At 60.2% G+C, this 57,671-nt stretch carries 51 protein-coding genes and 3 pseudogenes (1 of these 54 running past the window's edge); 26 read left to right on the top strand and 28 right to left on the bottom strand.

Going from position 1 to position 57,671, the window contains the following annotated elements:
• Window positions 1-89 carry the end of a MaoC family dehydratase gene (locus J1C49_RS05635; protein ID WP_227444834.1) on the top strand. Its footprint begins 355 nt before the window's first position, so only the last 89 of its 444 coding nucleotides appear in the window; the start codon falls outside the window, past its left edge; it ends in the stop codon at window positions 87-89.
• Window positions 90-175: 86 nt separating this feature from the next.
• Here the strand turns inward: J1C49_RS05635 and J1C49_RS05630 are convergent, their stop codons facing one another.
• From J1C49_RS05630 to J1C49_RS05610, 5 genes are all read right to left on the bottom strand, one after another.
• A complete protein-coding gene (locus J1C49_RS05630) occupies window positions 176-673 on the bottom strand; it encodes a copper chaperone PCu(A)C (protein WP_227444833.1) in 498 nt (165 codons plus the stop codon).
• A 48-nt stretch (window positions 674-721) separates the two neighbouring features.
• Window positions 722-1,063, bottom strand: coding sequence for a hypothetical protein (locus J1C49_RS05625; protein ID WP_227444832.1), 342 nt, complete (start codon window positions 1,061-1,063; stop codon window positions 722-724).
• A gap of 110 nt (window positions 1,064-1,173) precedes the next feature.
• The gene (gene rpmB / locus J1C49_RS05620; RefSeq protein ID WP_227444831.1) at window positions 1,174-1,461 is read right to left on the bottom strand and encodes a 50S ribosomal protein L28; all 288 of its coding nucleotides are present in this window, start codon (window positions 1,459-1,461) and stop codon (window positions 1,174-1,176) included.
• A 198-nt stretch (window positions 1,462-1,659) separates the two neighbouring features.
• Window positions 1,660-2,661 (bottom strand): methylmalonyl Co-A mutase-associated GTPase MeaB, encoded by a 1,002-nt coding sequence (meaB, locus tag J1C49_RS05615; RefSeq protein ID WP_227444830.1) that lies wholly within the window; start codon window positions 2,659-2,661, stop codon window positions 1,660-1,662.
• Window positions 2,662-2,718: 57 nt separating this feature from the next.
• Window positions 2,719-3,189: a lytic transglycosylase domain-containing protein gene (locus J1C49_RS05610; protein ID WP_227444829.1), complete on the bottom strand. Its 471-nt coding sequence runs from the start codon at window positions 3,187-3,189 to the stop codon at window positions 2,719-2,721.
• Between the two features lie 178 nt (window positions 3,190-3,367).
• On the opposite strand from J1C49_RS05610, the gene J1C49_RS05605 reads away from it, so the two are divergent.
• Window positions 3,368-4,231 carry an SDR family oxidoreductase gene (locus J1C49_RS05605; protein ID WP_227444905.1) on the top strand — a complete coding sequence of 288 codons (864 nt, stop codon included), beginning with the start codon at window positions 3,368-3,370 and terminating at the stop codon, window positions 4,229-4,231.
• A 90-nt stretch (window positions 4,232-4,321) separates the two neighbouring features.
• On the top strand, window positions 4,322-4,936 hold the full coding sequence (locus J1C49_RS05600; RefSeq protein WP_227444828.1) for an exopolysaccharide biosynthesis protein: 615 nt from the start codon (window positions 4,322-4,324) through the stop codon (window positions 4,934-4,936).
• A gap of 154 nt (window positions 4,937-5,090) precedes the next feature.
• Here the strand turns inward: J1C49_RS05600 and dxs are convergent, their stop codons facing one another.
• The 5 genes from dxs to J1C49_RS05575 form a co-directional block, all read right to left on the bottom strand.
• The gene (gene dxs, locus J1C49_RS05595) at window positions 5,091-7,031 is read right to left on the bottom strand and encodes a 1-deoxy-D-xylulose-5-phosphate synthase (RefSeq protein WP_227444827.1); all 1,941 of its coding nucleotides are present in this window, start codon (window positions 7,029-7,031) and stop codon (window positions 5,091-5,093) included.
• Between the two features lie 13 nt (window positions 7,032-7,044).
• Window positions 7,045-7,914, bottom strand: coding sequence for a polyprenyl synthetase family protein (locus J1C49_RS05590; RefSeq protein ID WP_227444826.1), 870 nt, complete (start codon window positions 7,912-7,914; stop codon window positions 7,045-7,047).
• The gene (locus J1C49_RS05585) at window positions 7,904-8,152 is read right to left on the bottom strand and encodes an exodeoxyribonuclease VII small subunit (protein WP_227444825.1); all 249 of its coding nucleotides are present in this window, start codon (window positions 8,150-8,152) and stop codon (window positions 7,904-7,906) included. Before J1C49_RS05585 ends, J1C49_RS05590 begins: the two co-directional genes overlap by 11 nt.
• Window positions 8,149-9,078 carry a histone deacetylase family protein gene (locus tag J1C49_RS05580; RefSeq protein ID WP_227444824.1) on the bottom strand — a complete coding sequence of 310 codons (930 nt, stop codon included), beginning with the start codon at window positions 9,076-9,078 and terminating at the stop codon, window positions 8,149-8,151. The genes J1C49_RS05585 and J1C49_RS05580 overlap by 4 nt, the downstream gene beginning before the upstream one ends.
• Before the next feature lie 165 nt (window positions 9,079-9,243).
• Window positions 9,244-10,440, bottom strand: a complete 1,197-nt coding sequence (locus tag J1C49_RS05575; protein ID WP_227444823.1) for an NAD(P)/FAD-dependent oxidoreductase — start codon at window positions 10,438-10,440, stop codon at window positions 9,244-9,246.
• Window positions 10,441-10,798: 358 nt separating this feature from the next.
• Between J1C49_RS05575 and ileS the strand changes: the two genes are divergently transcribed.
• The 3 genes from ileS to J1C49_RS05560 all read left to right on the top strand — a co-directional run bounded on the left by ileS (window position 10,799) and on the right by J1C49_RS05560 (window position 14,723).
• A complete protein-coding gene (gene ileS / locus J1C49_RS05570) occupies window positions 10,799-13,816 on the top strand; it encodes an isoleucine--tRNA ligase (RefSeq protein ID WP_227444822.1) in 3,018 nt (1,005 codons plus the stop codon).
• A 165-nt stretch (window positions 13,817-13,981) separates the two neighbouring features.
• Entirely contained in the window at window positions 13,982-14,473 is a 492-nt protein-coding gene (locus J1C49_RS05565; RefSeq protein WP_227444821.1) for a histidine phosphatase family protein, read from the top strand.
• Window positions 14,445-14,723, top strand: coding sequence for a DUF3253 domain-containing protein (locus J1C49_RS05560; protein ID WP_255670604.1), 279 nt, complete (start codon window positions 14,445-14,447; stop codon window positions 14,721-14,723). Before J1C49_RS05565 ends, J1C49_RS05560 begins: the two co-directional genes overlap by 29 nt.
• An 18-nt stretch (window positions 14,724-14,741) precedes the next feature.
• On the opposite strand, the gene J1C49_RS05555 is transcribed toward J1C49_RS05560, so the two are convergent.
• The 3 genes from J1C49_RS05555 to J1C49_RS05545 form a co-directional block, all read right to left on the bottom strand.
• Window positions 14,742-15,161, bottom strand: a complete 420-nt coding sequence (locus tag J1C49_RS05555; protein ID WP_227444819.1) for a universal stress protein — start codon at window positions 15,159-15,161, stop codon at window positions 14,742-14,744.
• Window positions 15,162-15,171: 10 nt separating this feature from the next.
• Window positions 15,172-17,799: a TRAP transporter permease gene (locus J1C49_RS05550; protein ID WP_227444818.1), complete on the bottom strand. Its 2,628-nt coding sequence runs from the start codon at window positions 17,797-17,799 to the stop codon at window positions 15,172-15,174.
• Between the two features lie 218 nt (window positions 17,800-18,017).
• Window positions 18,018-18,977, bottom strand: coding sequence for a TAXI family TRAP transporter solute-binding subunit (locus J1C49_RS05545; protein WP_227444817.1), 960 nt, complete (start codon window positions 18,975-18,977; stop codon window positions 18,018-18,020).
• 120 nt (window positions 18,978-19,097) lie between these two features.
• Between J1C49_RS05545 and J1C49_RS05540 the strand changes: the two genes are divergently transcribed.
• Window positions 19,098-20,441, top strand: a complete 1,344-nt coding sequence (locus tag J1C49_RS05540; RefSeq protein ID WP_227444816.1) for an aspartate aminotransferase family protein — start codon at window positions 19,098-19,100, stop codon at window positions 20,439-20,441.
• A 67-nt stretch (window positions 20,442-20,508) separates the two neighbouring features.
• Here the strand turns inward: J1C49_RS05540 and J1C49_RS05535 are convergent, their stop codons facing one another.
• The 5 genes from J1C49_RS05535 to J1C49_RS05515 form a co-directional block, all read right to left on the bottom strand.
• Window positions 20,509-21,492: a 2-dehydropantoate 2-reductase gene (locus tag J1C49_RS05535; RefSeq protein WP_227444815.1), complete on the bottom strand. Its 984-nt coding sequence runs from the start codon at window positions 21,490-21,492 to the stop codon at window positions 20,509-20,511.
• A gap of 114 nt (window positions 21,493-21,606) precedes the next feature.
• Window positions 21,607-23,130 (bottom strand): acyl--CoA ligase, encoded by a 1,524-nt coding sequence (locus J1C49_RS05530; RefSeq protein WP_227444814.1) that lies wholly within the window; start codon window positions 23,128-23,130, stop codon window positions 21,607-21,609.
• Between the two features lie 36 nt (window positions 23,131-23,166).
• Window positions 23,167-24,684: a tripartite tricarboxylate transporter permease gene (locus J1C49_RS05525; RefSeq protein WP_227444813.1), complete on the bottom strand. Its 1,518-nt coding sequence runs from the start codon at window positions 24,682-24,684 to the stop codon at window positions 23,167-23,169.
• A 12-nt stretch (window positions 24,685-24,696) separates the two neighbouring features.
• The gene (locus tag J1C49_RS05520) at window positions 24,697-25,185 is read right to left on the bottom strand and encodes a tripartite tricarboxylate transporter TctB family protein (protein ID WP_227444812.1); all 489 of its coding nucleotides are present in this window, start codon (window positions 25,183-25,185) and stop codon (window positions 24,697-24,699) included.
• Window positions 25,186-25,272: 87 nt separating this feature from the next.
• Complete coding sequence (locus tag J1C49_RS05515) at window positions 25,273-26,262, bottom strand: tripartite tricarboxylate transporter substrate binding protein (RefSeq protein WP_227444811.1); 990 nt, start codon at window positions 26,260-26,262, stop codon at window positions 25,273-25,275.
• 167 nt (window positions 26,263-26,429) lie between these two features.
• Between J1C49_RS05515 and J1C49_RS05510 the strand changes: the two genes are divergently transcribed.
• The 11 genes from J1C49_RS05510 (at window position 26,430) to J1C49_RS05460 (ending at window position 37,336) form a co-directional block, all read left to right on the top strand.
• Entirely contained in the window at window positions 26,430-27,836 is a 1,407-nt protein-coding gene (locus J1C49_RS05510; RefSeq protein ID WP_227444810.1) for a short-chain fatty acyl-CoA regulator family protein, read from the top strand.
• Between the two features lie 160 nt (window positions 27,837-27,996).
• Complete coding sequence (locus J1C49_RS05505) at window positions 27,997-28,281, top strand: STAS domain-containing protein (RefSeq protein WP_227444809.1); 285 nt, start codon at window positions 27,997-27,999, stop codon at window positions 28,279-28,281.
• On the top strand, window positions 28,278-28,652 hold the full coding sequence (locus J1C49_RS05500) for a response regulator (RefSeq protein WP_227444808.1): 375 nt from the start codon (window positions 28,278-28,280) through the stop codon (window positions 28,650-28,652). Before J1C49_RS05505 ends, J1C49_RS05500 begins: the two co-directional genes overlap by 4 nt.
• Window position 28,653: 1 nt before the next feature.
• Window positions 28,654-30,897: a chemotaxis protein CheA gene (locus J1C49_RS05495; RefSeq protein ID WP_227444807.1), complete on the top strand. Its 2,244-nt coding sequence runs from the start codon at window positions 28,654-28,656 to the stop codon at window positions 30,895-30,897.
• Window positions 30,890-31,357 carry a chemotaxis protein CheW gene (locus J1C49_RS05490; RefSeq protein ID WP_227444806.1) on the top strand — a complete coding sequence of 156 codons (468 nt, stop codon included), beginning with the start codon at window positions 30,890-30,892 and terminating at the stop codon, window positions 31,355-31,357. Before J1C49_RS05495 ends, J1C49_RS05490 begins: the two co-directional genes overlap by 8 nt.
• A complete protein-coding gene (locus J1C49_RS05485; RefSeq protein ID WP_227444805.1) occupies window positions 31,354-32,202 on the top strand; it encodes a protein-glutamate O-methyltransferase CheR in 849 nt (282 codons plus the stop codon). Before J1C49_RS05490 ends, J1C49_RS05485 begins: the two co-directional genes overlap by 4 nt.
• A gap of 22 nt (window positions 32,203-32,224) precedes the next feature.
• Window positions 32,225-32,611, top strand: a complete 387-nt coding sequence (locus J1C49_RS05480) for a response regulator (protein ID WP_227444804.1) — start codon at window positions 32,225-32,227, stop codon at window positions 32,609-32,611.
• 80 nt (window positions 32,612-32,691) lie between these two features.
• Window positions 32,692-32,970, top strand: coding sequence for a hypothetical protein (locus J1C49_RS05475; RefSeq protein ID WP_227444803.1), 279 nt, complete (start codon window positions 32,692-32,694; stop codon window positions 32,968-32,970).
• Between the two features lie 64 nt (window positions 32,971-33,034).
• Window positions 33,035-34,051: a chemotaxis protein CheB gene (locus J1C49_RS05470; RefSeq protein ID WP_227444802.1), complete on the top strand. Its 1,017-nt coding sequence runs from the start codon at window positions 33,035-33,037 to the stop codon at window positions 34,049-34,051.
• Between the two features lie 12 nt (window positions 34,052-34,063).
• The gene (locus J1C49_RS05465) at window positions 34,064-34,618 is read left to right on the top strand and encodes a chemotaxis protein CheD (RefSeq protein WP_227444801.1); all 555 of its coding nucleotides are present in this window, start codon (window positions 34,064-34,066) and stop codon (window positions 34,616-34,618) included.
• Window positions 34,619-35,578: 960 nt separating this feature from the next.
• Window positions 35,579-37,336, top strand: a complete 1,758-nt coding sequence (locus J1C49_RS05460) for a calcium-binding protein (protein ID WP_227444800.1) — start codon at window positions 35,579-35,581, stop codon at window positions 37,334-37,336.
• A gap of 255 nt (window positions 37,337-37,591) precedes the next feature.
• On the opposite strand, the gene J1C49_RS05455 is transcribed toward J1C49_RS05460, so the two are convergent.
• A complete protein-coding gene (locus tag J1C49_RS05455; protein ID WP_227444799.1) occupies window positions 37,592-38,491 on the bottom strand; it encodes a LysR family transcriptional regulator in 900 nt (299 codons plus the stop codon).
• Window positions 38,492-38,669: 178 nt separating this feature from the next.
• Between J1C49_RS05455 and J1C49_RS05450 the strand changes: the two genes are divergently transcribed.
• Complete coding sequence (locus J1C49_RS05450; RefSeq protein ID WP_227444798.1) at window positions 38,670-39,395, top strand: DUF4386 domain-containing protein; 726 nt, start codon at window positions 38,670-38,672, stop codon at window positions 39,393-39,395.
• A gap of 328 nt (window positions 39,396-39,723) precedes the next feature.
• The gene (yghX, locus tag J1C49_RS05445) at window positions 39,724-40,611 is read left to right on the top strand and encodes a YghX family hydrolase (RefSeq protein WP_227444797.1); all 888 of its coding nucleotides are present in this window, start codon (window positions 39,724-39,726) and stop codon (window positions 40,609-40,611) included.
• 62 nt (window positions 40,612-40,673) lie between these two features.
• Here yghX and J1C49_RS05440 read toward each other — a convergent pair whose 3' ends face one another.
• Together J1C49_RS05440 and J1C49_RS05435 are read right to left on the bottom strand one after the other, a co-directional pair.
• Window positions 40,674-41,294 (bottom strand): DedA family protein, encoded by a 621-nt coding sequence (locus J1C49_RS05440; protein WP_227444796.1) that lies wholly within the window; start codon window positions 41,292-41,294, stop codon window positions 40,674-40,676.
• Window positions 41,291-41,644 (bottom strand): hypothetical protein, encoded by a 354-nt coding sequence (locus J1C49_RS05435; protein WP_227444795.1) that lies wholly within the window; start codon window positions 41,642-41,644, stop codon window positions 41,291-41,293. Before J1C49_RS05435 ends, J1C49_RS05440 begins: the two co-directional genes overlap by 4 nt.
• Window positions 41,645-42,123: 479 nt before the next feature.
• On the opposite strand from J1C49_RS05435, the gene J1C49_RS05430 reads away from it, so the two are divergent.
• Window positions 42,124-45,345, top strand: coding sequence for a nidogen-like domain-containing protein (locus tag J1C49_RS05430; RefSeq protein ID WP_227444794.1), 3,222 nt, complete (start codon window positions 42,124-42,126; stop codon window positions 45,343-45,345).
• Between the two features lie 866 nt (window positions 45,346-46,211).
• Here J1C49_RS05430 and J1C49_RS05425 read toward each other — a convergent pair.
• Together J1C49_RS05425 and cls are read right to left on the bottom strand one after the other, a co-directional pair.
• A complete protein-coding gene (locus tag J1C49_RS05425; protein WP_227444793.1) occupies window positions 46,212-46,925 on the bottom strand; it encodes an endonuclease/exonuclease/phosphatase family protein in 714 nt (237 codons plus the stop codon).
• Between the two features lie 3 nt (window positions 46,926-46,928).
• Window positions 46,929-48,338, bottom strand: coding sequence for a cardiolipin synthase (cls, locus tag J1C49_RS05420; RefSeq protein ID WP_227444792.1), 1,410 nt, complete (start codon window positions 48,336-48,338; stop codon window positions 46,929-46,931).
• Window positions 48,339-48,633: 295 nt separating this feature from the next.
• On the opposite strand from cls, the gene J1C49_RS05415 reads away from it, so the two are divergent.
• A complete protein-coding gene (locus J1C49_RS05415) occupies window positions 48,634-49,530 on the top strand; it encodes a LysR family transcriptional regulator (protein ID WP_227444791.1) in 897 nt (298 codons plus the stop codon).
• 138 nt (window positions 49,531-49,668) lie between these two features.
• Here the strand turns inward: J1C49_RS05415 and J1C49_RS05410 are convergent, their stop codons facing one another.
• Window positions 49,669-50,721, bottom strand: coding sequence for an AraC family transcriptional regulator (locus tag J1C49_RS05410; RefSeq protein ID WP_227444790.1), 1,053 nt, complete (start codon window positions 50,719-50,721; stop codon window positions 49,669-49,671).
• A gap of 492 nt (window positions 50,722-51,213) precedes the next feature.
• On the opposite strand from J1C49_RS05410, the gene J1C49_RS05405 reads away from it, so the two are divergent.
• Together J1C49_RS05405 and J1C49_RS21910 are read left to right on the top strand one after the other, a co-directional pair.
• On the top strand, window positions 51,214-52,863 hold the full coding sequence (locus J1C49_RS05405) for a calcium-binding protein (protein ID WP_227444789.1): 1,650 nt from the start codon (window positions 51,214-51,216) through the stop codon (window positions 52,861-52,863).
• A gap of 114 nt (window positions 52,864-52,977) precedes the next feature.
• Window positions 52,978-53,116 (top strand): annotated as a pseudogene (locus J1C49_RS21910) (IS3 family transposase); the annotation flags it as partial.
• 224 nt (window positions 53,117-53,340) lie between these two features.
• On the opposite strand, the gene J1C49_RS05400 reads toward J1C49_RS21910, so the two are convergent.
• The 4 genes and pseudogenes from J1C49_RS05400 to J1C49_RS05385 all read right to left on the bottom strand — a co-directional run bounded on the left by J1C49_RS05400 (window position 53,341) and on the right by J1C49_RS05385 (window position 57,148).
• Entirely contained in the window at window positions 53,341-54,183 is an 843-nt protein-coding gene (locus J1C49_RS05400; protein WP_227444788.1) for a DUF6544 family protein, read from the bottom strand.
• 484 nt (window positions 54,184-54,667) lie between these two features.
• Window positions 54,668-55,414, bottom strand: coding sequence for an SUMF1/EgtB/PvdO family nonheme iron enzyme (locus J1C49_RS05395; RefSeq protein ID WP_227444787.1), 747 nt, complete (start codon window positions 55,412-55,414; stop codon window positions 54,668-54,670).
• 17 nt (window positions 55,415-55,431) lie between these two features.
• A pseudogene (gene nirK, locus J1C49_RS05390) lies at window positions 55,432-56,653 on the bottom strand (copper-containing nitrite reductase).
• Between the two features lie 63 nt (window positions 56,654-56,716).
• Window positions 56,717-57,148, bottom strand: a complete 432-nt coding sequence (locus J1C49_RS05385; protein ID WP_227444786.1) for a pseudoazurin — start codon at window positions 57,146-57,148, stop codon at window positions 56,717-56,719.
• A gap of 155 nt (window positions 57,149-57,303) precedes the next feature.
• Here J1C49_RS05385 and J1C49_RS05380 point away from each other — a divergent pair.
• Window positions 57,304-57,498 (top strand): annotated as a pseudogene (locus J1C49_RS05380) (Crp/Fnr family transcriptional regulator); the annotation flags it as partial.
• Window positions 57,499-57,565: 67 nt separating this feature from the next.
• The coding region (locus J1C49_RS05375; protein ID WP_227444904.1) for a transposase at window positions 57,566-57,671 on the top strand (106 nt) is incomplete at its 3' end.

Raw genomic sequence — 57,671 nt, 5'->3', positions numbered from 1 at the left:
TGAAGCTCGATTGCCACTGCTCCGTGGACGGCAAGAAGGTCCTCGTTGGCGAAGCCATGGTGCTCGCCCCATCGCGCAAATTCGACTGAGCGCCGCAACAACCGGGCAGCACCAAACGCAAAACGGGGCCCTTTAGGGCCCCGCTGTCTTTTGTGCCGCCGCGATCGGTGCGGCGCTAGCCGTCCGTGCCCTGCTTCATGCCGCCTTGATTCATATGCTTCATGGCGCCATGATCCGGTTGCCGCTCGAGGTCTACGGGGATCTCCACAACAAGATCACCGGCATTTTCGAAGGTGAGCGTGACGGTCACACTGTCCCCGTGGTTCAGGGACCGGGTCAGCCCCATCATCATCACATGGTCACCGCCGCGCTGTAACATGTGCATGCCACCCGCCGGCACTGGGAAGCCGGCCTCAACCTCGCGCATGCGCATCACGCCGTTCTCGTCGGCGATATGCGTGTGCAGTTCGACACGGACAGCGGCGTCCGTCTGTGCGGCCACAAGGCGATCATCCGCGTCGCCGGTGTTTTCGATCATCATGAAGGCGGCGCCGGTTTTGGCCGAGGGGGTGGCCGCTCGGGCATAGGCGTCGGAGACGACAATCTCTGCGAAAACCGGAGACACGGAAAGAAGAAGCGCCACAGCGCTGGAGAGTATTGGAGCATAAGTCATGGGACTTGTCCTTGGTCTTGATACGTCAGATGTGAGGGCGTGAAGGGGTCACACCGACCAAGGGGGAGCGCGGGCATTCAGAGGCCGTTCCGGGGTGAGGCGCAACACCACCGCGTCTGGCAGGGGCAACGCCGACCCCACGACCGGCGCGGGGACCAGCATACCCGGCATATCGGGCAGCGCCATGAAGAGCGAAAGCGCGTAGTCGGGACAGACCCCGACCGTCTCGACCGGGTTGCCATCGGCATCGACCGAGATGGTCACCACGGTCATGCCCTTGCAGATAACAATCTGCCCTTCCGCGCGCGGCTGACCTTGTGCCACCGCCATTTGAAGGCTGGTGACAGCAAGCATCATCGCCAAGGCAATGGCGGAAAGACTGCGCTGCATGCGGACCATGACCTGCTAGATAAGGAGCCTGTCAGGCCGGCACGAGAGGCAAAACGCAAAAAGCCCCGCGGCGAAACGCCCGGGGCCCCTCACATCTGTCTGACCAGAAATCAGGCTTCGGCTTGTGCCTTGGCGATCTGCTTCTTGACCTTGAGGGCGCGATCGGAAAGCTCGACGTCCTTCGCCTTTGCAAGGTATTTGTCGAGGCCACCGCGGTGATCGACAGAGCGCAGCGCGTGCGCGGAGATACGCAGCTTGACGCCTTTGCCGAGCGTTTCGGACTGCAACGTCACATCGTTCAGGTTCGGAAGGAAACGACGCTTTGTCTTGTTGTTTGCATGGCTGACATTGTTGCCAGACATGGGGCCTTTACCGGTCAGTTCGCACACACGCGACATGGGTTCATCCTCATCCTACGGGCCTGGCACATTGCTGGATGTTGCACCGGTTCCCAAATTTCAAAGGGCGCCTTATTCTTGCTTTCAGCCTTGCCGGGACCGACGCACCGTCGGCCGACAGAAAGGAAAGCACCAAAGCGCCCGGAATCTCGTCGCGCTTCTCTAGACGGGGTGGTGACAGGCGTCAAGCCTCGACACTCAGGCGCTCCCGTCTTCCGCGCGGGAAATCTGCAAATAGGTGCCAAGAAGCTCTTCGGCCGCCGCCGCCGCGCCGATGTCGCCCGATTCGACCTGGGCCCCGAGCGCATCCATGGCGCCCTTCACGGGTTCGCGCCGCAAGCGTGCCAACAGGCCCTCGCGCAGCTCTGCCTCGAACCAGTGGCGCGCCTGATGCGCACGGCGGCGGTCAAAATGCCCTTCGCTGCGGCGCCACTCCATCAACGTCTGGATCTCGTCCCAGACCCTGGCCAACCCTTGCTCTTCAAGCGCAGAGACCGTCATCGCCTTGGGAAATCCGTCGGGATCCTGAACGCGCTTGCGCAACAACCGCAGAGCGCCTGCATAATCGGCACAAGTGCGGGTCGCCGCCGGTTTCAGATCGCCATCGGCCTTGTTGACGAGAATCAGGTCGGCGATCTCCATGATCCCACGCTTGACCCCCTGCAACTCATCGCCGCCCGCCGGGGCCAGCAACAACAAGAAAAGATCCGACATCTCGGCCACGACCGTTTCGGATTGGCCAACGCCGACCGTTTCGATCAGCACCACATCGAATCCGGCCGCTTCGCACAGATCAATGGCTTCGCGGGTGCGACGCGCCACGCCCCCGAGGTGACTTTGGTTTGGCGACGGTCGAATGAACGCGCCCGGTGCGCGGCTCAACCGCTCCATGCGGGTCTTGTCACCGAGGATCGATCCGCCGGAACGCGACGAGCTGGGATCGACCGCCAGCACCGCGACCTTGAGCCCCTGAGCGGTCAGCATCATGCCGAACGCCTCGATGAAGGTGGATTTTCCGACACCGGGCGTTCCGGACAGGCCGATACGCAGCGCCTGCTTGCCGTGGCCCCGCAACGACTCGAGAAGCGCCGTGGCCTGCGCGCGATGATCCGCGCGACCGCTTTCCACAAGCGTGATGGCGCGCGCAAGGGCGCGGCGCTCACCTGCAAGGATCCGGGTCTTCATCTCGTCCATGGTCATGGCCGCATAAACAGCCGCTGATGCGCGAAATGTCCAGTGCCACTATGCCGCGATCCGTTATCGCAGCCCGGTTTCTTCCAGCAGCCCCTTGCGCTTGGCTTCGTAATAATAGCCACGCGCATACCACTTTATCGCGTCATCCGGGTCGCCATCGGCGACAATGTAGGCCCCCTTGAGATAGCGCAGCGCATATTTCAGGTTGGTGTCGGGATCCAGAAGATCCGGCGGACTGCCGGAAAACCCCATGCTGCGCGCCGTGGCAGGCAGGATCTGCAACAAGCCCCAATAGGGTCCGTTGCGCGCCCAGGGACGGTGCGTGCTCTCGCGGATGGCCAGGCGATGCACAAGTGAACGTGGCAAGGCGTAATGATCGGCCCAGCGATTGATGCTGGCGCGCAACTCGGGCGTTTCATTGGGGTGAAGTGGCGGCCCGGCAACTGCCGCTACTGGCGGCGTGGGCTCAACGCGCTCGGTTGCACAAGCGGCGCCCAGGGTTGCAAGACACAGGCAAAGCAAAACACGGATCATGGCGAGTTCGTTCCAAAACAGGATAACCCCGATTAGAGCGGCATCCGCGTCAAGGCGAGTCCCCCATGGTCGGATGGCCCCGGATCGGCAAAAAACGGCAGACGCACCCGATCTGGCAGCTTCGAAACCCGGATTGAGCCCCTTGCAATGCGCCGGCGCCGTCGTCACCTATACCCGCATGAAACACTCGCTTCTTTCCCTCGGTCACGGATTTTCCGCCCGCGCGCTCGCAACTGTGCTCTTGCCCGAGGGCTGGCGGATCCTCGGGACGACCCGCAGCACCGAAAAGGCCGCTACGCTCGCGCAAACGGGCGTCACACCCATAGTCTGGAGCGACACGGACGCGCTTCGCGCCGCGGTGGCGGAGGCCAGTCACATCCTTGTTTCGGCAGGTCCGGACGACTCCGGAGACCCGTCCCTGCGTGTCCTGCGCGACGCGATCACCGCTCGCGCCGACGCGCTGTCCTGGGTTGGATACCTGTCGACAACCGGGGTCTATGGCGATCACGACGGGGCGTGGGTGGACGAGCGCACGCCGCTGACCCCGAGTACACGGCGCGGGAAAGCCCGTGTCGCCGCCGAAGGTGAATGGCGGGCCATCCCCGGGCTGCCGCTGCACATCTTTCGCCTGGCGGGGATCTACGGCCCCGGACGCGGACCATTTTCCAAGGTGCGCAAAGGCACCGCGCGGCGGCTCATCAAACCGGGGCAGGTCTTCAGCCGGATCCACGTTGCCGACATCGCCCAGGTCCTCGCGGCCTCGATCCGTCAGCCGGATCCGGGTGCGGTCTATAACCTGTGCGACGATGACCCTGCCCCGCCTCAGGATGTCATCGCCTTTGCCGCCGAGTTGCTCGGAAAGCCAATGCCGCCGGCGGTTGCCTTCGACGAAGCGGAACTCTCCCCCATGGCACGCAGTTTCTATGCAGAGAACAAGAGGGTCCGTAACGACCGCATCAAGAATGAGCTGGGTGTTGAACTGCTCTATCCGGACTATCGCGCCGGGCTGCAAGCGCTGCTTGAGAACGAGCAAGAGCACTAGGATCCGGACCGAAGAAGCAAGACAGAGAGCCGTCCCGCGTCCTTCCTGAGTGAATGCGCGCCCCGCCGGGACGCGGAGGGAGCGAAAACCGTGCGCATCTTCAAATCGGAACAGACCGAAGACGCCGAAAGCCTGACGCATCTGATCGCGCAGGTGCGGCCCGCCGATGACGACGACAGTCATGTCCGGCTCGATGATCTGCTGCACCGGGTGGGCGGCCGGTCTTTTGCACCGGTGATCCTGTTGCCGGCCTTGATCCTTGTCTCACCGCTCTCGGCAATCCCCGGTTCGCCCAGCATAGGCGCGCTCATCATCGTCACGGTCACGCTTCAGGCGCTGCTCGGACGGCGGCATCTCTGGTTGCCGGCTGTTGTGATGCGGCGAAAGATCAGCGCGCGCCGGCTGGACAGGGCGCTGGACTGGCTATCGAAGCCGGCAAGATGGATTGATGGACACACCCGAGCGCGATGGCGTGCGTTGACCGTTGCGCCGCTCAACCGCGTGTCGCACCTTTCCATCCTCACCATCACCGTTCCCTGGCCGCTCCTCGAACCCTTGCCGATGGTGACCTCTATCGGCGCCTTCGCCGTGTCTCTCTTCGGGATTGGGTTGATGCTGCGCGACGGGGTCTACGTGCTTGCCGGCTTTGCGTTCATGGCGGTGCTGGGCATCGGTCTCGGCGCTTTTTGGCAGGGGCTGTTCTGACTGGCCGGGACTGTTCCGATTGGTCGGGGGCTGTGCTGACTTGCGATGCCTGTTCTGACCGGCCGGGGGCATTCCGACGGCGCGCCCGGCCCTCGCGCCAAACGCCCACCCGGGCTTCCGTGCTCCGGTCCGCTTGTTCAGGGCTTGTCCGGGCTCAGGCCCGCTTGTTGAGCGTCTCAACGCCCATGACGGACAGCACCTTGGCTTCGATATGCTCCGCATTCATCGCCGCCACATCATACATTGCCTTGGGGCTGGCCTGATCGATGAAGATGTCAGGCAGCACCATGGAGCGATATTTCAACCCAGTGTCAAAGACACCCTCCTCGGCCAGAAGCTGCGCCACATGGCTGCCGAACCCGCCAACCGCGCCTTCCTCGATGGTTATCAAGGCCTCATGCTCCGCCGCCAGAGACAGGATCAACCCCCTGTCCAGCGGTTTGGCAAAGCGCGCGTCGGCCACGGTGGGCGAGATGCCGCGTGCCTCAAGCGCCTCGCAGGCCTTGAGCACTTCACCGAGCCGGGTGCCGAAAGACAGGATCGCAACCCGCGCGCCCTCTCGGATCATGCGCCCCTTGCCGATCTCGAGGATCTCACCCCGTTCGGGCATCTCGACCCCCTGCCCTTCGCCGCGCGGATAGCGGAAGGCAATCGGGCCTTCGTCATGGGCCGCGGCGGTTGCGACCATGTGCTTGAGTTCCGCCTCGTCCGCGGCAGCCATGACCACGAAACCGGGGAGATTGGCGAGGTAGGCCACGTCAAAACTGCCCGCGTGGGTCGCGCCGTCAGCCCCCACAAGCCCCGCGCGATCAATGGCAAAGCGCACCGGAAGTCGCTGGATCGCGACATCGTGCACCACCTGGTCATAGCCACGCTGCAGGAAGGTGGAATACATCGCACAGAACGGCCGCATTCCGCCCGCGGCCATGCCCGCACAGAAGGTCACGCCATGCTGTTCCGCGATGCCCACATCAAAGCACCGGCTCGGGTAGCGCTCGGCAAAGAGGTCCAGCCCCGTCCCGTCGGGCATCGCCGCGGTCACCGCGCAAATACGCGGATCCCGCGCGGCCTCGTCGATCAGCGCCTGCGCAAAAACCTTGGTGTAGGACGGCGCGTTGGAGGCAGCCTTTTGCTGCTTGCCGGTCACCACGTCGAAGCGCGCCCGCGCATGCCCCTTGTCGTCGGCGTGCTCCGCCGGTGCGTAGCCTTTGCCCTTCTTGGTCAGCGCGTGGATCAGGATCGGTCCCGTCGCGCGATCCCGCACGGTGCGCAGCACCGGCAACAGCGTGTCGAGGTCATGCCCGTCGATCGGGCCGAGATAGCTGAAGCCTAGTTCCTCGAAGAGCGTGCCACCGACAGTCATACCCTTGAGCATTTCCTTGGCGCGTTTCGCGCCTTCCCGGAACGGTTCGGGCAAGAGACTGACCGCGCCCTTGGCTGCAGCCTTGAAATCCTGAAACGGGGCTTCCGAATAGAGCCGGCTCAGGTAGGAGGACATCGCCCCGGTCGGCGGCGCAATGGACATCTCGTTGTCATTGAGGATGACAATCAGCCGCTTGCCCAGATGGCCCGCATTGTTGAGCGCCTCATAGGCCATGCCCGCGCTGATGGACCCGTCGCCGATCACCGCGATGGCGTCGCCATGCCCTGTCTCGCAAGCCCCGCCCAGATCCGCCGCCACCGCAAAGCCAAGTGCCGCAGAGATGGAGGTGGAGCTGTGCGCTGCGCCGAACGGATCGTAGGGCGACTCGGACCGTTTGGTGAAGCCCGAAAGACCGCCCTCCGTCCGCAAGGTCCGGATGCGATCGCGCCGACCGGTCAGGATCTTGTGCGGATAGCACTGATGGCTCACGTCCCAGATGATCTTGTCGCGCGGCGCGTCAAAGACCGCATGCAGTGCCACCGTCAACTCGATCACGCCAAGCCCGGCCCCGAGGTGCCCCCCGGTTTCCGAGACCGCCGCCACCGTCTCCGCGCGCAGCTCTTGTGCCAACCGCCCCAGTTCGCTGTCCGACAGCGCCTTGAGATCCGATGGCAGGGTGACCCGATCAAGGATCGGCGTGTGCGGACGGTTGGAAAGGGGAGTGTCGGACATGATAAGCGCCCTCCTAGTTTTGGCGCGAAATGACGAACCGAGCGGCCTGACGCAGGGTTTCCGCGCGCTCGCCATACCCAGATAGGCCATCACAGGCCTCTGTCACCAGCGCCTCGGCGCGTGCTTTTGCCTCATCGAGCCCCATGAGCGATACAAAGGTGGCCTTGCCGCGTCCCTGATCCTTGCGCAGGGCCTTGCCGACCAGCGCCGCGTCCCCTTCGACGTCCAGCACATCGTCCGCGATCTGAAACGCGAGGCCCAGCGCCCGGCCATAGGTCTCGAACGGGCCGCTCTCCGCGCCTGCCATCGCAGCACCGGCGGCAGCGGACCACTCGATCAGAGCGCCGGTCTTGCGCCGTTGCAGGGCGCTGATGTCTTCGAGCGTGAGCGCGTGCGAAGCGGTTTCGGCGGCGATATCATCGGCCTGTCCGCCGACCATGCCGCGCAGCCCCGCGGCGCGCGCAAGGCTCCAGGACAGGGAAAGGCGGCGGTCCGGCGGCAAGGGGCCCGTTGCGACCAGCTCGAAAGCCAGCGCCTGCAAGGCGTCACCGACAAGCAGCGCGGTGCCTTCGTCCCATGCCTTGTGCACGGTCGGTTGACCGCGCCGCAGCGCATCGTCATCCATGCAAGGCATGTCGTCATGCACGAGACTGTAGGCATGCACACATTCGACAGCCGCCGCCGCCGGCACCGCCGCGGCCTCGTCGACCCCGAGCACGCGTGCGCTTTCCAGCACGAGGAACCCGCGCAGGCACTTGCCGCCCACCACCGCGTAAGACATCGCATCTGCAACCGCGCCGCGTTCGCCGTCGAGCGCCTTGGCAACGGCTTCCTCCGTCAGGGACGCAGCCCTGTCCAGGGCGGCCTTCAGGTCAGGAGGCATCGACGGGGCGCGTCCCGGTCGGTGTGCCTTCGGCATCCAGTGTGATCGCGGCGACCTTTTCCTCTGCGGCCTTGAGCTTTTGGTCGCAATGCGCCCGGAGCGCCGCGCCGCGTTCGTAGAGCGCGATGGACTGATCGAGCGCCACGTCACCACGCTCAAGCGCGCCAACCACCTGTTCGAGTTCGCGCATGGCATCCTCGAAACTCATCTCTTCAATCGGTTTTTGCGCTTCGCTCATCGCGCAGCCTCCATCAATGCTTCTACATGCGTCTTGCCGGACGCTGCCAGCGCCACCAGATCATACCCGCCTTCGAGGGTCGAAACCACTCGGCCACCCGCCGCACCCGACGCCGCCACGGCGGAGAGCTGTTCGGTCAGCCAACCAAAATCCTCGGTGCCCCAGTTCAGCTGGGCCAGCGGATCGTCCTGATGTGCATCGAAGCCGGCAGACAGGATCAACAACTCGGGGTCGTAGGCGCGCAGCTTCGGGAACACCTCGGCTTCGTAGACGGCGCGCATCTGCGCCCCCGTGCATCCCGGATCAAGCGGCAGGTTCACGATCTGGCCATGCGCGCCGCGCTCGTCGCGCCCGCCAGTGCCGGGCCAGAGCGGCATCTGGTGAGAACCGATGAACAGCGCGCGCTCCTCGTCCCAGAGAAGGTCTTGGGTGCCGTTTCCATGATGGACGTCGAAATCCACCACCGCGACACGCGACAGCCCGTGGTGGTCCAGCGCGTGTTTGGCGGCGAGGGCCGCGTTTCCGAACAAGCAGAACCCCATCGGCGTTTCGCTCTCTGCGTGATGTCCGGGCGGGCGCATGGCACAAAAGGCGTTTGCGACGTCGCCGCCGAGCACCATGTCCGTGGCCTTCAGAACCGCCCCTACCCCGCGCATTGCGGCCTTGAGAGAACCCGGCGACATCCAGGTATCCGCGTCGAGCTGATGACAGCCCTCCGCCGGAACGGCCGCCTTGATGCGGTCGATATAGGATTGCGGATGACAGGCCAGCAGGTCGGCCTCGCGCGCCTCGGGCGCTGTCTCCCGGATCAGGTCGAGCGGTTGCAATGCGTGCAGGAGGTGCTCCAGCCGCGCAACGCGTTCGGGGTGGCCGTCGGGCGTCACGTGATCGAGCCCGTCGGCATGGGTTATCAATGCTGTTGCCATGGATCGTCCCGGTCTTTTGCTTTCAGTGTGTCCTTTTGCGCAGGCAGCCTTGCCAGAAGAGGCCGGACAGGCGGCAGGACAGGTCGCAACCGCAGTCTTTGGGTAGAACAGTGCGCCGGGAATGGCAACGCGGGAAAGGGAGCGGAGAAATGGTGCCCCGGGCGGCTATCCCAGCGAACCGATGGGCGGGAGGAGATCACCGCATACGAGCCGTGTCAGGAGGGCATTGGCAGGGCGCACCTGCGAGATCGGAAACAGGATCCTGTCCCGGATCCAAGGCAGGCTCCGGCTGTCCGATTGGTATTGCGGCGTGAACGCCCAGCTCATCGCCTGATAGGCGCGCACATGCCATCGCCGCGCCTGAGCGTAAAACCTCTGCGCCAGCGCCACATCGCCGTTCGCTTTTTCGAGCGCCCGCGCCAGCGCGATGGCATCCAGCAGCGCCATGTTGGCCCCCTGGCCCAACTGCGGGCTGGCGCGGTGGGCGGCGTCGCCGATGTAGGTGATCCCGTCGTCATAGGGCCGCGCGAGTGTGCCGTGGCTGTATTGGGCAAACACCATCTGCTCCGGAGCGGTGATCTGATCGCAAAAGGGCGCGAATTTGGGCCAGATGCGCGTGGCCTCCGTTTTCCATGCGGCGAGACCGGCACGGCACCAGTCCTCATGGGCATCGGTGCGCAAAGACCAGAAGATCGCCGCTTTCCGGCCCTCCTGCCCCGGCATGGTGCCAAGCGGAAGAATCCCCACCATCTTGTGCGCGGCGACGTAAGCCTGCCGCAGATCGGTGCGCGGCAGGGCCGTATTTGTCGGCCAGTCCACGGTGGACCACAGGGCCCCGAACGGCAGCGCCCGCGACCGCAACGGAGACAGGCGCGAACCCGCGCCGGTGGCATCGACAATCATGTCGAAGGGGCCCGCGCACGGCCCCTCGGCAAAGCGCAAGGTCATCCCCTGTCTGGCATCGCGCACCACATCCGTTGCCCTATGCCCCGGCGTGACCGCAACGCCCTGCGCCTGAGCGGCGTCGAGCAATATGTCGAACAATGCGGCACGGTGGATGGCAAGGCCGAACCGCGGATCGCCCGAGGCGTCATAGCTGACGTCGAGCACACGACGCCCGGACTCCGCGTCCCGCCCGGCCATCCGGTAAATCCGGTTCCCCGCCGCAAGCGCCGCGTCGAGCGCTCCAAGCTCGGCGAGCACCATCTGGCCAACCGGCTGGATCACCAGGCCCGAACCAACCGGGCGCGGTGCCTCGAACTGGTCGAACACCGTGACCTGCACGCCTGCGCGTGCCAGCATGGATGCCAGCGCCAAGCCACCGATGCCGGCGCCGGCAATGCCGATGCGGAGCGTTCTCATCGTCAGGGTCCCCCTCCCCAAGACGCCCCGACATGCGCGGCTTTCATGCCGCGTCTCAGGACCTGCAAGGACGCCTGAGGCGCAGGAAACCGCGCGGCACGGGCTTCGTCCATGAGGCGCATTGCCCCTCTGGACGAATGCCGCACCCCTGCCTATAACCCGGCGCATGTATACTTGGTGCATCGCCATCATTCGAATTAGCAGCCCGGCGCTCTGAACCATGAGCAGCCGGGACAAGGCGCATGCCTGCCGCGCCGCCCTTCACCTTCCAGACACCTATCGCACCACGCCCCGCGCCTCCCATTCGCGCAGGACGTGAGACCGCGACGCGACATGCAAAACCGAGGAAAACAGCACCATGTGCGCTGACAAGACCGACACTCCGACCGCGGATGCTCCCGATTATAAAGACACGCTGAACCTGCCCAAAACCGCCTTTCCGATGCGCGCGGGCCTTCCCAAGCGCGAACCCGGCTGGCTGGCCCGTTGGGAGGAGATTGGCGTATATGACCGCCTGCGGGACAAGGCCGCCGCTGCCAAGGGCACCCCTGCGGAACGCAAGCCCTTCACGTTGCATGACGGGCCACCCTACGCCAACGGGCACCTCCATATCGGCCACGCGCTCAACAAGACGATCAAGGACATGATCGTGCGCAGCCATCAGATGATGGGCCACGACGCGCGCTACATCCCCGGTTGGGATTGCCACGGTCTGCCCATCGAGTGGAAGATCGAGCAGCAATACCGCGAAAAGGGCCGCAACAAGGACGAGGTCGACGTGGTCGATTTCCGTCAGGAATGCCGCAAGTTTGCCGAAGGCTGGGTCGATATCCAGCGCGACGAGTTCAAACGGCTGGGCATCACCGGCAACTGGGCCGATCCGTATCTCACGATGGATTTCCGCGCCGAGCGTGTGATCGCGGAGGAGTTCCAGACATTCCTGATGTCCGGCGTGCTCTATCAGGGCTCGAAGCCCGTGATGTGGTCGCCCGTGGAGAAGACCGCGCTGGCCGAGGCGGAGATCGAGTATCACGACCACAAGTCGCACACGATCTGGGTGCCGTTCCAGATTGTCGATGTGGCCGATCCAGTCGCCGATGCGGGCAAGGCGTCCGACACCCCGCCGGAGACCCTGGCGCGCATTGCCGATTTTTCCGGAGCAAAAGTCGTCATCTGGACAACCACCCCCTGGACGATCCCCTCGAACCGGGCTGTCGCTTACAACCCCGATATCGCTTATGGGCTCTACGAAGTCACGGGCACGCCCGACGAATGCTGGGCGCGGATCGGCGACCGCTACCTGCTGGCCGATGCGCTGGCCGAAGAGGTCCTTGGCCGTGCCCGGCTTGAGGACAGCATGTGGCGGCGCCTGCGCGACGTCTCGGCCGACGAGCTTGGAGCCATCACCCTGGCGCATCCCATGCGCGGGGCGGAGGGCGCCGACGGATTCTGGGACTATGATGTGCCCATGATCGACGCCGATTACGTCACCGACGATGCAGGCACGGGCTTTGTGCATACCGCACCGAGCCACGGCGCGGACGATTACGAGAGCTTCCTCAAGCGCGGCTGGCTTGATCGCATGACGCACAATGTCGGCGAGGAGTCCGAATTCCTCGATCACGTGCCGTTCTTTGCAGGCCTGCGCGTGCTCGATCACAAAGGCAAGGAAGGCAAGGCCAACGCCGCCGTGATCGACAAGCTCGTCGAACTCGGCGGGCTGCTCGCGCGGGGGCGGATGACGCACTCTTATCCGCACTCCTGGCGCTCCAAGGCGCCGGTGATCTACCGCAACACGCCGCAATGGTTCGCCGCCATCGACCGCCCGGTCGGTGACGGTCGCGATGCCTATGGCGAGACGATCCGCACCCGGGCGCTGCGGTCCATCGACGAGCTTGTGAACTGGACGCCGAAATCGGGGCGCAACCGGCTTTACTCGATGATCGAGGCCCGGCCCGACTGGGTGCTGTCGCGTCAACGCGCCTGGGGTGTGCCGCTGACCTGCTTTACCAAGGCTGGCGCGCTGCCGACCGATCCTGACTTCCTGCTGCGCGACCCGGTGGTGAATGCCCGCATCCTTGAGGCCTTCGAGGCCGAAGGCGCGGATGCGTGGTACAAGGACGGCGCGAAGGAGCGCTTTCTTGGCGACGACTACGACCCGGCGGAATGGAACCAGGTCTTCGACATCCTCGACGTGTGGTTCGACAGTGGCTCGACCCACGCCTTCGTGCTGCGCGACCGCGAAGACGGCACCGAGGACGGTATCGCGGATGTCTATATGGAGGGCACCGACCAGCATCGAGGCTGGTTCCACTCCTCGATGCTGCAGGCCTGTCACACCATCGGGCGCGCGCCCTATCGCAACGTGGTCACCCATGGCTTCACGCTGGACGAGAAGGGCAACAAAATGTCCAAATCGCTCGGCAACACCATCGTTCCCGAGAAAGTTGTGCAGCAATACGGCGCGGATATCCTCCGCCTGTGGGTGGCGCAGACAGACTACACGGTTGACCAGCGTATCGGACCGGAAATCCTCAAGGGCGTCGCCGATGGCTATCGCCGGTTGCGCAACACGCTGCGCTACATGCTTGGCGCGCTGGCCCATTTCGATGAGGCCGACCGGGTGGACGCGGCGGACATGCCGGAGCTGGAGCGCTATATCTTGCATCGCCTGGCGGAGCTCGATGCCGTCGTGCGCAAGGGCTATGCGGAATACGATTTCCAGAAAGTGTTCCAGCAGCTGTTCAATTTCTGCACGGTGGAGCTGTCTGCCTTCTATTTCGATATCCGCAAGGACGCGCTTTATTGCGATGGGGACAGCCTCCGGCGCCGCTCGGCCCGCACTGTGATGGACCTGTTGTTCCACCGGCTGACCACGTGGCTGTCTCCGGTGCTGGTCTTCACGATGGAAGAGGTGTGGCTTGAACGCTTCGGGCAGGACGGCTCCTCGGTTCATCTTCAGGACTTCCCCGACACGCCTGAAAGCTGGCGTGACGATGCGCTTGCCGCCAAATGGGCCGATGTGCGGCGGGCGCGGCGTGCCGTGACCGCTGCGCTCGAAATGCAGCGCAGTGAGAAGGTGATCGGCGCCAGCCTGGAAGCCGCGCCTGTGGTGCATGTCGCCGATGACGCAATGCTGAAAGCGCTCAAGAGCGTGGCCTTCGAAGACGTCTGCATCACCTCTGACGTCGTGCTGACGTCGGACCCGATGCCGGCGGAAGCGTTCCGCTTGCCCGAGATTGACGGCGTCGGCGTGGTCTTCGAGCGCGCGTCCGGCGAGAAATGCCAGCGCTGCTGGAAAATCCTGCCCGATGTCGGCACACATGCGCATCCCGGCACCTGCAAACGCTGCAACGCGGCGCTCGACGCGGGCTGACGCATCTCCGCCATGCGCCATGCGCCGGGGGCTTGGCAATCGGGTGTATGGCAGACGTGGAAAGCGTGAAAAAATGGCGCGGCTCCGGTTCGGGGTCGCGCCTTTTTTTGACCTGCCGCCCGGTTGCGCGCTAGACTCGGCACAGAGTGTATGCGGGGAAGGACCATGCGAAGACGTGTATTTCTGGCCGGTTTGGTAGGATCGGGACTCGTGGCCTGCGCCCCTACGACCAACAACTTGGCGCTGGCGCCCAATTCCACCTTGATCGTGGTCCGCCATGCGGACCGGCTCGGCGAAGATCTGACAGAGGCGGGGCGCGCGCGGGCAGAAGCCTTGGTCAAGGCGGTCGATGGCCTGCCGCTCGATGCCATCCACTCCCCGGGGATCAAACGCAACCTCGACACCGCACGCCCGCTCGCAAAAGCGCGCGGCATGCCCATCGAACGCATCCCCGCGGAAACGGCGCCGCAGAGGCTGGTGGCCTCTTCGGCCGGGCGGAGCGTGATCTGGATCGGCAATTCCGGAAACATCACCGCGATCTGGGATGCCTTGCGGCTGACAGCACCACCCCCGGTCGAATACGGCGATTTGCATATCGTGCGCGCAGATGCGACCGGCGCTGTCACGATTGAGCGCCGTCGTTTTGGTGCAGGATGAGGTGATTGCCCGCGCGTTGATGCAGCTCGCGCTTGCGCGCGCGCCGGACAAGACGTTTTGCCCGTCAGAGGTCGCCCGCGCCTTGGCCAGCGACTGGCGCCCGCTCATGCATCGCGTGCGGCACGTGGCCAGCACCCTACCCCTTGTGGCAACGCAACGCGGCGCACCGGTTGATGGTGCAAACGCAAAGGGTCCGATCCGGCTGCGCCTTGCGCGACCCGGCGAGCACGAGGCCGCTTCAGAGCCGTGAGCCTTGCACCGACCCGCCCTAGCGGATCACGAAAACGGACTGGCGCGCATGCCGCACCACCCGCGCCGCGTTCGGACCAACAAGGTAATCGCGCAGTTCCGGACTATGCGCACCGACAACAATGGCGTCCGCATCGATGCTATTGGCGAACCGGATGATCTGATCGTAGATCGTGCCGGTTGCGACATGGGTTTCCGCCGAGATGTCCAGGGTCTTGCCGACCCAGTCCTCAAGACTGGCCGCCGCTTCGGCACGGATCTTCTTGTCGTAATCGGGTCCGAAGGCGGACCCGACGATGGCATAGCCCATATCCGGAACGACGTTGAGCACATGCAGGTCGCTTTCCTCATGCAGGGCAAGCCGCTCCGCTGCTTTCGCAGCCTTTGTGGCTCCTTTGTCGTCATTCAGGTCTACCGCGAGCAAGATCGTTTTGAACATGTGCCCCTCCTCAGAACGCAGGTTGCGTCGCGCGGCGACGCTGGATTGCCACGACACCAAGCAACAGGAGCAGCGCGGGGATAAAGAACACTTCCTTCGGCATGCGGTCGTTTTCGACCTGCACCATGGTCACCTGCACAGGATCGTCGCCATAGTAATCATATTCGATTCCAATGGTCTCGAAATGCGGCGTGCCGGGGAACGGCTCTTCGAGCAGGAGCACCCCGTTCTCTTCAAAGACGGTAAGCCCCTGATCGCTCAGTGCGGTTTCCGGATCTCCCGGAACGGCCGGGATGGAAATCGTGGTCGGCCGCATCTGCGCGGTATCAAAATCGGGGCCTGTGATTGTCAGGCGCACGAAATCTCCCTCCGGCGCGGTGCCGATCAGCTCCACGGCCTCGGGCCCCGTTGCCTCGACATATTTCGGAGCGACCTGATCAAGGAAGTAATCCGGCCTGAACAGCATGAACGCGATGAAAAGCAGCACAGCGCTTTCCCATTTTCGCGATTTGGCGATGAAATAGCCCTGTGTGGCCGCGGCAAAGAGCAACATGGCGATCAGCGCCATGAAGAAGACAAACACCGCCTTCAAGGGTCCGACATCGATCAAAAGAAGATCGGTGTTGAAGATGAACAGGAATGGCAACAAGGCCGTGCGGATGTCATAGGCGAAGCCTTGCACGCCGGTCTTGATCGGATCTCCACGGGAGATGGCCGCCGCCGCATAGGCCGCGAGCCCCACGGGCGGCGTGTCATCCGCGAGAATTCCGAAATAGAAGACAAAGAGATGCACAGCAATCAGCGGGAAGATATAGCCTGCCTGCGCGCCGACCGAGAGGATCACCGGAGCCATAAGCGACGACACGACGATGTAGTTGGCCGTTGTCGGCAGGCCCATTCCGAGGATCAGGGACATCACGGCAACAAGGATCAGCAGGATCCAGATATTGCCGCCCGCGATCACTTCGACCACCTGGCCGATGACCTGGTGCGCGCCGGTGAGGCTGATGGTGCCAACGATGATCCCCGCCGCACCGGTTGCGACACCGATACCGATCATGTTGCGCGCGCCCAGGATAAGCCCGTCGATGAAGTCGCGCCATCCCTGCACCGTTGCGGCGCCCATCCCCTCGCCGCGGAAGAACGCCTTGAGCGGACGGTGGGTCAACGCCACGATGATCATGAAGATCGTCGCCCAATAGGCCGAGAGAGAGGGCGAAAGCCGGTCGAGGTTCTCGGTTCGCACCATAAGGTTCCAGACCAGAATGAAGATCGGGAGCGAGAAATAGGCCCCGCCAAGCAGCGTCGGCGTCAAGCGCGGCGCTCGAAGCGGGCCGTCGGGGTCGTCCATGGCCACGTCCGGGTAGCGTGAGGCGAAATAGACCAGGACCAGATACAGGATCGCCACAACGACCAACCCGCCATAGACGCTTTCGGTCATGAAACCATCAAGCACCGTGCGCAACAGGATCATGCCATAGGTGCAGGCCCCGAGGAACAGGAACCCGGACAGGAACAGGATCAGGATGAGCGCCGGGCCGATGTGGCGTCCGGGCTTTTCAAGGCCCTTCATCTGCATCTTGAGCGCTTCGAGATGCACGATGTAAAGCAGCGCGATGTAGCTGATGACCGCCGGCAGAAAGGCGTGCTTGACGACCTCGATATAGGGAATGTTCACGTATTCGACCATGAGGAAGGCCGCCGCGCCCATGACGGGCGGCGTGAGCTGACCATTCGTCGAAGAGGCGACCTCGACCGCGCCGGCCTTCTCTGCCGGGAAGCCGATGCGTTTCATCAAAGGAATGGTAAACGTGCCGGTTGTCACGGTGTTGGAGATCGAACTGCCGGAGATCATGCCGGTGAGCATCGATGACAGAACCGACGCCTTCGCCGGTCCGCCCCGCAGCGCACCAAGAAGCGCAATGGCCACCTTGATGAACCAGCCCCCGCCGCCGGCCCGGTCGAGCAAGGCCCCGAACAGAACGAAGAGAAAGATCATCGAGGTGGACACCCCGAGTGCCACGCCAAAGACGCCCTCGGTCTGCATCCAGTAATGGCCAAGCGCCTTGGACAGCGACGCGCCGCCGTAATTGGTGATGTTGCGCGCCCATTCCGAGTAGCCGCCGAAAAAGGCGAAAAGCACAAATGCCCCGGCAATGATCACCAGCGGCAACCCCAGCGAGCGCCAGACGGACACCATGAGCACGCCCATCCCGATGCAGGACATGACAATGTCGGACGTTGACCAGAGCCCGGGCCTGTCGGCAATCTCGAACCGGAACACCACGAGATACAGACAGGCCGAGATCCCGAGGATCATCAAGGCCCAGTCATAAAGCGGAATGCGGTCCCGCGGAGAGGATTTGAAGAGCGGAAACGCCATTGTCGCCAATGCGATGGCGAAGGCGAGGTGCACAAAGCGCGCCTGCGCCACGATATTGGCAAAGATCGACATGCCCGTGGCCTGCGCCACGACACCGGGAATGCGCGACGCGATATAGAGCTGGAAAAGCGACCAGACGATGCAGGTGCCGATGATCAGATTGGCCTGCCACCGGGCCGACGGGTTGCGGGCACCGGTATCGGCCTCGGCCACCATGTCATCGGCGCTGCGCGCGGGCTGTGTCGTGTCTGTCATATGTCCCTCCCCCGGTGTTCCGGGTTTTGTCGAGCCCTCGTCGACGCGGCACTTGAGACGTGCTCTGTTTGCGATCTGGCGGGGCTGTTTCCTGCGGTCCGGAGATATGCGCCAAGGGTGGGCCGGGCGCGCATGTCGGGACCGGGAGGGTCAGCCCGGATGCCGGGCCGACCGCGTTGCTTGTCCGAAGCCCTGCGCATGGCAGGGCGCGCGAGACCTTACTTCAGGCCAAGCTCCATATAGGCCTTTTCAGCACCGGGGTGCAGCGGCGCGGACAGGCCGTCAGACACCATCTGCGCCGGGTCAAGATTGGCAAAAGCCGGGTGCAGCTGCTTGAAGTCGTCGATGTTTTCCATCACCGCCTTGGCCACGACATACACCGTCTCTTCGGGCACGTTTGCGGATGTCACGAAGGTGGCGCCGACGCCAAAGGTCGTGGTTTCCTGATCATTGCCCGCATACATGCCGCCGGGGATGGTGGCGACGCGGTAATAGGGGTTGTCGGCGACAAGCTTGTCGATCGGCTCGCCCGCAACGTCGACCAGCTTGATATCACAGGTCGTCGTGGCTTCCTTGATGGCCGCCGCGGGGTGTCCAACCGTGTAGATCATCGCATCGATATTGCCATCGCAGATCTGCTTGGCCATTTCGGAACCCTTGTATTCCGTCGCGAGCCCGAGGTCGTCCATGCCAATGCCGAAGGCTTCCATCACGACTTCCATCGTCGCGCGCTGGCCCGAACCGGGGTTACCGACATTGACGCGCTTGCCAACAATGTCGCCAAAGCCTTCGATGCCGCTGTCAGCGCGGACAAGCAGGGTGAAAGGCTCAGGGTGCACCGAGAAGACGGCGCGCAGTTCCGGGAAGGCCGCATCACCCTCAAAGCGCGAGGTGCCGTTATAGGCGTGGTACTGCCAGTCGGACTGCGCCACACCGAACTCCAGCTCGCCGGCCTTGATCGTGTTGATGTTGTAGACCGAGCCGCCGGTGGATTCCACCGCGCAGCGGATGCCATGCTCCTTGCGGTCGCGGTTCACCAGACGGCAGATTGCGCCACCTGTCGGATAGTAAACGCCCGTCACGCCACCGGTCCCGATCGAGATGAACTCCTGCGCCGAAGCCGCGCCGCCGAAAGCCATCGCAGCCGCAGTTATTGCGCCATATGCAAAGTTTTTCATGTATTGTCTCCCTATAGTCCCCTGTCTTGTCACAACAGAGTCGACGATTGCAGTAGAACCGACCCGGCAACAGGTGGCAAGGTCGAGACCAGATTCGTTTGCCATGCAGGAACCCTATTGATGGATTGCTCCGCATCCCATGTCTTTCCGCGCCACAACCACGCGAGCCTCCCGGTCGCAACGCGCGGGGAAGGCGCGTATCTCTACGACTCGACAGGCAAGGCCTATCTCGATGGTTCGGGCGGTGCCGCTGTGTCCTGCCTTGGCCATGGCGACGCGCATGTCATCGAAGCCATCCAGCGACAGGTGTCGCAGATGGCCTTCGCCCACACCGGGTTTCTGACATCCGAGCCCGCAGAAGAACTGGCAGACCGGCTGATTGCGCATGCACCCGGCGCGCTGGACCGCGCCTATTTTGTGTCCGGCGGATCCGAAGCGATGGAAGCCGCGCTCAAGCTCGCACGGCAATACTATATTGAAATCGGGCAACCGGCGCGGGCCCGGATCATTTCGCGCCGCCAGAGCTATCATGGCAATACGCTGGGCGCGCTTGCGGTGGGCGGCAACCAGTGGCGGCGCAAACCCTTCAAGCCCCTGCTGATGGAAGTCAGCCATGTCTCACCCTGTTACGCGTATCGAGACAAGCCCGATGGCGTGAGCGACGCCGCCTATGTCAAGCACCTGGTGCGTGAGATCGAGGACGAGATCGGCGCCTGGGGCGCGGAGTCGATCATGGCCATCGTCGCCGAACCTGTGGTGGGAGCAACGCTGGGCGCGGTGCCTGCTGTTAAGGGATATTTCAAGGCGCTCCGCGCGCTTTGTGACAAGTTCGGCATCCTGCTTATTCTCGACGAGGTCATGTGTGGCATGGGCCGGACCGGAACGCTGTTTGCCTGTGAGCAGGATGGCGTCGCCCCGGATATCGTGGCAATCGCCAAGGGGTTAGGAGCCGGGTATCAACCGATTGGTGCCATGCTTTGCACCCGTGACATCTATCAGACCATCAGCTCCGGCAGCGGGTTCTTTCAGCATGGCCATACCTATCTCGGCCACGCCACGGCCTGCGCGGCCGCAAATGCCGTGCTTGACCGCTTGATTGACGATGACCTCGTTTCGCGCGTCGCTCCCGTCGGCGCCAAGCTCCGCGCCGCGCTGGAGGCCCGGTTCGGGCAGCATCCCAACATTGGTGACATTCGCGGGCGCGGGCTGTTTCTCGGGCTTGAACTCGTTGCGGATCGCGACACGAAGGCGCCGCTCGACCCGGCGCGCAAGACCCATGCCAAAATCAAGTCCGCCGCTTTCGATGCCGGGCTGATTTGTTACCCGATGGGCGGCACCGTTGACGGACAAAGCGGTGACCATGTGTTGTTGGCGCCGCCCTTTATCCTGAGTGACGACCAAATTGACGAGTTGGTCGACAAGCTTGGCACGGCTATCGACACGGCCCTTCACGGAGCGGCATGACACCGTTTCGGGTTTTCCGTCCCGCACGGTGCTCTTGCGGCGCGGGACGGAGGCGGGATGACAGGGCTTACGCGCCGTAGAGGCCGGCGACCTTTCCCCGCAGCGCAACCAGCGCCAGAACCGTGTCGATAGTCGGGGTCGGGATCCCGGTGACGCGCCCCAACTCCTGAACGGAGCCGACAAGCGCATCGATCTCCATCGGGCGACCCTGATCGAGATCCTGCAACATGGAGGTTCTGTGTGCGCCCACGGCTGCGCCGCCATCGATGCGTTTCTCGACGTCGATCGGGAATTTCACGCCCAACGCTTCCGCGATCTGCTGCGCTTCGAGCATCATGCCCTTGGCGACGGCCCTTGTCCCGGGATCGGTGCAGAGCACGTCCAGTGTCGCATGGGTCAGTGCGGAGATCGGGTTGAAGGACAGATTGCCCCAGAGTTTCACCCAGATCTCATCGCGCAGGCGCGGTCGGACCGGCGCCTTCAGACCCGCCGCCGCAAGGGCCTTGGACAGCGCCATGGCGCGGTCGGATTTCGAGCCATCCGGCTCGCCCAGGGAAAAGCGGTTGCCTTCGATATGCTTGATGACACCGGGCTCGATCACCTCGGCGGCTGGATAAACCACACAGCCAAGCACACGGTCCGGGCCAAACCCGTCCCACTGCTTGTTTCCGGGGTCGACCGTTTCGAGGCGCGTGCCCTCAAGCTCGCCGCCGATCTTGTGAAAATACCACCACGGCACACCGTTCACGCCCGAGACGATCGTGGTGTTCTCTCCGATCAGGGGACGCATCCGGTCGACAACGCCGGGCACCGAATGCGCCTTGAGGGTCACGATGACGTAATCCTGCTCCCCCAGATCAGACGGATCATCCGAGGCCGTGACGGAAACGTTGGTCTCCGCGCCACCCTCTTCCAACAGGGTGAGACCCTTGTCCTTCATCGCCGCAAGATGCGGCCCACGCGCCACAAGGCTGACGTCGGCGCCGGCCTGTGCCAGCTTCACACCCATGTATCCGCCGATGGCACCGGCCCCGAATACGCAAATCTTCATCGCTCTCCACAACAGATCACCGGACCACCGGTCCGGGCACTGCCCCCTGATTTCCAAACGCTAACACCCGACAACAGCCCAGCCCGCGCGAAACGCACAGGCTGGGAGTGGTGCTCAGGTTGTTTCCACAAGCCCCAGCTTCTCGGCAAGGCCAATCCGCTGCATCTTGCCGGTTGCGCCCTTCGGGATCTCGTCAAGAATGATCACCTTGCGCGGCGCTTTGAAGTCGGCGAGACGCTCAAGCGCGAAGTCGCGGATATCCCGCTCGGTGGCCTCGGACCCGTCTTTCAAGACGACGGCAGCGGCCACTTCCTCGCCCAGTTTCGGATGCGGGAGCGCAAAAGTCACGACCTGTGCGATGGCCGGGTGGTCCAGAAGAACGCCATCGACTTCGAGAGGCGATACCTTTTCGCCGCCGCGGTTGATGATCTCCTTCAGGCGACCCGTCAGATGCAAGAACCCGTCTTTGTCGAACGCGCCCTGATCACCCGTGCGGAACCAGCGATGTCCATCCGCCTCGAAGAAGTTCTTGGTATTGGCCTCTGGATTGCTCTCGTAGCCGGGCGTAACGTTCGGACCGGAAATGCACACCTCTCCGGTGCCGTCGACCAGCTGGTTTTCTGTCTCATGCGCAATCCGCACCAATGGCCCTGCGGCCACACCGACACTACCTGGTTTTTGTAGATCCATACGATTGCAGCACATCTGATGCGCCGCTTCCGTCATGCCGTAAGCTTCGATCACCGGCGCGCCAAAGGTCTTGTTGAGCTCCTGCATGACCTGCGCCGGCAAGGAGGCCGAGGAAGACCGCAGGAAGCGCAGCGGCACGTCAGCGATCACATCCGCGTTGCGCTTGGCACGGGTCAGGATCGCCTGATGCATGGTCGGCACGGCGGTATACCAAGTGGGCCGCGCTTCCTTGAGCATCGCGAAGAAGTTCATCGCGTTGAACCCGGCGGTGCAGAAGACCGATGCGCCAGCGGACAGCGACGCCGACACCGCAGCCACCAGACCGTGGATGTGGAAGAGCGGCATCACATTGAGGCAACGATCCTTTGCCGTCAGGTCGAGAGACGCGGCAATATTTTCAGCGGACGCGGCCACGTTTGATTGCAGAAGTGGCACAATCTTGGGCCGCGAGGTTGTCCCGGACGTGTGCAGAATGAGCGCCACATCGTCAGCGGCAGGCTCTCCGGAGGCTGGCGTGTCGGCCGCGTCCCCCTGAAGGGCAAAGACCCCAGCCTCTGCCCCCTCGGGCACGTGAACACGCAGGATCGCGATGCCCAGACGTTTCGCGGCGGCATAGGCCGGCCCCTCTTCGCCGTCGGCCAGAACGATGGCGCGCGCCTTCAGGTCCTCGAGGTAAAACGCATATTCATCCTCGCGGTACGAAGGATTGAGCGGCGCCGTGACCGCCGCTTGTGCGATACAGACAAAGGTCGTCGCCATTTCCGGCCCGTTTGGCAACACGATGGCCACCCGGTCGGACGGGCCGATGCCCATGGCGCGCAGACTGTGCATCGTCTGTTCCGACAGCGCACGCAGCCCGCCATAGCTCAGCCAAGGCCGGTCCGGAGCGCCGATCGCCGGTGCGGTTTCTGGGTGCGTGGCGATCAGAGCCTTCATTGTGTCGGCCATGGCTTTGGTCCTTCTTGTTGTCAGTCTTCATCAGGATCACTCCGCGGGAGCTATAGCGCGACGGGCTGTTCTCCGCCACGCTTGAACTAGGGGAAGCACGAAGAAAAGCACGGCCAGAGCGATGAAAAAGCCCGACAGAGGGCGCTCAATGAAGGCGAGCACGTTGCCTTGTTCCGCGATCAACGTCTGCCGGAAGCTCTTTTCCATCAGCGGTCCGAGCACAAGCGCAAGGACCAGCGGAGCAAGCGGATAATCAGCCTTGCGCAGCAGGTATCCGGCGACACCGAAGGCTGCGATGAGCCAGACGTCGTGCATTTTCTGGCTCGGCGCGAAGCCACCCACGATGCACAGCACGATCACGATGGCGCAAAGCACGGTGAAGGGCATCCGCAACGCCCAGACAAAGAGCGGTATCAAGGCAATGTTGATCAGAACCGCGGCAAAGTTTGCCGTGTAGAGCGACGAGATCAGACCCCATACGAAATCGGGCTGCTCGATGAACAGCATCGGTCCGGGAACGAGGCCCCACATCACCATGCCACCAAGTAACAAGGCCGTCGTGGGGGAGCCCGGGATACCGAGTGTCAGCATCGGAAGCAGAGAGCCCGTCGAGGCCGCATTGTTGGCCGTTTCCGGGGCGACGACACCTTCGATATTGCCTTTGCCGAAGGTCTCGGGTTCCTTCGAGGTCTGCTTGGCGATCCCGTAGGCCATGAGGGACGCCGGGGTCGCCCCCGCCGCTGGCAACATGCCGACAAAGAACCCGAGAAACGACCCCAAGCTCATGGTTTTCCACATCTTGTTGATGCGTTTGAGACCCGCCCCGAGCTCGCGGAAGGTGATCTTCGCGGGCGTTACCTGAGGCGCGGTCTTGGACGTTTCGATCGTGTAAAGGATCTCACCGATTCCGTAGACGCCAATGGCGAGAACCAGGAAGGAGATGCCAGAGTAGAAGCCGGGCATGTCGCCAAAAATCAGGCGCGGCTGGCCGGAAATCAGGTCGAGACCCACTGTGGACAGGACGAGGCCGAGGCAGATCATCACGACGGTCTTGAGCTTGTCGTCGCCTCCCAGACCCACGAAGGTGGTAAAGGCGAGCAGAACAAGCGCGAATTCTTCGGCCGGTCCGAAGGCCAGAGCGAGATCGGCCAAAGGCGCCGCAAACAGCGTAAAGAGCACCACGGAGATTGTGCCGCCAACGAAACTGGCGGTTGCCGCGGCGATCAACGCGAGGCCGGCCTTGCCCTGTTGCGCCATGGGGCGTCCGTCAAAGGTTGTCGCCACCGCTGTGGATGCGCCGGGGATCCCGAGCAGGACCGACGAAACGGCCCCGCCATACATCGCGCCGTAATAGATGGCCGCCAGCAGGATGATCGCAGAGGACGGCGGCACGATAAATGTCAGCGGCAGGACGATCGCCACGCCGTTGACCGATCCGAGCCCCGGCATGGCCCCGATAAAGAGACCTGCCGTGACGCCGAGCAGGACAACCATGAGATTGAGCGGAGAGAGCGACGTGGCAAAGCCATCGCCGAGAAGAGCAAGCATTTCCATGGCGAGGGCTCCTTAGAAGAACATCGCGTAAAGCGGGAAGAACAGCGGTTCCGTGATCCCCTTTGGCAGCAGGATCTTGAGCGTCGCCTCGAAGAAGAAGAACAAAAACACGGGCGTTGCGAGGGTCAGCGACATCGTCAGCGTCCACCCGTGGCCGCCATAGATCCTCAGATACCAGAAGAGAAACGCAACGATCGCGACATAGGCACCGACAATCGGGATCAGCGCAATCGTGATCACCAGCGACGCAACCACCATCAACAAGGGGCGCAACATCGTGCGGTCGAAGAAGAACGACGCCTTCGCATCGGCCGCAAAGCTTCGGGCCAGAATGCCGCCGGCGCAGAGCAGCATGATGAGGGAGAGCCAGAACGGGAAAGCGCCTCCGCCCGGTCCGCCGGTTTCCCCCTCCCACCCGATGGGCAGCACAGTGGCATGCCACATGAAATAGGCCGATAGCGCCATGATGGCGCCTGCAATCAAGCGATCTGCGACGAGCATACCAATCCCCTCTTTATGACATGTCGTATGCGAAAGTGCTGGGCCGCCTGATGAGACGGCCCAGCAAGTACACTGTGGCGCTGGCGCTTAGGACGAGCCTTCGCCTTCCATGTTGTCGAGGATTGCCTTGTGCTTGGCACGCTCTTCGAGGAAGTAGGTCTGGAGTGCGTCACCGGTCAGATAGGCAGGCATCAGAGCTTTTTCGGAGGTGTAGGTCTGCCACTCTTCGCTTTCGGACAGCGCCTTGAACATCGCGGTGTAGTAGTCGACCGCTTCCTGGGGCATGTCCTTGGGTGCAACAAAGCTCCGCTGCATGGCATAGACGATGTCGTGGCCAAGTTCACGTGCCGTGGGAACGTCCGGGAATGCTTCGAGGCGCTCGGGTGTGAACGCGACAAGCGGAATGGACTTGCCGGCGTTGTAGAAGCCCATCTGTTCGGAGGGATTGTTCACCGTGGAATTGATGTGGCCACCCACGAGATTCTTGGCCACGTCACCGCCCCCTTTGAAGGGCACATAGGTCACATCGAGGTCAAACTCGGCTTCGATCATCGCCGTCACGAGGCTGTCTTCCTGGCCGGTTCCGGTGCCACCCATCTTCCAATCCCTGCCGGCTGCCTTCACGGCAGCGACGTATTCGTCCAGGTTTGTGATGCCGCTGTCAGCATTGACCCAGAGAATGAAGGTATCTTCGGCCATCCGGGCGATCGGTGTGAACTCTTCGATGTCGACGCCGATATCGGTGCGCAGCGGGGTGGTGTAATAGCTGTTAAGCGTCGCCATGATGACATGCGCGTCGCCTTCCTTGTCCTTGAGATACCGCAGAGCCTCTGCGCCAGAGCCGCCGCCCTTGTTGACCGGCAGAACCGGCATCGACGCCAGTCTCTCTTTCTGAATGATCGACTGGAAAAGACGCGCAAGGCGATCTGCACCACCCCCCTGACCGGCCATGATCACCATTTCAACCGGCTTCTGGGGCTTCCAACCCTCTGCAAGGACGGCGGTTGCCGACGATGCCACAAGAGCTGCGGATGCTGCGATTGCGAGTGCAGCCCGGCGCGTGAACGTGTATGCCATGTAATATCCTCCCTAGGATCAAATGATTGGCGCTTCAGCGGAGAATATCCCCTCGCCGCAAGAAACCGTGAGCAGATACATACGTAGAAGAAATTTTATTTCACGAAAATTCGGGTAAGCATGTAAAAGCTTGCGCTTGCAAGTTTGTATTTTGTAAAGTTGTTAACATGAAGAAGACGCTTATTGGACCGCAATTGCGGCAGATCCGACGCCGACATGGACACAGCCAAGCCGAAATGGCGCGCCAGCTGGGCATCAGTCCGGCCTATGTCAACCTGCTGGAAAACAATCAGAGATCCCTGAGCGTCGCGGTGCTTCTGGCCTTGTCAGAGCATTACGGCGTCGACATGCGCAGCCTCACACAAGACAGCGACCACGGCCGTCTGGCCGATCTGCGCGCAGCCACGAAGGACCCTGCATTCAGCGGCGAAGCGCCCGATCTGGCGGAGTTGCGCGCGGCACTCGATCACGCTCCGCAGCTGGTCGACCGATTCCTGCAACTGTATCAGAATCACCGGACCATCGTGGAGCAGGTGAAGCGCATGGCCGACAGCGGTTCCGCAGAGGCGCTGCTCACAGTGACGCCGGAAACGGCCATTCACGACTTTTTCCGAGACCATGCCAATCATTTTGATCCTTTGGAACGCACCGCGGAAGGGCTGCGTGTTCGGATCGGCGGCAGCTCGGACGACATGTACACACTTCTTAAAAGACAATTGCGCCTTGAACACGCGATCCAGACAGAGGTTGTTGCCCATGAACAGATGCAGGGCGCGCTTCGGTTCTTCGATGAAAATGCCGGGCGCGTGCAGCTTTCCGATGCGCTGGACCATACCAACAGGATCTTTCAACTCGCCCATATCCTCGGCCTTCTGGAGGCGGCCGCCCCGGTCAATGCCCTGATGCAGGAAAGCGGGCTGAAAACAGAAGCCGGGTTGGCGCGGCTGCGGGTGGAGCTCACCAACTATTTTGCGGCCGCCCTCCTCATGCCGTACGATCGAATGCTGCATCGTGCCAAGGAAACAGGCTACGATATCGACAGGATCGCAGCGAGTTTCGGTGTCAGTTTTGAGCAGGTCTGTCAGCGATTGACCACGCTTCAGCGGGACGGCGCCCGCGGCGTTCCGTTCTTCTTTCTTCGGATCGACCGCGCGGGCAATGTCACCAAGCGGTTCAACGCGACACCCTTTACCCTTGCCGAGCAAGGCGGCGCCTGTCCGGTCTGGGACATCCACGGGGCTTTCAGAGCACCCGGCGTGATTGTCCCGCAATTCGTCGAACTGCCGGAGGGCGGCCAGTTCTTCACCTTGTCCCGCACCGCGGATCGACCGGTTTTTGATCGCCAGAGCCTCGATCGACGTCTCGTTGTTGTTGTCGGATGTGAGATCGATCACGTCGATCAGATCGGATATGCCCGGCCCTTCAATCTCAAGGATCCAGATTTGGCGGCCCCCATCGGCATCAATTGTCATGTGTGTCCGAGGCAGGCATGCAATCAAAGGGCCCACCAACCGCTCTTGAAAACCCTGCCCATCGACGCGCGGCGACGCGGCGGAACACGCTACGAAAGTTGATCCCGGGTCTGCAGGGGCGCTGTTTCAGAAAATGCGAAGCAGTTTGACCCTGCGCGGAACCAATTCTTAACGCAGCCCCCCTACTCCTTCTCTCCATCACCGTCGGAGCGTTTCCGTGCGCGCCGTGACACTGTCTTCTTGGAAGAGGGAGAAACCGTTGATGCCGGATATCCAGTTTCACGCGCTGGGTGCTGTCCGCGCCCGGTCTGGAGATGACCCCCTGATTGCCTTTCTCCATACCGCACGCAACGCCGATGTGACGATTTCAGCCAGAGATGTCCGGCGCCTCGATTCGCATCGCCTTCAGATCCTCCTTGTCGCCCAGAAGCAGTGGCTCTCCGAGGGGTATCGTTTCACGGTGATGGACAAGGCGCCAACCTTCTACGACGGGCTTGAGCGGCTCGGCATCCCATCCGATCAATTTGACGAGGACCCCGTATCATGAGCACCAAGGTCTTAGCGATAGACGACTCCCGCACAATCCGGAACCTCCTTCGGGTGTCCCTGGAAGGAGCTGGTTTCGACTTTTACGACGCCTGTGACGGCGAAGAAGGGGTTGAGCGGTTTCCCGAAGTTGATCCTGACGTGGTGATCACCGACATCAATATGCCAAAGCTGGACGGGTTTGGCGTCATCGACGCCTTGAGGTCCGGGCCAAACAGAACGCATGTGCCGATTCTTGTCTTGACAACAGAAAGTTCGGACGACCTGAAGGCACGCGCCCGAGACGCGGGCGCAACCGGATGGATCGTCAAACCGTTTGACGACGACTCTCTTGTTTCAGTCCTCCGGCGCTTGACGGGGCACGTTGCCTGACATGTCTGGAAATTCGATACGGGACACATTCTTTGAGGAGTGTGAGGAGCTTCTGGAGGCTCTGGTCGAGGGGCTTTCGCAGATGGAAGAGGCCGGCGATGACATGGAAGTCGTCAACGCCGTTTTCAGAGCCGTTCATTCGATCAAGGGAGGCGCTGGCGCCTTCGGCTTGGACCGTTTGGTAGGTTTCGCCCATAGTTTTGAAACGGTCATGGACCGCGTTCGCAACGGACAGCTTTCAGTCGACGAGGGGTTGATGGGTCTCTTCCATCGGTCCGGGGATCAACTTTCCGATCTCGTGGTCGCCGCTCGTGACGGCATTGACCTCGACAAGGAGACAGAAACAAGCCTGCTCAAGGAGCTGGAAAATCATCTCGGAGACGAGGCTGAGGACGATGGGTTCAATTTCGACGCCCTGACATTGGACTTCTCCGACAGCGCGCCAGAAGTGGCGTTTGGCGATCTCGCTGTAGACGACACCGACGAAGAAATCACGGCGAGTCCCAGCGCTTCGCCGGCATTGTTGCCTGGAGAAGGGCCAACAGGAGCAAAGCGTTTCTCCATTCGCTTCGAGCCAAACCCGGTGCTATACGAAAACGGCCATGAACCGCTCCTCCTATTTGACGCTTTGGCAGAACTCGGCCGCCTTGAAGTCCAGGCCTACTATGACAGGCTCCCGACGTTCGACGCCTACAGCCCGACCGACTCGCTTCTGGGATGGGAACTCTCGCTAGAAACCAGCGAGAGCGAGACCGTTCTGCATGAGATCTTCGAATTTGTGGAGGGGCTGTGCACGCTTGAGATTTCTGCCGAAGACGTCATCCCAACGGAAAACTTGGTTGAGCTCCATCCTTCCAGCGACGACACCGAAGCAGAAACCCCAGCATCCGAAGAAAGCGCGATTTCCAAGATTGAGCCGGTAATTTCCTTCAAAGGCAACGGCGACGCAATACCAACGCCTTTAGACAAAGCTGAAGGTCAAAAAGCGGCTCCTGTATCAACTCGTCCCCGAGATACGAAGGGCCCAAAACCCACACTCAGAGTGGATCTAGATCGCGTAGATCGATTGATCAACACTGTTGGCGAACTGATTATTAATCAAGCAATGATTGCGCAACGGATCGAAGAACTCGATTTGCCGACCGTTGCCCACCTTAACAATGAACTCGAAGCCTACAAACTCTTGGCGCGCGATATTCAAGAAGGTGTCATGGCGATTCGGGCACAGCCGGTAAAACCTCTATTCCAACGAATGTCTCGAATTGTTCGCGAAGCTTCCGATGCAACAAACAAACGAGCAAAGCTGATAACAGTTGGCGATTCGACCGAGGTTGATAAAACTGTGATTGAGCGACTTGCCGACCCACTAACACATATGGTGCGCAACGCCGTCGATCATGGCCTTGAAACGCCAGAGGACCGAGAGCGGTGCGGTAAAGATCCAGTCGGAACCATACGTCTCTCTGCTGCACATCGCTCCGGCAGCGTTTGCATTGAAATATCCGACGATGGCGCAGGTCTGAACAGGGAAAAAATTCTCAGAAAAGCGATCGAGAAAAAACTCATCCCAGAGGACTCTGAACTGTCCGAACCCGAAATCGATAATCTTCTATTCTTGCCAGGATTTTCAACAGCTGGACAGGTATCAAATCTTTCTGGCCGCGGTGTGGGAATGGACGTAGTCAAAAATGCGGTGCAAGCACTTGGCGGCCGCGTATCAATTTCATCCATCCAAAATCAAGGCAGCGTATTCTCGATCGTATTACCGCTAACCCTAGCGGTAATGGATGGGTTTGTAATATCAGTTTCCAACCAGACAATGGTTATTCCGATATCATCAATAATCGAAACAATTCGCCCAAAAAATTCTGATATCCACCGCGTAGGGACTGACTGTGAAGTAATATCTGTTCGGGGATCTTACGTTCCAATCATTGACGTGGCTGAAAACTTGGGGATCAAGGATGATACAGAATGGCACAGAGACAGTATTTTGCTCCTTGTAGAGACTGAACAGTGTGGATTCATTGCCCTCAGAGTCTCAGCAATTCACGATCAGCGCCAAGTTGTTATAAAAAGCCTTGAAAGCAACTATGCACAAATCCCTGGAGTATCAGCGGCAACCATTCTTGGAGATGGAAAAATCGCACTCATACTCGATCCGGAGCAACTGATCCAGCTTGCGCAGACTACTGCAGGCGAACGTCACTATCAAAACACGAGACTGGAGCGCAGAAATGCTTGACAGCAATGAAATCCAAGTGGAGTCCCAATTTGAGTTCATCACGTTTTCTGCAGGAAATCAGAACTTTTGCCTCGAAATCACGCAAATCCGAGAAATCCGTCGCTGGACTACTGTAACTGCCCTCCCGCACACTCCAGACGATGTCTTAGGAGTTATGAATCTACGCGGCGCAGTAATACCAATATTCGACCTTTCCGCCAGATTTGACTTAGGCAAAACGGAAGAGAACGAACGAAATGTGGTAATTGTTGCCGCAATAGAGGGTACAACCGTTGGACTACTCGTAGAGTCGGTTTCAGAAATACTGTCTGTCCCAAAATCATCAATCCAAGAAACGCCTGACCTGAAGTCTGATGCTACGCGCCACAGCATAGCTGGAGTCATATCAATTGACGAAAATATGGTGCGAGTCGTGAATTTAGAAGCAATTCTAAATTCACAGGTGGAAGCAATATCATGATTGAACAGATCAAAGCAAAGGAACCACGCGTTGATGATTTATCTTCAACGGACTTTGCAACGCTTGCGAAAATTGCAAAAAAGGAATTTGGACTTGACTTGGCGACATCAAAAAAAACATTGGTTGGTTCCCGGCTCACTAAACGTGTACGCAACCTCGGCTTGAAGAGTCTCCATGAATATATTGGACGAATAAATTCAGAACTTTCAAATGATGAGCGAGACCAACTTGCAATCGCACTCACAACAAATGTAACATCATTTTTCCGGGAATTGCATCATTTCGAGACACTTGAAAGTGTGTGCATTCCTATTTTCAGAAACCGCAATCTGCTGGATGCGCCTATTAGGATTTGGTCTGCTGGGTGCTCATCCGGTCAAGAACCCTACTCCATCGCAATGAGCTTGTTGGAAAAGTTGCCTGAGCCAGCCCTTCAAAATACAAGAGTTCTCGCCACAGATATCGACACCACTGTAATCGAACACGCAAAAAAAGGTGTCTACCCTCTGGAGGCAATTGAAGACCTAAAACACTGTAGAGATTACCACCACATACATAAGTCCGGAGACTCTATAACAATTTCTCCACGGGTGCGATCACTTGTCCGCTTTGCACACTTAAACTTAATATCTAATTGGAGCTTCGAAGCAAAATTTGACGCGATATTTTGCAGAAATGTTGCAATCTATTTTGACTCTAAAACGCAGAGCGTTCTCTGGAAAAAATTGGCAGAGAGCCTCAGAAATGGCGGCTATCTATTTATCGGCCATTCGGAGCGCATCACCGGACCTGCCCTAGACAATCTGAGCCCCAATGGAATAACCACTTACCAACGGCGTCAATGAACCCAAATCATGAGGAATGAGAATGAGTCTAAAAGAAAAGCTTCGTATCATGGTTGTAGACGACATGGCGACGAGTCGTGGACTTATTACACAAGCGCTAGATGAAATTGGAATAACCAATTATGTTACTGAAAATGATGGAAGAGAAGCGCTAAAGAGGCTATCAACCACGCCTGTCCATTTGGTATTATCCGACTACAATATGCCTGCCCTAGACGGCTTGGGACTTCTAAGGGCTGTTCGAAATCAGCCCATGACCAAAAAAATTGGATTCATTCTTGTTACAGGAAAACCGACCTCTGACATGATCAACACTGGAAAATCGCTTGGACTCAATAATATGATTAAAAAACCATTCACATCACACGCCATGAAGCAATGCATTGAGAGCGTTGTAGGTCGACTGTGATGAGTCATAATGAGCATTGGTCGAATACAAAGACAGTCTTTCATCGATCGTCACTCGCTATGTTAAATTTAAACGATCAGATGAAACGAATTGAGTCTGGCGTTCTTAGCTTAGTCGATATAAACAGCTGTCAGATTAGCAAGGAACAATCGCAGTTACTCCAAGAGATCGATAGGGCTCAACAAACCTGTATTGCTTTATCCAAATTCCACCTTTCATTATCCACGCTTGAGCAAGATGATACCTTAATCGAAATATCAGCTGCGCTTTCATATATTCAACTTGGACAATTAGTCGATATTCTTACCATCGGCGGGGATAATGCGGAGAAAGATTACTCCACCTTCGAAATTTTTTAGACGTTACTTTTTGTACGCGACTTTGTGACCTCCCGCTAAAGAACCCAACCAGAGGAAAGGCCAAATGCGCGAAATTTCAATTATAATAGCCAGCGGTGATGAAAAGAAGCAAAATGACATCTTTATGAAGCTGAAATCGCAACCGAAACTGAACGTTTTGGCCCAAACAAGGAGCCTCATGGCAACCTATAATGACGTTGAACGTCTACAACCTGACATCGTCATCATTGATAATAGCTTTGTTACTCAGCCTGAATTTAAGGTCATGCACAGATTGTTTGAGAGTATCGATATACGCTGGTTGGCCTTCGCAAGCAAAATGCAGTATTACTCTCAGACGTTTGACCCACAGCCAACCGATGCGGATTTGTTCACTCTCCCTTATAACCTGGAGGTCAACCAGCTTCTCCAAGGCATATATAGCATCACAAAGAGCAAAAGATCCCCAATATATAGAGAAACTTGCGGAGAAAAGATTGGGCAAGGCTACACGGGTAAGAACGATGGCTTGATTTTGATTGGAGCCAGCACCGGAGGAGTAGAAGCTACAATTACTATTTTGCAGCATTGGAGCATGACAAGCCCAGCGACCCTGCTGGTTCAACATACTAGTTCGGGTTTTGGCACCAGTCTTGTCTCACTTCTCTCCAAGCAATGCTCTGCCACCGTTTCTCTTTGTACTAGCCGCACAATGCCTAGACCAGGAAATGTGTACGTGGTTGCCGGATTGGAACATCATGTGGCTTTTGACCATTTAAGGCGCAAGGAGCTCGCTCCGGTAAGTACGGATGCGGTATGCGGTCATCGTCCTTCCATTGATGTTCTGTTCAAATCGGCAGTGCCATTCGCGCAAGAGGTAAGCGCAGTGATACTGACTGGGATGGGTCGAGATGGGGCTGATGGTCTTCGTGCGCTACGCTCGGCAGGCGCTCGCACTATAGCACAGGACGAAGCGACTTCCGTGGTGTACGGGATGCCGAGAGCAGCCGCACAAATTGGGGCCGCTGACCGCATCCTCCCAATTGACAAAATTGGACCTGCTTTACTGGCGATGTCTAGCCGTGTGCAGACAAATGGTTAAGGAACTGATACCATGAATATGCGCCAAAACACTCTTCACCAAAAAATGTTGCTCAATGTCATACAGGGATCTTTCGAAACTTCGAAAGACTCGAATGCGATCATTACAACTGTACTTGGTTCATGTATCGCAGTGTGCCTCTTCGACAAAGAGCGCAAGCTTGGTGGCATGAACCACTTCTTGCTTCCCAGTGGTCGTCCACGCAGCCCAGAATGCGTTCGCTATGGGGCAAATGCGATGGAGCTTTTGATCAATAGACTTATAAAGCATGGCGCGCAACGGCCTAAACTTGAAGCAAAAGTCTTTGGTGGCGCTAAGATGATCGATTCACTGAAGGATATCGGTGCGGCGAATGCAGCGTTTGCAGAAACATTTCTCCGCGACGAGGGTATTCCAATTGTGTCTCAGTGTACGGGCGGAACTTTTGCTCGGCGGATCCGCTTCTGGCCGACAACGGGTGTCGTCAGACAATTATTGATTAATGATTTTTCAGAGGATGCGACTCTTCTTACAAAATCGGCAAGCACTTCTGCGAAATCTCAAAAAACCGGCATCGAACTTTTTTGAATTGCAACATATCGCTTCTCAGTGGTGTATGGGTCGTATCTCCAAAGCCGGCTACAGTGCACGAGATGACATGCATCGCAACAGCCGCAGTCCATCGCCTTTTGCTGGAGCTTTTGGGAGAGGGCCGGGTAACGCCAACCTGAACCTGCCCGCGCTAGCTTGTTCTCCGAGAAACATTCAAAGGTGCTGGCCAGCCATGTCGTTTGAAATGGGACAGTGAGTTCTTGCAGCCTTTTTGGGCGCCGCCAGAAAGCCGACTGGCAGGTCATATGAACACGGTATCGCCAAACCATGGGCATGTTTGGTTGCCTTGGACATTGCTTCCAAAAGGGTGGAGGCGCCGACGATTCAGGCTGACGCAAGCTGGAGATGATTTTCCCGCAACTCTTCTAAACCGCGGTGAAAAGGCTTGTATCGAGCGGACGCAGCGCACCCCGTCTTTTACGATTGAGGGTTTACGTTGCAGCGCGCAGCCCTTCCGTCATGCTTGCAGGCCATCATCGATGCATCGGATGCGGCGCACCGACACAGGCGCTACAGGACAAGACCGTACCGTGCCGCGCATCAGCGCGTCACATCCGCATTTTTGGAGCAAGACAGTGAGGCCCGGAAACGCCAATCGGGGAGCAGAAAGGCAAGCTGCGATTGCGATTTTGGCCAGATCACGCCTGAGCATGGATCTTGATTGGCCCGTCTGAGCGCTGGACAGACCCCGACAGGTCTTTTTCGCGTCACGCGGGCAGTGTTGCAGCGGTCCAACGGTCAGTAGGCTCTTCGATTTGGCACCGCTCCGTGACTCCAAGAAAGAAGCGCGTTGCAAGACCACCAATGCAACGGGCAAGCGCCACGCGGGCCCCTATCCGCAAAATATAATAATTTCAGAATGTGACTTGATGCGAGTCAATGACGTGAAATTGGGCATGGGTCAAGCTGCAAGAACACCCGCAACAGGAGCAGACCATGACAACACTGATTGTGCCCGGAGCCTATATCAACACAGCAGGGTTCTACTGGGGCAGCCTCACGGATACAGGTGAACACAGCTACAGAGTATTCGCACCGGACGGGGTCTTGTCTTACGAAACCGTTCCAGACAGCATAGGCATCGCCTTGACGTCGCCATCGGGCATTGGCGCGCTTGGGCTTTTCGAACATTACGTGCCCCGCGACGCAGACTTCTCCAATTGGGGCGTCGCGCTCGAAGAATGGCAATGGAATTCCGGATCGGCGCGTGTTCTGCTGGCAGAAGGTCCGACCCAAAGAAATATCGGAACACAAGGCTCGACATACCCCTATGCAGAGGTGTTCATCTTTGTGAGCGGGGATCCCATCCCAGAAGAACACCGCCTGGGAGGTGGTCTGGAATACCGCGGTGTTCCCCGCTACGGACCGGACGAAACACCGGGGATCATCGATCTGCGCCTGGTCGCAGGAGACACGGCCACCGAAAACGACAGCGTGTCCGCGAGCGGCATGGATGAGACATTCGGGCTGGGCTACGGCAACGACACCTACACACCTGCCGCAGGCAATGACGTGATTTGGGGCGGCCCCGGAGAAGACAAGATCACGCTTGCCGAGACCGGCAATATCGATCTCATCTTTCCTGAAAACAACACCGGCAGCGCTTTCGGAAACAGCTTCTGGGGTTTTGAAAACATGGATGGCACCGAGGCCCCGGAGGATTTGAGGGGAGATGGTGGCAACAATTGGATCACTGGCCTGGGCGGATCGGATACGCTGATCGGACGCGCCGGAGATGACACATTGGATGCCAGTGCGTCGTCCTCCACATCCCAAGTCATGCTCTCCGGGCGCTTGGGCAATGACCTTCTTTTGGGCGGCGCCGGCGAAGATCAGTTGGATGGCGGGCCCGGCTCCGATACTGCTGAAGCCGGTTCCGGCGATGATACCGTGCAAGGGAATGGCGGTGATGATTCCATTGACGGTGGTGGCGGCAACGACGTCCTGGGTGGTGGCTTTGGCGATGACACGATCCTCGCAGGGTCGGGCATCGACACGATCCATGGTGGCGCCGGTGCCGACAGTATTGACGGTGGCTCCGAAGATGATCTGCTCATTGGGAACGCTGGCGGCGACACGCTCGTGGGCAATACCGGGCGCGATACCCTTTGGGGCGGCGCCGATGGCGACTCTCTTGTTGGCAACGATGGTGCCGATCGTCTTCACGGGCAAACGGGCAACGACACGCTTGGCGGTGGCGCCGGCAATGACGGCCTGTACGGGGGCGCCGACGCAGATCGGCTGTCCGGGGGAACCGGAGACGATCTGATCTATGGCGGAGAAGGCAACGACCAGTTGTTCGGAGACGCAGGCGCAGACACGCTCTACGGCGGTGAGGGATCCGACCGCTTCTGGATCGAATCGGATGACCTGATCGACGGCGAAGACGGAGGTGATCGGTTTGTTTTTCGCCCGTCGGAGGGCGGTGAAAATGTTGTCACCGGAGGCGAGGGGGCGGACCAATTCGTCTTTGGCACTGACCCTGTCACCAGCCATTCCACCATCACTGATTTTGAGATCGGGACGGACGAGATCGAAATATACTACACGCGAGAAGGAGGGCCGAGTACGACAAGCCGTGAGGTCATTGATGGCGATCTCGTCTGGGAGTTTTCTGGCGGGGGATCGGTCACATTCATTGGCATCACGGATGCGGACGCCGTTTGGGACAGCGTGTATTCCGATCTGGGGTAGTGGCGAAGAGCGCGGGCTCAGGATTCTCACGAAGGCCCTGAGCCATTCGCAGCCTATGGCATCGCGCCTGAGATGGGGCGCTTAACACCATGAGCCGTTTCAGGCGCGCGCCGTGCACACAGGCTGCGCGCTCCAAAGGTCGCGCGTGCGGCGCCGACGTTTCCGATCCAAACTGGAGCCACCAGCGACACCACAGGCGCGCCGGACATGCCGGCAATGGCTCCGTGGGAAACCGACGCGCGTCGCGAACGCCCCTTAATCGGCCGGAGGTTGACGAAGCGCGTCCGCGAGGAAGTCGAACACCAGGCGCATGCGTCTGTTGGTGAGGATGTCGCGATGCGCAACAAGCCAGATCGGAAAGGGCAAGCTGATCGGGTCCACCGTCGCGCGTGATATCCCGTCTTCGCGGTCGCCAAGACGAACATCCAACACCGCAACGCCAAGCCCCTGGCGCATCATTTCCCACATGGCGAGATAGCTGGTGCATTCATACGCGATGGACGTCGGGCCAACGGGCAACCCCACGGATTGGAGCGCGCTCAGAAAGCCATCGGCATCCCCCGGAGCGATCAGATTGGCATCCTTCCAGTCGGACTGCGTATTGATCCGTCCGTGCTTGTCGAGAAAGCTGTCGGACGCATAAAACCCGGCTGACGTTTCGGCGATTCGCCGCGCAACAAGATCCGCTTCCTTGGGGCGGAAATTGCGGATGGCGATATCCGCTTCACGGCGCATGAGGTCGGATGCGCTGTTCTCGGCCACCACCCGGATTGCGAGCGCCGGTTCCTGTTGCCGCAACGCTTGCAGGATAGGTGGAAGCCAGAGCCCGGCATACGCATCCGAAGCGGAAATCGTGACCGGCCCTGCAATCGCTTCGCTTTGCCCATGGGCCGCAATCGACAGCGCCATGGCGCCCTGCCCCATGGCACGCACATGCTCAAGCAACTGAACCCCCGCTGGCGTCAGCTCAAGCCCGCGTCCGAACCGTTCGAAGAGCACCACCCCCAGTTCGCGTTGCAGTGCCTCCACCTGCCGCGACAAGGTTGGTTGCGCGAGCCCCAACGCGCGGGCGGCTGCCGAAAGCGAGCCCTCCTCTGCCGTCACGAGAAACGCACGCGCCCGGTTCCAGTCAAAAGAGACAGCCCTCCAATCCATACAAAAATGCATAACAGAAGACGAATAACAGTCAATTCTGCAGGTTTTAGATATGCGTTAAAAGCGCCGGGAGCCGGTTGATCCGGCAACATTCACTTCGCCCGGACCCAAAAAAGACAGCGCCGGGTGCCCGAAGCGCTCCAATCCTGATTGTGAGCGGTCACAGAAAGGACCCGACATGCAAGGCTTCTCTGACCCGCTTTCCAGCCCCTTTGCCCGCTGGACCGGCTTTTTCTATCTCGGTATTGCAATCGCTGGCGGTTTTTCCATCGCCTATGTTCCAAGCCAGATCGTTGTTGCCGGCGACGCCACGGCAACGGTATCGAATATCACGTCCCGGACAGGACTCTATCATGCCGGAATCGCCGGCGACCTCGTGGTCATGGTTTTCGAGCTTTTCGCAGTCGCCATGCTCTATGCCATGTTCCGCGACGTGTCACGCACGTTATCACTGGCCGCTGCCTTGGCGCGGCTGTCAATGGTCAGCGTGATGTCCGCGATGCTTTTCTTTCACGCAGGCGCAGAGCTTCTGGCGCAATCAGACAGTGTGATGCAAAGCTTCACCATGGAACAACGCGCGGATGTCGCCGGGCTCTTTCTCGAGATGCACCGCGCGGGCGTTTGGATCTGGCAGGTGTTCTTCACCCTTCACCTTGTGTTGCTCGGCTCTTTGGTGGTGAAATCCGGACGTTTTCCGGCAGTGTTGGGCTATGGCCTGATGCTGGGCGCGTCCGGGTATCTGTTGGATTCCCTCTATGCCTTTGCCTTTCCAGAGACCGTTTGGCTTGGTTGGCTCCGCGCCGGACTGCTGGCGGTGGTGACAGTGTCCGAAATCGGCTTTGCGTTGTGGCTTCTGATCCGGGCACCCGGAGCTTCCGCCAAGTTGCAGCGGGCTGTCTCCTGACGGCAATCCCGCAAAGCGGTTTGGGGCCCGGTCATGTGATGGCCTGGCACCATGCGCCTTCCAGCGGGCAAAAGGCACACGCCACAGACATCCCCTGCCAAGCTACCGTCCCCCCTTTGCTGCACACAGCCAACAGGGCAACGGGAAACAGGCACGCGGCGCCTCGAATGCGAGGCCGTCGACTGCGATCACCCGGCATCTGGTGAAGGTCGCATACGAGTTGCGATTTCGCGGTGCATCTCCGGGATAAACCGCACTTCTGGCGTTCGAAGTCGCCGAAGCTGAAAACCAGCCTATGTTTGTTTCTATTCCAACCAGGAGATGCGCCATGACCAGAATGACCGCCAAGGATTTCGACCAGGATCTGCTCGACCTCTACGACTTCTACGCGCATGGCAAAATCACCAAACGCGAGTTTCTGGACCGCGCGGGCAAATATGCCGTCGGCGGTCTCACCGCGGCCGCGCTTCTGGGCATGCTGAGCCCGAATTACGCGCTCGCCCAACAAGTGTCTTTCAATGATCCAGATATTGTCGCCGATTACATCATGTATCCTTCGCCCAACGGCACCGGTGACGTGCGCGGCTATTTGGTGCGCCCCACCGCGACCGAGGGGCCGCTTCCTGCGGTTCTGGTGATCCACGAAAACCGCGGGCTGAATCCCTATATCGAAGACGTGGCCCGCCGCCTTGCCAAGGCCGGCTTCATGGCGCTTGCGCCGGATGGTCTTACATCCGTGGGCGGCTACCCCGGCAATGACGCGGATGGGCGCGAGCTGCAACGAACGGTGGATCGCACGGCTTTGATGAACGATTTCTTCGCCGGGTTTGAGCATCTTCTGGAGCGTGAGGACAGCACCGGCAAAGTGGGTGCGGTCGGGTTCTGCTACGGGGGTGGCGTTGTCGGAGCCATAGCGGTCGCCTACCCCGAATTGGCCGCGGGCGTTCCGTTCTATGGCCGTCAACCAGCCTCCGAGGATGTGCCAAAGATCGAGGCGCCGCTTCTGATCCAGATGGGCGCACTTGATGAGCGCATCAATGCGGGCTGGCCCGCCTTCGAGGAGGCGCTCAAGGCCAATGACAAGGTCTACGAAGCATACATCTACGAAGGTGCCAACCACGGTTTCCACAATGACAGCACTCCGCGCTATGACGAAGCCATGGCCAAGCTTGCCTGGGATCGCACCATCGGCTGGTTCAACACGTATCTGACCTGATCTGAAATCCGGTCACACAACACCCAGGGCGACGGCTGCGCGCTGTCGCCCTTCGTTGCGGTTCAGGGTTGGTCGGTATTATGGCGCTCGGTCTTTCGAGCGCGCAGGATTGCTTTGATCCAGAAGCCAGAGCCGACAGCGAGAACAAGGGCGACAGCCAGCCCGATCAGGTCGCTCATTATGTCGGCCACATCGGCAATCTGGTCAAAAAAGACGTAACCAAGCCCGACATAGATCAAGACCCAGCAAATCTCTCCCAGGATATCGCCCAATGAAAAGCGGGCCCATGACAGCCCAGTCGCGCCTGCGACAAAATTGACCCACGGCCCCAACGGTGCCACAGCCCATGTGGACAGGAACACCCCGATCGGGCCGCGCCTGTCGATCAACCTGCGCGCCCTCCCCAACACCTTGGCCCGGCTCGGCGACCGTTCAAGCCGCGCCGAAAGCTGGGTGCCCCAGATCCGACCAACCAGATACCCCACCTGATCGCCAAGGACCGCCCCGCCAAAAGCCGCGGCCGCAACCGACCACACGGACAGATCCCCCGAGGCAATGAACGCCCCACCCGTCAACATCATCAACGAGGTCGGGATCGGGAGCGCAAGGCAGGACAGGAAGGCCGACGCAAAGATCACATAGACCCCGTATTGCGACACCAGCTCAAAAATCGTCTCCGTCATGGACGGTGGCCCTGCCGGAAATCGCGAATCGCCGCTTCGGTTTCGGCGATGATCTGCTCTGTCGGGATGCCCCGCATCTCGGCCAGTTGGCGCAGGCTCATCGGCCCATCCGGCGGCGGACGCGGCGCATTGATCGCGTCCGCAATCACTGCGGGGGGCACGCCCCATGACCGGGCGACGTAGCGCGGAGTCATCCAGGGGGCGACGGCCTGTTCGCGCTCCGCGACAGGCGGCCGCTTGATCCAGAACAGGGTGGCGCGCGCGCCAAACACAACTGCGGCCCCGACCGAGAGGATCAGGATGACCGTTGCGACCGGAGCGGCGGCCCAAAGCTGTTTGAGGCGATCCATCACCTAGGCGCCATTCGTACAAAAGATCTCCCGCCCTGCGGGCCGCTCAAAAAGGCAAGCAGACAACCGTCGGGCAGCTTTCCTTTCCTGACGGTTCGGGCGTCAGAAGCAAAGGGATTTCATCATCAGCCGTCCCCTGTTCGTGCGATTGCTGTCGGATCTGGCCCAAAATGCTCGGGACATGACCCGACCCTGCGCCACCGCAAAACCAAGACGTGGCGCCAACCTGCCCGCGACCCAGAATGTCCGGATCCTGCCCGAGAGGCACCATGGGTGAGAATACCGCCGGAACCGCGCAACGCCGCGCGCGTGTCAATGGGCGTGGCCCACCCTAAGCGCCGCGCGGACATCCATCGTCCTTTCGACACTGCGACACCTTATCCGGGTTGCAAAATATTCCAAAGCAGCGATGTTATAAGAACACATAGTAAAATTAATATGTGTTTTATAGCTATCTTTTGTCTTAGGGGAGAAGACCAATGACCAGACCACTGATCAGGACGCTTGGAGGGACAAGCGGGTTTGGAGAAGACTTTCTGGCCGCCAACGACGATGGGTCCACACCGGAAATATCGGTGTCCGCCATCTTCGAGAATGGCCTGAATTTCTTTGGGACAGTGTACGATTCCTTGTGGGTCAACAACAACGGGTCGGTGACCTTCAACAACAGCCTGCGCACCTTTACACCGTCCACGATTTCGGCTGGCACAACACCCGGCATCTTCCCCTACTGGGCAGACGTGGACACGCGCGGTGTCACCGGAAATGTCTCTCCCGGGGGCACATCACAGGGCACCAATCTGGTCTGGTACGATCTCGATACGGCCAATGACCGCTTCGTCGTCACATGGGACGATGTCGGGTTCTTTTCGAGCAACAGCACCCTGCAAAACGCCTTCCAACTCGTCATCGAAGACGCGTCGGACGATCTTGGGCGCACGGAGGGCGACTTCAACATCGAATTCCGCTACGAAAACGTCGATTGGACAACGGGCAACGCGTCCGGAGGGACCAACGGCCTCGCTGGCGAAAACGGGACACCGGCCCGAGCCGGGTATTCTTCCGATACGGGTGTCTTCTTTGAATTGCCGCAATCGGGACTGGAAACCGCGTTGCTCCAGCTGCCGGACACGCCGGGCAATACCGGTCAGGACGGGTTGTGGCGCTTCGAGGTGCGCAATGGCGAGGTGCCCAAATCGGTCTCGATCATCTCCAACGGCGACGTGCTCGAAGGAGATACCGGCACCACCGAAATGGTGTTTACCGTGCAGCGCGGAGGCAATACCGAAGGCACGCTCGAACTCTCCTGGAGCGCCAACGGCTTCCCGCCCCTTGCCGCCAACAGCGGCGATATCGTCGGTCTGCTGCCCCAGGGTGGGATGCTTTTCTTTGACGAAGGCGTCACCAGCCAGACCATCACGCTCGAAGTGACCGGTGACACGCAGGTCGAACCGGACGAGACAATCATCGTTTCGATCAGCGACCCGGTGACAAGCACCGATGAAACACCTGTCTTTGTGTCTTCTTTTGCCTTCGGCACGATCCTGAACGACGATATCGCGCCGCCACCGCCGCCGCCCGGAGGGCGCCGGTCCGACGTCTATGGCGATCCGCATATCGTGACCTTGGACGGGCTTGGCTATGATTTTCAGGCCGTGGGCGAGTTCGTCATGCTTGAAAGCACGGACGCCACACGCCCGATGAACATCCAGATGCGCACCACGCCGATTTCCGATGTGGTGTCTTTCACGACCGCGGTTGCCTTCGAAATGGGCACTTCGACCGTGGAGCTCGACAGCAGCCGCGCCAATGTGCTCACGGTTGATGGCCAGTCCGTCACCGTCAATGAGCTGACAGGGCCGCTGGATGTGGGTGGCGGTCAGATCTACTTCATCGACGATATGTACACCTTTGTCATGGCGAGCGGCGAACAGCTCAAGATGGCGGTATCCGATGCCGGTGCGATCAATGTCTGCGCCTTCCTTGACGAAGATCGTCCGGCGGGCTCGGTCCGCGGTCTGCTCGGCAATTCGGATGGCGACACGGTCAATGATCTGGCCTTGCGCGATGGCACGGTCCTGTCGCAACCGATCGACTTCGAAACACTCTATGGCGACTATGCCGACAGCTGGCGCATCAGTGAAGAAGAAGCCCTGTTTGAGCGCGCCGACGGGGAAACCACAGCCGATTACCAAGACAGCAGCTATCCGCGGGGTGTCGTTACTCTGGAGGACTTGCCTGCCGATATCGTGGCCACGGCAACCCGTGCGGTGGACGCGGCGGGCATCACGGACCCGATCCTGCGCGATGCGGCAATCCTCGATTTCGCCCTCACCGGCGACTCGGCCTATATCGCGGGGGCCGGCGCTGTCGCAGCCGATCCAACCGTGGAGGCGGAGCCAACCAACACCCCGGCCCTTGGCACCAACCTGCTGATCGCGGGACCGGGTGGCAACCCGGAGGGCGACGCAGGCACATCGACCTTCATCTATACCGTCGACCGGTTCGGCGATACCGCCGGGGAACTGACCGTCGATTACACGATCGGGGGGCAGGTCAACGCCGACGATATCGACGGGCCACTATCCGGGTCGGTGACCTTCGCGGATGGCGAGACGCGCCAGACCATCATCGTCTCCGTGAACGGCGACGAGGACGCGGAACGGGACGAGACGCTCCGGGTGAGCATCACAGCCGACGATGCCGATGTGACCTATGCCGCGCGCACGGTGACCTCTGTGATCGAGGATGATGATGCCGTCGAAAACGTTGTCGGGGACGGCGAGCCGAACACTCTTGTGGGCGATAACACCGCCAACACGATGCTCGGCCTTGGTGGCAACGACACCATGTCCGGAAACGGCGGCGCTGACCGCATGTTCGGCGGCGAGGACAACGATGACATGACCGGAGGCGAGGGCAATGACGTGCTCGATGGCGAGGGTGGGAACGACTCCATCAACGGCGGCATCGGGTTCGACACGATCCTCGGCGGTCTCGGAGATGACACAGTGGTTGGGGTCAATGGCTTCGACCAGATCTTCGGAGGCGACGGAAACGACCTTCTGCGCGGCAACTTCGGCAACGATACGGTCGAAGGCGGTGCCGGCGACGACACCGTCGAAGGCGGGCTCGGGTTCGATCTGATGCGCGGCGATGATGGCAACGACTCGCTTCAGGCGCGGGACGGGTTTGACACACTCGAAGGCGGTGCCGGCGATGATACGCTGCAGGGCAACAACGGCAATGACAGCCTCGTGGGCGGTGACGGCGCAGACCGGCTGGAGGGCGGCCTTGGTGCAGACGTGATGAGCGGCGGCGCCGGTAACGATACGGTGTTCGGTGCAAACGGCTTCGACATCCTCGATGGGGATGCCGGGGATGACAGGCTCGAAGGCAACTTCGGCAACGACACGATGCATGGCGGCGCAGGCGACGACGTTCTTCGGGGCGGCATTGGTGCCGACACCTTCATCTACACAGAGGGCGCCGACCGCATCGCCGATCTCCAACCGGTCGACAGCGTCCAGATCGCGGCCTCCCTGCTGTCGGAAGCGACACCCGTGCCGGAGGATCTGCGCGATTATGCCAGCCTCAACGCGGACGGGTTTATCGTTCTCGATTTCGGCGACGGCAATTCGCTGACCTTCACCGGGATCACCAACGCAACCGCGATCATTGACGATGTGACCTTCATCTGATCCGCGATCCGTTCGCGGCGGGGCCTTGGGCCTCGCCCCGGACAATCTGGCCGACCCAACCCTTCGTCGGTCCGCCAACCAACCTGTCAGCTGACCTGTCCGGCTGGTTGGCACCCCGGGTCTGGCCGCGCGGCGCGTGGCACGGACCGAAGGCGACCTGCCACTCCCTGCGGGTGTGGGCGCCTTCGTCGGGCTCCGCTTCAGGACTGCTCATCGTCTCCCCTAGACGCGATGGGCGAGCGGAGCCCGAGTTTTTAATGGCCGGACGAAATGTCCCGACGATGCATCAGACCACAACCCACTCTGTTTATCCCTCGGCCATGTCCCACCCTTCCGACGGCGTCCGAGATCACCAGCATCGCTCTAAACCCGGCATGCGGGTATGCCCGGCAGGACCGCCGGCCTCGGCAACCTGAGCAGGCTGACCCTTTGGGCAAACGCATTCAAGAAGAGGCCTGCAACCCCATGGGCCGCTTTCCTACCGGTATGGATTTGACTCATCCGGCGGATTAATCGGGCAAGCGCGGCCGAATCCGCCCCGCCGCAAAACAAAGCAAGGCCCCTTTGCGCACTGCCAGCCGGTCAGCCCATCAGCGATACCCAATCCCCTCAGCATCACCAGCACGGCCGATCCGCGCCCCTGCCGAGACATCGTTCCTGATATCAGGCCCATGGCAGTCTGCGCCTGGGCAAATGCTGTCTTTGCAGGCGTCAATATCGTTGCGCGCAAAACCACACTGTTCGAGACGCTGCCTCACTAGGCAATTCGGTCTTATGAAAAGCGATTTCCGCAGGCGCTCTCCGGGACCGTCTCACAACGCCGCCGGGGCACCAGAGGGCGCCGCTTTGGGGGGCCATGCCCTGCATCACTTGAGCGCGACCTTCAGCCAGATTGGCCGATGGTCCGATGCCACGCGGGCCAATGCACTGCAATCAACCCCGGCCTCGACAAGTCTGAGATCCCGCCCCAGAGCCGCTCGATCCAAAGCACCCACAGGGCGGCGGGAGGGATAGGTTCGCCCCGGTGTATGAATGTCGAAGGTCGGGTGAAGCGACCCAAGCCCCTTGCGCATTGACCACTCGTTGAGGTCGCCAAGGATCACGGTCCGCGATGTCTCTCCTTCGGTCGCGTGCTCATGCAAGGCGCGCAGCTGTCTGCGACGCCATAGCCGCACCAGCCCGAGATGCGCGCCGATCACCGTGATGTCCTTGCCTTTTTGCACATGTCCGTTCTTTTCCGGGGCGATCCGCGCCATGACCGCGCCGCGAGGCTCCAGGCTTGGCAAAGGCACCCTCGCGGTTTCCAGGATCTGCCAACCGCGCCGCACAAGGATCGCGTTTCCGTGCCAGCCCAGGCTCACATCCGTCTCGGCCACATCCGCAACCACGTGATCGGTATATTGCTCGATCAGGAATCGCGGCAACGCCGTGGGGCGATTGCCAAGACGTTTGTCCGCTTCCTGCAAGACCACGACATCGGCATCGAGCGCCGCGATAACGGCCAGAACGCGCGCCGGATCGCGCCGCAAGTCGAGCCCCACCGCTTTCTGAATGTTATAGCTGACGAGTCTGAAATGCATGGATCAGAGGATCGGCGCAAACAGCCGAGCGATCGGCGCGCCCACGCGTATGCCCAGCGGCTGGTCGCCGAGCGACTTTCTGGACAGGCTGGACCGGTCGAAATCGCGGATCAGCATGGCTTCCACCTGCGTTGCAAAAGCTGTGTCGAAAAACACCGCCATGGCTTCAAAGTTGAGACGAAAGGACCGGTTGTCGAGGTTGGTCGTCCCCACCGCCGCATAATCATCGTCCACCAATACAACCTTTTGATGCATGAACCCCGCCTCGAAGCGCCAGATTTGCACGCCAGCATCGCGCAGTTCATCGCAATAGGCATAAGCAGCCAACCACGGAATGCGGTTGTCTGCCAGATCAGGGATGAGAATACGCACCTCCACGCCCCGCAGTGCCGCATGTTTAAGCGCGCTTAGCGTATCGAGATCGGGGACAAAATAGGGCGAGGCGAGCCAGACTCGCGTCTTGGCACGCGAGATCGACGCAAAATAGAACATCGAGCCACTGTCAAAATCGTCCACAGGGCCCGTGGCAACGATCAGTCCGACCATGTTCTCGGCTTGCATGCCAGGGCGCCAGTCAAGATCATCCACAATCAGATCGCCCGTTGAGAAATGCCAATCCTCTGCAAACACCAGCTGGAGTTGCGCTACGACCGGCCCACGCAGAGAAACGTGCGTATCGCGCCAGTCACCCATGTCGGGATCCAGACCGAGATACTCGTCACCCACATTCAGCCCGCCGGTAAAGCCGCGTTTCCCGTCCACGATGACGGTCTTGCGGTGATTGCGGTAATTGAGGCTGAAGCGGAAGGCGACCCCCTGTGACCGGCGCGGTTCTGCGAGCCGAATACCCGCATCGAGGAGGCTTTGCCGAAACGTGTTTTTCAGCGCAAGCGAGCCGAGATGATCGTAACTGACATATACCTCGACGCCTCTCTTGCGGGCGGCGATCAGCCGGTCCCGCAGCGCTCGCCCAAGACCGTCATGGCGCAGAATGTAGAATTGCACGAGCACATAACGCTCGGCCTCGTCGATGGCCGAGAACATCGCGTCAAAGGCCGCTCGGCCATCGATCAGGAGGGACGCGGCGTTTCCCCGCAACACCGGCAACTGCGCTGCGGCTTCGAACGGGCCGTATTCCGCCTTGCTGAGCGCCTCGGGTCGTCGTCGCGCGGAATACTTTCCTATGGCGGCAATGATCTTGGCCGTATCACGACGCGCCACGACGACCCCTTTCAGCCTGTATTGGCCAAAGATCAGATAGGCCGGCACGGCAAACACCGGAACCGATAGCAGGAACACCACCCAGCCTACCGACCCTTGCGGCGTGCGCGCCTCCCGCACCGCGCGCCAGGCGCAAAACACCGCTACGACAACAAGCGCGAGATACGCTGTCGCCCAAAAACTCAGGGTCACAACGCCGCTCCTTTTCCACTGGTGGCCAAACATAGCGGCTTGGTCCTCTGAGGATCAATCGAAAGCCGATCGGCCTGAAGGTTCGGCTGATGGCCCGCCGATCAGATGTTTCAAAAAAAGGTCTGCAGGCGCCCGATGAATGCATCGCCGCCAGAGTGCGTTTGTCCGGCCTGCAACACAGACCCGGGGCCTTTTACGTGATTGGCCACATTCGAAAAAACTCTGGCACAAGGGCAAAAACCGTCCGTTTTCGGGCGCTGTAGAACCGCGCAGGAAACTTGACCGCGAGGATCAGATGGATCGCTACAGAGAAATGGAAGCCTTCTCGGCCGTGGTCGACCAGGGCGGCTTTACGGATGCTGCGCGGAAACTCGGACTCTCGAAATCAACGGTCTCGAAGCACGTGTTCAACCTTGAGGAACGTCTGGGCGCACGCCTCCTCAACCGGACAACCCGCCGCGTGAACCCGACAGAAGTGGGCATCGCCTATTATGAACGGATCCGTCACGCCTTGAACGTTGCGGCAGAAGCGGAAGCTCATGTCACGTCAGCACTGGCAGAACCGGCCGGAACCCTTCGGGTGTCGGTTGCAAGCGATTTCGGCCTGACGCATCTCTCGCCGATCGTGGGCCGCTTTCTTTCGCGCTACCCGGAAGTTGCCCTGAACATGGAATTCGAGAACCGCCACGTGGAAATCGCGTCGGAACGCTACGACGTTGCAATCCGGATCGGCGAGATCAAGGACCCCGCCCTGCACGCGCGCGAGATCTGTCAAACCCGGTTGCGTCTGGTCGCGTCGCCCGACTATCTTGAGAAACACGGCCACCCGCAGCGCATCGACGATCTCACGGCCCACAAACTTCTGCGGCAATCGAACAACGCCACCCCAAATGTCTGGACCCTCACCACACCCAGCGGCGAGCAACGATTGGTCTATACGGCCGGGCCGCTCACGATCAATGACGGCCAAGCGTTGCTTAATGCCGCGATTGAAGGTCTGGGCATCGCCTATCTGCCGTGCTTTCTTCACGAAGAAGCGCTGCAAGCGGGGCAGCTTGTCGACCTGTTGCCGGACCTGCCTCCCGATCTCATGGCGATCCGCGCGGTTTATCTGCCCGGTCGCGTCGCGGAACCCAAGGTGCGCGCCTTTATCGACTTTCTCGTGGAAGAATTCGGAAGTTCCGAGCCGTGACGCGCCAATAGCCAGCGTCGGCATATGCGTGACGGCGGTTCTTCCGTCTGATTGGTTTCCAAAAGTTCTTGTCTTGGCGCCGGAAAGACCTTCCGCGCAATGCGGTTGGCCGCGATCCAGGACGGATACCATCACCCGTCACCGCGCGCTGCGCGTTTCTGCTCTGTAGTCACGCGGTGCTTTGCCGGTTGCCGCCTTGAATGCCGTCGAGAAGGACGCCTGGCTCGTGTAACCCAGACGATAGGCGATTTCACCGATTGGGTGATCTGTTTCCTGCAACTCCCGTGCGGCGATCTTCAACCGGACCCGGGCGAGGATGTCCCCAAAGCTGGTCTCGACCTCCGCCAGTTTACGGGACATGCTTCGGCGCGAAACGCCAAGCGCATCGGCAACCGCGTCAGCCTTCGGCACTCTTTCGGGCAAACTGTGCTGGATAAAAAGTTCGACACGCTCAACCATATTGAGGCCCCGACGCTGTGAATGGCTTTCGAGCAACTCACCGTGATCGACGAGAAGCGCCTTGAGCGCATCGTCCCGTCCAAGGATCGACCTGTCCGGTGTACGGCTGTCCATGAGCATTTCCGTGCCCTCCGCCCCAAAGCGGATCAGGCAGCCAAGAGCCGATCGCACCTCGTCGCGCACAGGGATCCGATCATGAACAAAGCTGAGTTCTTCGGGATAAAACGGCCGCCCGGTGAACGCGCGGATCTGGCCGATGACCCCCGCATAGACACATTCAACGTGCCGCGGATAGGCATACAGACCCGGATCAGACAGCGACATTGTCAGGGCCGCGGCATTGCCCGGCTCCTCCAGAGAAAAATCCATGCCGGGCCGCACGAGCGGCAGGAAGCGGGCGGCATCGGTCAGCGCGTCACGCAACGTTCTGGCATGTTCCGAGATATAGCCCGGTAAGGACGTGCCGTGATCCAGCGCAAGGCCCGCAACAAAGCCAAGATCGATATCTCCGCTGACCAGACAGGCCTGTTCGACAAAAGCCGCCTCCTGAAGGACGGATATCCTCGCATCGGCCATGGCCTCGTAGGGGTCGGGCACGCCAAGGCTATCGGCCACTTCACGAACCGTGTTCCGGTGGCTGATGTTTTCGAGGAACGTCGCGACGTGCTGGACAAGACCGATCGTGGGGCCGGCGGTCTGCAACTGGGTATCGGGAACTTCGACAATCGGCATGCGCTCAACCACATCAGGAGAGCACAGGCTAGCCAATCGGGAGCGTGGAGCAACCACCAATTGATGCCAAGGCATCGAGACAGCGCGCGTCGCCTGTTTCGGCTGACCCGCGCCGATGGTGAACCCGAGCACCACACCCGCGCTCAGGCGGTGTCACGTCACCCACAGCGATCTGCGCGTCCCTGAAAAGGCCCCCCCGATGTTTGCTCTTGTGCCGGACGGAGGTTTGAGAAATGCCGATTGCAGCGCCGCTTCAAAGATGTGGGGTCCCCGAGACGATACCTGCCATCCTCGCCTGCCCCACATCGGTCACCCTGCCGTGCAAACAAGACACCGGCCTTCCCCAGGATCGGCGGAGGATGGTCGACGGATCGTAAAAGACGCCAATCTTCGCAAGAATTCCATTTCCGAAATGTGATATGACGTGCATCAAGTCCCACGCCCGCGCGAGGCGTTAAACATCTGCCTCTAGGGAGGACGGAGGGACAAATCATGACAACCTTTACCGTGAACGGGTATTTCTACAATTGGGCTGAATTCTCCTGGGCCTTCGAGGCCTATGGAGGCGACCGATCCTATTCGATCTTCGCGCCGGACGGGACACTGTCATTCGAGCCGGTTCCCGATAGCACCGAGATCACGTTGACCTCACCTCGTGGGGTCAGCGCGCTGGGTCTTTCCGATTACTACGTTCCGTTCGATACCGAATTCTCCGATTGGACAGTGGCACTTGAGGACTGGTCATGGGATACAGGTTCGGCGCAGGTCTTGATTGCAACCGGACCTGTCTACAGGATCCTCTTTGGGATAAGCGCCAATGACAACACGGGAACAGCCTATATTCCGACCAGTGGCGACGCCCTTCCTGAATACCAATCGGACTGGCAATCTCTGATCGTTCGGCAAGCGCCCGGCTTTGAGCCCGACGACATCCCCGGCATCATCGATTTGAGCACTGTCGCCGGAGCTTTCGCCACTGAAAACGATAACGTCTCCGCCAGCGTTCGGGATGAGACGCTCGGTCTGAGTTACGGCAATGACACTTACACACCCGCGCCGGGAAACGATGTCATCTGGGGTGGGCCCGGACAGGATAAGATCACGCTGTTCGAGGCGGGGACGATCGACCTGATCTTCCCGGAAAACAACTCCGGGAGCGTGCTTGGAAACAGCTTTTTCGGTTTCGAGAATGTGGACGGCACAAGGTCTTCAGACGACATTCGAGGCGACGGTCAGGACAATTGGATTGTCGGGCTTGGCGGTTCGGATACGCTTGTCGGTCGAGCCGGAAACGACACGCTGGATGCCAGCGTGTCATCCGAAGGCACACAGGTCCATCTGTCTGGAAGATTGGGCGACGACCTGATGCAGGCCGGTGATGGATCAGATGTGATCGAAGGCGGGCCCGGAGCCGATACGATTGATGCCGGTGCCGGAAACGACAGCGTCGACGGCAACAGCGGGCACGATTCCATCACTGGAGAAGGTGGCGAAGACGCCCTGAACGGCGGCGGTGGACGCGACAGCCTTTGGGGAGGCGAAGGGTTTGACACAATGTGGGGTGGACCCGGATACGACAGCCTCGATGGCGGATCCGAAAATGATCTCCTATATGGAAATGCACATGACGACACCCTGTCTGGCGGCTCCGGAAATGACACCTTATGGGGCGGCGCAAACGCCGATGCGCTTTACGGCGATCAAAGCGACGATGTTTTGTACGGACAATCGGGTCCAGATACTCTGAACGGCGGTATCGGGAATGACAGCCTCTACGGCGGCATCGGCGATGATGCCTTGTCCGATCTGTCAGGGAACAACCTGTTGGTCGGCGGGATCGGCAACGACCTCCTGACTGGGACCCTGACGCATGGTCAAAGCACGCTTCGTGGCGGAGACGGTGACGATGTGCTGCGCGGGGGGCGGGTGATTTGGTATTTGGCGGTGCTGGAGATGATAGCATTCGCGGCGGATCAAACAGCACGGGTGGAGAAGGCGCCGACACCTTCATATTCGGACCAGATCCGGTTGGAACGCATACGGTTATCGCCGATTTCGAACTCGGGATCGATGCCATTGAAGTCATCAGGCTGTTGTGTTGTCCGCCAGGCTCAAGTGCAAGCGTTACAAATCGTGACGTGATCGATGGAAACGTTGTTTTGGAATTTGCCGCCGGGGGGTCGGCAACATTCCTGGGTATCACTGACCTGGATGCCTTGTCGGAGAGCATCGAATCCATCGGTTGGTAGATCTGACACGCCGTCGCCCATGGCGATCCCGCACGGGGCCCGACAAACGATGGTCACTCGATCTCATGTCGGATGCGCTCGAGGACGGGCGGCGGTTCCGGGTGCTGAGCATCCTTGATGCCTTCAGCCGAGAGTGTCTGGCCTCCGCCAGTATCCGGATGATCGAAGCGCCGCAGAATTTTCATGGCGCCTGAAACTACAAAAGCAATCGCGCCCGGACCTTGTGCGCTCGGCATGAAGCCATCGGCCAGCGCATCGAACCACGTCGCCAGAGGGGTGCAGTCTTTCTATTTCGCGTGGCCGACAAGAGAAAAAGGGACAAGCAACACCGCCAGAGACCGCGCCCCGAGGCCGACGGGTGCCCGGCCTATCATTGTCTCCGCGGGAACGTGATGTCAGTCACATTGACGACAAAGAACGGAAAGTAATCTTCCGTCCCAAAGTGGTTTCCCGCTTCGACATGTGTTGGCAGGCGAAAACCGTTGAAGTCAACGAACTCAGACAGATAGCCGCCAAAAGGTTGAAGCTTGTGCAGTTTGTCCGGGTTGGCATCGCTCCACCGCAGGAAAGACACATGCAGCGGCTGGCCGTCTTCTGCCACGGTGAGATCAACCGACTGGTCCAATCCGTCATGGTGCATTGTCATCCGGGCAACATTCTCGGACACGGCTTCCCAGGTTACGTTTGTGCCCGGCAGCATGCTGGCAGGAGACCAGAACAAGGCTTCGGCGACATAGCGGCCAAAGGCCGCGCGGGTATGGTCTGATGTGCCACCGAAGCGTGCCACGGGCGCCAAGCCCCAGAGCCAGAAGCGAGTCCAGCTGCCGCTGTCGGACCCGGCCATCCGCATCAGACCGCGACCTGCGGACATCTTCCAGACAAATCCGTGCGGCGCAGCGAGCACCTGGGTTGCGCGCATGGACATATAGTTCGGGGCGGCTCTATCGCCCATCCCGAACTGCCCCTGCATTTCCAGCCGCGTAACGGTCAAGAGAGGCGTTCCCTCCGCTATGGCAAAGGCGAAAAAGCGCCGCGCCGGTTCTGGAAGTTCAGACACCATTTCGGCTGAAAACAACGGCGGCTCCGCCGGCTGAGTTGCCATGAGGCGATCCATCTCTGACCGGTCGGCCTGATGATCGAGCTGCCGCCAGCCGAAAAGGCCCGCACCCCCAATAGCCAGAATCGAAAATAACCAAACAAGGATCATCCGCATGGACCACCAATTCTCAGGGCGCTGACGCGCTCATCTCTGTTCTTTCCAGTGGGCCCCTGTGCCTGCCCTGCTGGGCAAGGGAGACTTGACGGCGGGCCACACCGGCTGGGGTTTCGTCGTCCCTAAGCTGCATTGCGACTTTACAGAGCGAAGGCCCTCGGACGAAAGGACAATGGACCAACGGGCCGACTATGGATGCCGTCTCGGAAGAAGCGGCCCCGCATGGACGGTCGACGGAGCGATCCTATGTCGGGGCGACAGTGCAGAACGGCCGGTCGATGACTTCTCGCCCTTCGGGATTTCTTCCCGGCAAGACTGGCGGTCAGCGAGACACGTGCGGATGCCATTCATGCCAAAGCACCTCGCTCAATTTCCCTTGAAGCTCCGGATTTCCTTTCGATGGCGTGAGCAAACGGCATTTTGTGCCACTGCTGACTTGCCTATGCCCCCAATGCTGGACAGTTTTGACCGTGCGTCGCCCGGCTCAAACCGCTTTGTCACTGACAAGGCGCATCCCGAGATGGGCCGGCGGCGTTCCCACCGCACATCCGCCGCGGGCAGGATCCCTGATCAGGTAAGACATTGCCGCCACATGCTCGCCGCCAACGAAGAACGCAGGGCACCGATCAGGATCCATTCCGGTCTCCAGCCCGTTATAGCATTCCATCGTCCATTCCCACACGCTGCCGTCGAGATCTACGATACCCTCCGGCGAGGTGGAAAAACTGCCCTTTGGCTTGAGCGCACGGGGCGCCAGCCCTTCAACCAGGTAACTGGACGCCCAGGTCAGCGAAGGATCAGTGAAGAGCGGTTCGGGTTTCTCGGGAAGCACCGCCGCTGCCATCACTGTCCATTCTTGCGCAGTCGGCAGACGAAACTCATGCCGGCTTTTCTTGTTGATCCACGCCAGATACTGCTGAACATCAACGTAGCTGAGACCCGTAGCCGGGGTATTTTCCGGGGCCTGGTCCGGTCGGGCCCGCAAGCGCAACGCGCAAATGCGCTCATCCGCGCATCGGTTCCATTCCGCAATGGTGACTTCGTGCCGCTGGGCATAGATAGCGCGGCCATCCGGCAGGATGACAGGCTTGGCCGCGAATTCAGGCAGAAAGTCGGGATTGGGGCCGCGCTGCATGAGCGCGCCCCCAAGGCCGGCCGCCACCGCGAGACCCAGGCCAACAAGACGAAGGGTCGTTTTGCTGCGTGCGAATGAAGTCGCGGGGGCGGTCATGGGTCTTTCCTCTTGTCTCAGGTTTCGAAGGATTGCGGTGCGACGACCTGTTCCATCAGCGCGTTGTCCCATTGGCCTTCGACAACCACGTGCGCGGTGGCGCCCAGCATGACGCCTTCGATCAGATTGTGGTTGACGTAGGCATAAACTCCCGGTTGCTCGAAAGTGTACATCGCCGCAACGGCGCTGCCACCACGCACGAACCAGGTTTCCATGTCCCGCAACGGCGGATCGGTGAAAGAGGATTCCCAGACATAGTTGCCGTGCCCCCCGATCAGGTGAGGGCGCGAATCCCGGTTGGCCTGGTTGTGGACCATCAGCACGGTCTCGCCCACATTGGCCTTGATCGCGCCTTCGCCGGTCAGGGCACCCACCGCGCCGTTGAAAACCGAATGAGTCGGGATCAAGCCGCGCATGACGTCGAGACTGTCGGCATAATCGTCGCCCGCCGCCTCATAGGTGCGGTAGTCTCCGTTTTCGTCCTTCGGCAGGTAATAATCCTGTTCACCGAAATAGGCGATGCGGTCATAGCGCAGAGGATTGCCGTCCTTGTCCTTCAGCCCGTCGCGCGGCAGCACCATGATAGCACCGTTCATGCCGTGGGTGACGTGATAGGGGATCATGTCGCCGCCCGGGGCGCAGTGATAGGTGAAACAACCCGGCTTGGTCGCTTTCCAACGCAGCACGCATTCCTCGCCCGGATAGACATGTGTCAGCCCACCACCGCCCAGAGCGCCTGTCGATGCGTGGAAGTCGATATTGTGTTCCATCATCGAACTGGTTGGGTTGCGCAGGGTCAGTTCGACCATGTCACCCTCATGCACGATGATCAGCGGGCCGGGGACGGACCCATTGTAGGTCAGCGCCCAGATTTCGGCGCCGTTGTCCTCGTCAACGACCATCAGACGCTCTAATGTCGGTTTCCATGGTGATCTCGACGATCTTCGGACCGCCTGTGGCGACCTGTTCGTGGTCGGGCGCGAAGGGCGGTGCGACCAGCTCCTGCTTGACGCGGGTGTAGCCGCTCAGATCGGCAGGTTTCGCATTCGTCTCCGCGGCTTGCGGATCGGCGGCCCTGTAGAGGTTTTTCGATGCCGCGTTGATACCGTGTGTTTTCGGCGCGCGTGGGGACGACATGGCGGCAGCCCCGGTCATGGCCGCGGCACCCGCGAGCACGCTGCCGCGCAACACGTTGCGACGGCTGGTTTTCATGAGGCTTGGATTGATGCGTTTGGTCATGGTTCCCTCCTCTGGGAATTGAGTTTGACCGCGAAGCGAGCGCCCGCTGGTCTTTTCATGGGTTCAGAGATTACCGAGCTGTTCCTGGAACCGTTCCTTGGCTTTCGGCGGCACCCGGCCTGCAAAAAAATCTTCCGGAACGTCCGCGTCGCCCACGGCGATGGTCATCACCATGCCCATTGCGAAATGCGGTTTGCAGATCACGCCGTAGACGCCTTCTTCGGTCAGCGTGACCTCGATCTCTTCGTTGATCTTGCCCTTGAAGGCCTCCGCCCCGCCGGGCAGCATGCCCTTGCCAACCTCGGCGTTGTGCCCTTTGTCTGCGGCGACGAACTTGATCGTGTCGCCGGGAGCGGCCTGCACGAAGGCCGGTTCGAAGACCATGCGCGCCCCGTCAGACCCCTTGTTGAGCATTTGAACCTCGATGGTTTCCGCCAAAGCGCCACTGCCCATGAGCGCGGCCAAAGCGAGGCCAGTCGTGAATGTGCGGATCATTGTTGCGTCCTTTCAGATCAGCATTTCCGTTGATCCGAAGAATACCGCAGCGCCAATTGAGAAGTTTGCGCTGGCACAAAGAATTCGGGTTTTCGCCTTGATGCGCCTGCGCAATTCAGTAGCGCCAAACACGGTAAATGTGACAAGACGTTGACATGACCGAGTTGCCTGCCCGCAGGATCCTACCGCGACTTGATGAAAGTCTGCTGACGCATTTGCCGCCGTTCTCAAGACTGGAGAAACGGCAGATCCGCACGATATTGGATCAGGCGTCGTCGCAAAGATATGAGGCAGGCGTTGCGATCTTTGACGAAGGGGCGCCTGCGGAACGCTTTTACATGCTTCTGGATGTGACCTGAGACCCGTTTCCTCCTCCATTTTGAGGTAGAGTCCGTCCCAACGAAGGAGACGGACAGAATGAAGAGATCACGGTTCAGCGAAGAACAGATCATCGCGATCCTGAAGCAGCAGGAGAGCGGCGTTGCGACGGCAGATGTGTGCCGCGAGCATGGGATCAGCTCGG

It is taken from the genome of Cognatishimia sp. F0-27 (assembly GCF_020667845.1).
In the GTDB taxonomy this organism is placed as follows: domain Bacteria; phylum Pseudomonadota; class Alphaproteobacteria; order Rhodobacterales; family Rhodobacteraceae; genus JAFMPQ01.
The sequence above is the reverse complement of the archived record's forward strand: the minus strand, read 5'-3'. Positions and strand labels throughout refer to the sequence as shown.

Coding starts and splice junctions, on each gene's coding strand:
- J1C49_RS05630 (WP_227444833.1), bottom strand. CDS start 673: ATGACTTATGCTCCAATACTCTCCAGCGCTGTGGCGCTTCTTCTTTCC.
- J1C49_RS05625 (WP_227444832.1), bottom strand. CDS start 1,063: ATGCAGCGCAGTCTTTCCGCCATTGCCTTGGCGATGATGCTTGCTGTC.
- rpmB (WP_227444831.1), bottom strand. CDS start 1,461: ATGTCGCGTGTGTGCGAACTGACCGGTAAAGGCCCCATGTCTGGCAAC.
- meaB (WP_227444830.1), bottom strand. CDS start 2,661: ATGACCATGGACGAGATGAAGACCCGGATCCTTGCAGGTGAGCGCCGC.
- J1C49_RS05610 (WP_227444829.1), bottom strand. CDS start 3,189: ATGATCCGTGTTTTGCTTTGCCTGTGTCTTGCAACCCTGGGCGCCGCT.
- J1C49_RS05605 (WP_227444905.1), top strand. CDS start 3,368: ATGAAACACTCGCTTCTTTCCCTCGGTCACGGATTTTCCGCCCGCGCG.
- dxs (WP_227444827.1), bottom strand. CDS start 7,031: ATGTCCGACACTCCCCTTTCCAACCGTCCGCACACGCCGATCCTTGAT.
- J1C49_RS05590 (WP_227444826.1), bottom strand. CDS start 7,914: ATGCCTCCTGACCTGAAGGCCGCCCTGGACAGGGCTGCGTCCCTGACG.
- J1C49_RS05585 (WP_227444825.1), bottom strand. CDS start 8,152: ATGAGCGAAGCGCAAAAACCGATTGAAGAGATGAGTTTCGAGGATGCC.
- J1C49_RS05580 (WP_227444824.1), bottom strand. CDS start 9,078: ATGGCAACAGCATTGATAACCCATGCCGACGGGCTCGATCACGTGACG.
- J1C49_RS05575 (WP_227444823.1), bottom strand. CDS start 10,440: ATGAGAACGCTCCGCATCGGCATTGCCGGCGCCGGCATCGGTGGCTTG.
- ileS (WP_227444822.1), top strand. CDS start 10,799: ATGTGCGCTGACAAGACCGACACTCCGACCGCGGATGCTCCCGATTAT.
- J1C49_RS05565 (WP_227444821.1), top strand. CDS start 13,982: ATGCGAAGACGTGTATTTCTGGCCGGTTTGGTAGGATCGGGACTCGTG.
- J1C49_RS05555 (WP_227444819.1), bottom strand. CDS start 15,161: ATGTTCAAAACGATCTTGCTCGCGGTAGACCTGAATGACGACAAAGGA.
- J1C49_RS05550 (WP_227444818.1), bottom strand. CDS start 17,799: ATGACAGACACGACACAGCCCGCGCGCAGCGCCGATGACATGGTGGCC.
- J1C49_RS05545 (WP_227444817.1), bottom strand. CDS start 18,977: ATGAAAAACTTTGCATATGGCGCAATAACTGCGGCTGCGATGGCTTTC.
- J1C49_RS05540 (WP_227444816.1), top strand. CDS start 19,098: ATGGATTGCTCCGCATCCCATGTCTTTCCGCGCCACAACCACGCGAGC.
- J1C49_RS05535 (WP_227444815.1), bottom strand. CDS start 21,492: ATGAAGATTTGCGTATTCGGGGCCGGTGCCATCGGCGGATACATGGGT.
- J1C49_RS05530 (WP_227444814.1), bottom strand. CDS start 23,130: ATGGCCGACACAATGAAGGCTCTGATCGCCACGCACCCAGAAACCGCA.
- J1C49_RS05525 (WP_227444813.1), bottom strand. CDS start 24,684: ATGGAAATGCTTGCTCTTCTCGGCGATGGCTTTGCCACGTCGCTCTCT.
- J1C49_RS05520 (WP_227444812.1), bottom strand. CDS start 25,185: ATGCTCGTCGCAGATCGCTTGATTGCAGGCGCCATCATGGCGCTATCG.
- J1C49_RS05515 (WP_227444811.1), bottom strand. CDS start 26,262: ATGGCATACACGTTCACGCGCCGGGCTGCACTCGCAATCGCAGCATCC.
- J1C49_RS05510 (WP_227444810.1), top strand. CDS start 26,430: ATGAAGAAGACGCTTATTGGACCGCAATTGCGGCAGATCCGACGCCGA.
- J1C49_RS05505 (WP_227444809.1), top strand. CDS start 27,997: ATGCCGGATATCCAGTTTCACGCGCTGGGTGCTGTCCGCGCCCGGTCT.
- J1C49_RS05500 (WP_227444808.1), top strand. CDS start 28,278: ATGAGCACCAAGGTCTTAGCGATAGACGACTCCCGCACAATCCGGAAC.
- J1C49_RS05495 (WP_227444807.1), top strand. CDS start 28,654: ATGTCTGGAAATTCGATACGGGACACATTCTTTGAGGAGTGTGAGGAG.
- J1C49_RS05490 (WP_227444806.1), top strand. CDS start 30,890: ATGCTTGACAGCAATGAAATCCAAGTGGAGTCCCAATTTGAGTTCATC.
- J1C49_RS05485 (WP_227444805.1), top strand. CDS start 31,354: ATGATTGAACAGATCAAAGCAAAGGAACCACGCGTTGATGATTTATCT.
- J1C49_RS05480 (WP_227444804.1), top strand. CDS start 32,225: ATGAGTCTAAAAGAAAAGCTTCGTATCATGGTTGTAGACGACATGGCG.
- J1C49_RS05475 (WP_227444803.1), top strand. CDS start 32,692: ATGAAACGAATTGAGTCTGGCGTTCTTAGCTTAGTCGATATAAACAGC.
- J1C49_RS05470 (WP_227444802.1), top strand. CDS start 33,035: ATGCGCGAAATTTCAATTATAATAGCCAGCGGTGATGAAAAGAAGCAA.
- J1C49_RS05465 (WP_227444801.1), top strand. CDS start 34,064: ATGAATATGCGCCAAAACACTCTTCACCAAAAAATGTTGCTCAATGTC.
- J1C49_RS05460 (WP_227444800.1), top strand. CDS start 35,579: ATGACAACACTGATTGTGCCCGGAGCCTATATCAACACAGCAGGGTTC.
- J1C49_RS05455 (WP_227444799.1), bottom strand. CDS start 38,491: ATGGATTGGAGGGCTGTCTCTTTTGACTGGAACCGGGCGCGTGCGTTT.
- J1C49_RS05450 (WP_227444798.1), top strand. CDS start 38,670: ATGCAAGGCTTCTCTGACCCGCTTTCCAGCCCCTTTGCCCGCTGGACC.
- yghX (WP_227444797.1), top strand. CDS start 39,724: ATGACCAGAATGACCGCCAAGGATTTCGACCAGGATCTGCTCGACCTC.
- J1C49_RS05440 (WP_227444796.1), bottom strand. CDS start 41,294: ATGACGGAGACGATTTTTGAGCTGGTGTCGCAATACGGGGTCTATGTG.
- J1C49_RS05435 (WP_227444795.1), bottom strand. CDS start 41,644: ATGGATCGCCTCAAACAGCTTTGGGCCGCCGCTCCGGTCGCAACGGTC.
- J1C49_RS05430 (WP_227444794.1), top strand. CDS start 42,124: ATGACCAGACCACTGATCAGGACGCTTGGAGGGACAAGCGGGTTTGGA.
- J1C49_RS05425 (WP_227444793.1), bottom strand. CDS start 46,925: ATGCATTTCAGACTCGTCAGCTATAACATTCAGAAAGCGGTGGGGCTC.
- J1C49_RS05415 (WP_227444791.1), top strand. CDS start 48,634: ATGGATCGCTACAGAGAAATGGAAGCCTTCTCGGCCGTGGTCGACCAG.
- J1C49_RS05410 (WP_227444790.1), bottom strand. CDS start 50,721: ATGCCGATTGTCGAAGTTCCCGATACCCAGTTGCAGACCGCCGGCCCC.
- J1C49_RS05405 (WP_227444789.1), top strand. CDS start 51,214: ATGACAACCTTTACCGTGAACGGGTATTTCTACAATTGGGCTGAATTC.
- J1C49_RS05400 (WP_227444788.1), bottom strand. CDS start 54,183: ATGCGGATGATCCTTGTTTGGTTATTTTCGATTCTGGCTATTGGGGGT.
- J1C49_RS05395 (WP_227444787.1), bottom strand. CDS start 55,414: ATGACCGCCCCCGCGACTTCATTCGCACGCAGCAAAACGACCCTTCGT.
- J1C49_RS05385 (WP_227444786.1), bottom strand. CDS start 57,148: ATGATCCGCACATTCACGACTGGCCTCGCTTTGGCCGCGCTCATGGGC.